Origin of the sequence: Leucobacter sp. cx-42, from assembly GCF_014529985.1 — a bacterium.
Lineage (GTDB): Bacteria > Actinomycetota > Actinomycetes > Actinomycetales > Microbacteriaceae > Leucobacter.
The window spans coordinates 57,672-115,342 of record NZ_JACVMU010000005.1; the positions used below are offsets into that span (position 1 = coordinate 57,672).

Genomic DNA, 57,671 nt, shown 5'->3' on the forward strand with positions numbered 1-57,671 from the left:
GGCAACGATCGAGCCAAGCGGTGAGCAGACACTTGCCGCAATACCGAGCGGCACCGCAGCGCGCAGGTCAACATTCTTGCGACGGAAGTTGCCAATCGTGCCCGAGATCGAACCGGGGATCAGCATGATGAGCGAGGTGCCCTTTGCGACGAGGTCGTTCGCGCCGAAGAAGAACATCAGCACGGGCACAACGATCACGCCGCCACCAACACCGAGCAGACCCGACAGAATGCCGGTCACGAAGCCCACCACGATGAGCGCTGCGCCGCTGATGAGCGTGATGGTGACCTCAGAGTCACGCGACGGAACAATGAACCACAGACTCACCACAACGAGCACGAGGAAGCCCATGAAGATCCAGCGCAGCACACCGGTCGGGATCCGCTGCAGCAGGTAACTGCCGAGCTGCGCGCCACCGATGATACCGATCGCAAGCAGCAGCGCCGCGATCCAGTCCACGTGCCCCTGCACCGCATAGGTAATGCCACCAACGATTGCCGCCGGCAGGATCGTAGCAACCGACGTACCCGCCGCGAGCTTCTGCTGGTACCCGAGCACGAGCACGAGCAACGGCACGAGCACGATACCGCCACCGATACCGAACAGACCCGAGAGCATGCCGGTCAGTGCACCGAGGAGGAGCAGGATAAATACGGGCTGACGCTTATGAGCGACGTCAAAGTTAGTCATTGATTTCGATCTTCTTCTCTATCGGTTAGGCAGGAACGACGATTGCGGATCCATCAGAGCGCGGATCGCTCGCGGCCGTATAGCCGGTTGCGATGCCTGCACTGCGATCAACGCGGATCACGTTCGAGTGCCCAAGGTCCTCGTCGTATGGTCGCACCACGTTGAGCGCGAAGCCAGCGGCTTCGATCGCCTCACGGGCAACCAGCGGGACGTCTTCTTCAATGGTGACGCGTACGGGCGCATCGCCAATAACCTCATCCACCATCCAACGCGGTGCATGGGTTGCCGTGCTGGGATCCGCGCCCTCGATCATGCGCTGCAGCAGCTGGGTATGAATCTGCGGCTGTGCCGCGCCACCCATGGTTGCGGGAACGTAGGCGATCTCTTCGCCATCAAGCACGAGCACCGGCATAAGCGTGTGGCGCGGGCGCTTGCCCGGCTCGAACGCGTTAGGCGATGCAGGGTCGAGGGAGAACGAGGTGCCGCGGTTCTGGAAAATGATGCCGGTGTCGGGCTCAAGAATGTATGAGCCGAAGTCCCAGAACACGGAGTTGATGAACGAGACTGCCCAGCCGTCGGCGCTGATCGCCGAGAAGCCGACCGTATCGCCGCTTGCCTTTGCCTCGCCGCGGAGCGGACCCGCGGGGGCTTCAGCAGCAACGAGCTCGGCGCCGGTTGCGCCACCGAAGGTCGGGTCCGAGAGCGAGGCGGTGCGCACGAGATTGGCCTCGTAGAACGCACGCGACAGCTCACCTGCACCTGCGCCAAGGGGATCCGCGATGCCAGCGGTGATCTCGTTCAGCGCACGCAGGAGCATGAAGCCCGAGGTGTTCGGCGGGCCAGTGAGCACGCGGAGGCCATTGAACTCGGTCTCAATCGGCTCGCCCCAGAAGGGACGGTAGCCCGCGGCATCCTCGGCGGTAATCTTCGAGCCGCGCGCAGCAAGGCCTGCGATCCAGCGCTGCGCGAGTTCACCCTCGTAAAACTCGTCCGCACCGTTCGCGGCGAGCTGCGTGAGCGATGCCGCGAGTGCGGGCTGCGTGAGCGTTTCACCCTCGGCGAGCGGGTCGCCGTTCGGGTAGAAGATGGCGCGCGCGCCGGGATCCTGATCAAGTGTCCCCTGCGCATCGCTCAGCGCGCGTGCGACCGAGCGCGAGTTAGGGAAGCCCTGCTCAGCGTGGCGGATCGCGGGAGCGAGATGATCCGCCCACTCGCGGGTCGCGCCGAGCTCGTGCAGTGCCTGCCAGCCACGAATGCCACCTGGCACCGTGATGGTATCGACGCCACGCAGCGGGAGTGCCTCGCCGTGCTTCTCGCGCAGTGCCTCGAGCGTCTGGCCGCTCGGCGCGGTGCCGGTCGCGTTAAGGAATCGGACCTGACCGTCTGGGCTGCGCACGATCGCAACCAGGTCACCACCGAGGGCAACGTTGTTCGGGTAGACCACGCAGAGCGTAGCCGCCGCGGCAATTGCCGCATCGATTGCGTTGCCGCCCGCCTCGAGTACGGCAGCGCCGGCCTCGGTTGCGAGGTGGTGTGACGCTGAGATGGCTCCCTTAGGCATCGTCATGGTCCGTGATTCCTATCTATTCGTCGCGCCCGGCAAGGGCGATCTGGTGCGCAATATCGAGTACGTGGTCGCGTGCCGCCTGTTCAGCAGCATCGCCGTTTCCGGCCTCGATTGCCTCAAAGATGAGGCGGTGCGCACGGCTTGAAGCGCTGCGTCGGTCGCTCGTTTGGTACCGCTTGGCACGGCTCGGAGCGATCTGCTGCGCAAGCTGCTCATTGATGAGGGCAAGCAGCGGGTTATGCGTGTACTGCGCAATGGTCTGGTGGAACGCCCGGTCGAGCTCTGCGTAGCGCTCGTTCGAGGTTTCCTTCTCCATCGCCTCCACGAGTTCGCGCAGCTGCGCGATATCGCGCGGCTTGGCGCGACCGGCGGTCAGGCGCGCGATCGGCGGCTCCAGAATTGCACGCAATTCCATAATGTCGCGGATCTCAGGATCAGCTGCGGCTACGGCAGCGCCGATGCTCTCTGCCATGGGTGACTGCTCGCCAGGACTCAGCACGATTGTGCCGCGACCAGGCTTTCGGTCGATCAGCCCGCGGTTCTCGAGCTCGCGAAGTGCTTCGCGAATCGAGACTCGCGAGACTCCCAGATGCTCTGCGAGTTCGCGTTCGGGTGGCAGCCGATCTCCCGGGGCGAGTTCGCCGTCGAGGATGAGCCGTTCGAGATCAACCGAAAGGCGATCTGGCAGTGAGAGCGTCGTTGCTCGCGAAATGCTTGTCCAGTCCATCGCCCCTCCTTCTGTTCGTGTGTGGAATGTGCCGCGAAACCGCTGCACCGTAACTCTGGCAGATGCGGCATTGACTTACGTAAGAGTGAGCGGGTATCTTCACATATTAATTGATTAGTTGGTCAGACCAACTGTCAATGATCCTAGGTTCGTAGCTCGTGCTCCGCAAGCTACAACACAACTGAATCGGAGAAATCAAAGTGGCTTTCCCCTCAATCCTTAAGCGTGGCGCTGCAATCGGCGCCCTCACCATCGCGTCGGCGCTCACCCTCACCCTCACGGCGTGTGGCGGAGCACCGGCGGCGGAAGAGTCGACCAGCGACGCAGTCGTCCAACCGCCCGCGATCATCACCGCCGGCAACCTGACGGTCTGCACCGGTGATTCACCTCCCAACATCTTCTACGACGAGAACAACGAGCTGCAGGGCGTCGAGATCGACATCGCGAACGGCCTCGCTGCTGAACTTGGTGTGAAGACGAAGCTTGAGGAGTACAACTTCTCGGGTCTCATCCCCGCGCTCCAGGCAAAGCAGTGTGACGTCATTATGGGCTCGCTGTACATCAAGCCTGAGCGCGAGGAAATCGCAAACTTCGTACCATACCTCTTCTCGGGCACCGGTGCTGGCGTCACCAAGGAGAACCCCAAGAAGGTCACCGGCTTTGATCAGTCGCTCTGTGGCATTCGCGTCATCGGCATCAGCGGTGCAACCGGCGGCGACTCAGCAACCAAGCTCTCGGAAGAGTGCGTCGACAACGGCAAGCCCGCAATCGACCTCACGCTCGTCGACGATGCAGCAGCTGCTGTGCAGCAGGTGCTTGCCAACCAGGTAGACGCGTTCGTTGACACCTCGGAGATCATGAGCTTCTACGAGACCCAGTCAGAGGGCGACTTCGTCATGATCGGCGACCCCTTCGGCAAGATCCGCATCGGTGCAGCAACGCTCAAGAGCAACACCGAACTCAATGACGCGCTCGACACCGCATTCACCGCAATGGTTGACAGCGGAAAGTACAAGGAAATCCTCACCACCTGGGGCGTCGCGGCCAACGACATCACACTCGGCGAATAAGTAATTCGGTGCGGGTGGGGCCCAGCCTCACCCGCACCACCTTCAACGAAGAAGACGGAACACCATGAAATTTGACTGGGCATACTTCTGGCAGAGCCTGTTCTCGCCAAGCGAGAGCTTCCTCAATGGCCTCGCACTCACCATCCTCATCTCGGTCGTCGCGATGGCGCTCGCGCTCATCCTTGGCCTCCTCATCGCCCTCATGGGCCGCAGCCGCTTTGTGGTGCTGCGACTCATCTCGAGCCTGTATGTCTGGATCATTCGCGGCACCCCACTCCTCGTGCAGCTGGTGATCCTCTACACCGGCCTCGCTGCAGCAAACATCTTTAGATTTGAAGATGTCTCAGTCGGATTCCTCATCAAGGGCGCCGTCCAGGCCGCGATCATTGGCCTCATGCTCAATGAGAGCGCCTACATCTCGGAGATCGTCCGCGGCGGCCTCGAGTCGATCGAGAAGGGCCAGACCGAGGCAGCACTGTCGCTCGGCATGACTCCGATGGGCGCCATGCGGTGGATCATTGTGCCGCAGGCGATCCGCGTCATGGTTCCGCCGCTCGGCAACTCTTTCAACGGCCTCATGAAGAGCACGTCAGTGCTCTCGATCATCGGCGTTGCCGAGATGTTCCAGGTTGGTGGCACGATGGCTTCCTCGACCTTCAAGGCGTTCGAGATCTACATCGTCGTCGCGCTGTACTACTTGCTCCTCACGACAATTTGGACGTTCATCCAGACGTGGATTGAGAACAGCCTCAACGCACGTGCCGGCCTCCCGAAGGCACCCTCGGTCTGGAAGCGCTTGTTCGACTTCCGCGTGAAACGTGACAGCACCGCACCCAAGTCTCCCCTCTCTGTCCAGGAAGGAGCAGCAGCATGACGCTCTCCGAATACACCACCCCCGTCTCGGTCTCTGATGGGCCGATCGTGCGCACCGTTGGCGTGAATAAGTGGTTTGGCGAACGCCAGATTCTCACTGACGTTTCGGTGGAAATTGCACGCGGCGAAGTCGTCGTTCTCGTCGGCCCCTCTGGTGCAGGCAAGACCACCTTCCTCCGCACGCTCAACCGCCTCGAGCCGATCGAGGGTGGCCACATCTACGTCGATGGCGAGCTCATCGGTGAGCGGGTCGCCAACTCAGGCAAGACCGTCGAGATCTCGGCGAAGGCCCTCGCTCGCCAGCGCTCGGATATCGGCTTCGTCTTCCAGCACTTCAACCTCTTCCCGCACATGACCGTGCTGGAGAACATCTGGCACTCCCCCGTGCGCGTGAAGGGCGAGAACAAGGCGCAGGCGATTGCGTACGCCAAGGAGCTCCTCGACCGCGTTGGTCTCGCAGACAAGGCCGATGTGCGCCCCCGTTCGCTCTCGGGCGGCCAGCAGCAGCGCGTGGCCATCGCGCGTGCGCTCGCGATGCGCCCCTCGCTCATGCTCTTCGATGAGCCGACTTCAGCGCTCGATCCCGAGATGGTTGGCGAGGTGCTGCAGGTCATGAAGGATCTCGCAGCTGCCGGCATGACCATGATCATCGTGAGCCACGAGATGGGCTTCACACGCGAGGTCGCAGACCGCGTGATCGTCATGGATGCGGGTCGCATCATCGAGCAGGGCGAGCCCGATCTCGTCTTCACCAACCCGAAGCACGAGCGCACGAAGCAGTTCCTCTCGAAGGTGCTGTAACCAGCTCTCACGGTGCGGGCGCGGGGTCATTTCGACCTCGCGCCCGCACTTTTTTACGTGTGGGGCGGATCCGCTCGCGCGTCTTTGCGACTCAAATTGACCTCCGCCAGCCAACCCTGTAAGTTCACTTATTGATTAAGCAGTTGGTCAGACCAACTAATCAACTTGCTTGCACCGGTCGCAACTTCCATTGCGATCGGCCAGACAGCGGATCGCAACCAACCGATCCGCCAAGTTCATCTCGGAGTATCAATGACGAACCCCCAGTCCGGCGGCGCGAAGACCGCGCCCCACACGAAGGCACCCGACACCGCCACCGTTGGCGTCACCCGTGCCCTCAACGTCGTCTCCCGCGACGCCAAGCCGAGCGGCCTGCTCACGCTCTCGGGCGTGGAAATGTGGGAGCGCTTCAGCTTCTACGGCCTGCAGGTGCTGCTCGCGTACTACCTCTACTACTCGCTCAGCGATGGCGGCCTCGGCCTCCCCCAGCCCGTCGCACTCGGCATCGCAGGTTCGTACGGCGGCCTCGTCTACATCTCGCAGATCATCGGCGCCTGGGTTGCCGACCGCGTGCTCGCTCCGAAGTACGTCGTGCTCGTTGGCGGCACCGCGATCCTTGCGGGCCACATCATGCTCGCGGTCGTTCCCGGCCTCATCGGCCTCATCATCGGCCTCGCCCTCATCGTCATCGGCACCGGTGGCCTGAAGGTGAACACCACCATGATGGTCGGCGCGCTCTACCCCGACGGCGGCGCACGCCGCGACGCGGGCTACGCGATCTACTACATGGGCATCACCATCGGCGCGTTCGCCGGCCCGCTCATCACCGGCGCACTGCACCAGTCGTGGGGCTTCCACCTGGCGTTCGGCGCTGCGGCAGTCGGTATGGCATTCGGCCTCGGCCAGTACATCTTCGGCATGCGCCGCCTCCCAGCGAGCACCGCGGTCGTGCCGAACCCGCTCCCCGCAGCACAGCGCGCAAAGTGGATCATCATCACCGTCGTTGCCATCGGCCTCATCGCGATTGCGGTCATGACCGGTCTGATCCGCCCCGACAACATCAGCAGTGTCGTTGCACTCATCGTGCTCGTGGCAGCGATTGGTCTCTTCTCGATGCTCCTCACGAACAAGCAGGTCACCCGCAGCGAGCGCGGCGCAATCGTGAAGTACGTGCCGGTATTCCTCATGAGCCTCGTATTCTGGACCTTGCTCTTCCAGCTCTTCACCGCATTCGCGGTTTTCGCCGACACGAAGATCAACCTCACCATTGGCTCATACACGATGCCCCCGAGCCTCATTGTGACGCTCGAGAGTCTCGCAGTTGCGGCGGTCACCGCGCTCCTCGCATTCATGTGGACCCGCGCACGCTCGACCCGCATGGAGCCCATCACCAAGCTCGTTGTCGGCATCATTGCAATGGCAGCTGGCGCTGCAGCAATCGTGCCCTTCAGCTTCGGCGCCGGTCAGTCGATGCCGCTCGTCATGGCGCTCCTCGTGATGGTCTTCTTCGCATTCGGCGAAGCACTTTTCGCGCCCTCGGCACTGTCATTCACCGCAGAGTTGGCACCCAAGGCAGCAAGCTCACAGATGACCGCGCTCTACTTCCTCACGATGGCTGGCGGATCGACCCTCTCGGGTTGGATCTCGCAGGCGTACCGCGAGGGCGCTGAGGCGCAGTACTTCGGCACCGTTGCGATCATCTCGATCATCGCTGTTGTGGCGCTCGCGGTCGCGTACCGTGCGATCAGCAAGTCGGTCGCGAAGCGCTAACGGATTCACCGGTTCACTGACCGGGTGCACCGTCCTAGTGCGCTGCCCTGGCACGTGAACACCCGCACCGCTGCTCCCCGAGCGTTGGATGTGCTGCTTGCATTCCAACGCTCGGGGAGCGGTTTGCATTAGATTGCCTTAGGCTTTTGCTCGGCACTCATTAGACTTAGGTTTCTCGCGGAGAGTTCTTTGCCTCTCCCACGACAATTTGTCGCATCACTCAGGCATGCTTCACGACGCTGGCGTCGCGAGACAGAACGGAAGAACACCAATGACGGGTCATCCACAGCGCTCAGCACGCGATACCGAAGTCTCGCCACAGCGCACGATGCGCAGGCGCCCAGGTCTTCTCGCGATTGCGCTGGGTCTCATGCTCTCGCTCGCTGGTGTTGCAGCGCCTGCAGGCGTTCCCGGCGCGGCAGCCGCTCCCCCAGAACTCGAGCTCATCACCTCAACGAGCACGCTCAACATGACCGCTGCCAGCCAGTCAATCACCTACGTCGCGACCGTGAAAAATGCCACCGACGCAAAGGTCACGGACGTGGATGTGAATTTCCATGATTCCAGCACCTTTGGCGCGTTTTCGTACTACCCGCCCGCACTCACTGCACTCGAGCCGGGCGAGTCAACATCGTTCATTGCGACGTATCGCGTCACCCAGCCGGCAATCGACGCGCTCAGCGTCGAGCTCTCTGCTTCCGCTACTGCGAAGTCCACACAGAGCGGCACAAGCCAAATCATCTCCGCGAGATCAACTCCCGTGACGCTCACGACCGTGGCCGACGCCAAGTTCGACTACACCGTTGCCTTTGACCGTACGTATACCGAGGCGACCATGCCGTTCCCGGGAGACAAGGCAAATCACGTGTTCACGGTCACGAACACCGGCAACCTCACAATCACCGGTTTGGACTACCAGTTCAGCACCGGAAGGTGCACGTTCCCAGATGCGGTCGGTCCGTTCGCGACCGAGAACCTCCCCATCCCTCCAGGAGCAACAAAGACCTTCAACCTCGCCCACACCATCACCCAGGATCAGATTGATTACACCCCGAACGACTGCGTTTTGACGCTTCGGGCAAACACCAGCGCAGGAGCTATCCCTACGCCGAGTGGCAAGCAAAGCGCGCTGCCAGCGCTCAAATTCCGGGCTGCAACCGTCACCCTCACAACAGATCCGATCGCTCCAGATATGTTCCGAGTCGGCGCCGAGATTACCTTCAGGTTCACTGTCACGCATACTGGCAACACAACTTATCAGCGTCTCGACCTCACCGAAGGCCCCGATGCTTTCTCAGGAGACGGAGCTTTCACAGGGCCCGCCATCAAGCAGTTCGATGACCTTCTCCCCGGGGGTTCCGGCTCAACCACGGCACACTACACACTCACTCCAGAAGACATTAAGCGCGGCTACCTCACGTACGCTCCAAGCGCGGCGATCGGCGCCCAGAAGATCGCGATCGAGCCGATCACCTTGCCGAGTACGCCCACACCGAAGCTCACGGTAGGTGTATCGGCGGATCGTTCCAAGCTCACCCAAGCTGGCGAAACTGTCAAACTGGCGTTCACCGTCACCAACGAAGGCAACGTCACCATCCCTGACGCGCAGCTCGCCGACCTCACGTCGACCGGCACCGGCACATTCAACATCATTTCTGGTTCCCCCGCGCTTCTCGCTCCTGGCACGTCACAGACATTCAACGTTGAATACACCGCATCTCAGGCCGACATTGACTCACAAGCTGTGTCATTCTCGGCGACCTCCACTGGCACGCCTCCGAGTAACTGGACGCTGCCCGCGGGGAACGTGAGCTCCGTTACGCTCGCGTCTGTCCAGACGCCGAGCCTTGACACGCAGCTCACCGCTGATATCGACGTAGTAACCCAAGCCGGGCAGCGGGTTGTGTACACTGCCACCGTTGAGAACACGGGAAATGTCACGCTCACGGATGTGTTCCCCGAGACCCAGGCGTTCTCAGGCGCGGGCACGCTCCCCGCGTTCGTCGGCCAGCCGGTCACGCTCGCGCCGGGTGAATCAGCATCGTGGGAATCCACCTATGCGGCCACAGCTGCAGACTTGGCACTCTCGTCCATTGCCCACACCGCTGCGGTGATCGGACTCGATCCGAATGGGGCTCAGGTGGCGGGTGATCCGCTGACACTGTCGCTCGACGTGCGCGCAATCCCCGAGACCACGCCTGGGGATGGCGACGATCCTGACGGGAAGGACCCAGACCCCGAGACACCTGCCACTGGCGACGGCGGCCCGAACACCGCCGGTACTGCTGACGGCACGAAGGCTGGCGGATCCGCCCTCGCCAACACCGGCAGCAACGCACCGAACAGCCTCGGCTTCCTCGGCGCATTCGTCCTCGCAGCTGGCGCGCTCCTCCTGGTCCGCGCGAAGGCCCGCAAGGCACGCTCCGCACGATAAGCACCGCGGAGACACAAGAAGGGGAGCAACTCAGTGAGCTGCTCCCCTTCTGCGTTACCGGGCGGGCGTCGAATCGCGACGCCGCGCCGGAAGTATTACTGCGGGTCGAGACCGAGGTCGTCGAGGCCGATTGCGTAACGGTACTCGTAGCCTGCCTCTTCGATGCGTGCCTTTGCGGGCGCCTGACGGTCAACCACTACGGCAACGCCGGCGACGATAGCGCCAACCTTCTCGAGTGCCTCGATGGCCTTGAGGGGCGATCCGCCGGTCGTCGAAGTGTCTTCAACAACGATGACGCGCTTGCCATCAAGATCGGGACCCTCAACCTGGCGGCCGCGGCCGTGGTCCTTGGGCTCCTTGCGGACGACGAACGAGTCGTACACTTTGCCGCGTGCAACACCCTGGTGCATGATCGCCGAAGCGATGGGGTCAGCGCCCATGGTGAGGCCGCCAACTGCGACAACGCCATCGACGTCGTCGATGAGGTCGAGCATGACCTGGCCAATGAGCGGAGCCGCGCGGTGATCAAGGCTCAGCTTGCGGAGGTCGATGTAGTACGTCGCCTTCTTGCCGCTGGTGAGCGTGAAGTCACCGTGGAATACGGCCTCGGTCGTAATAAGTTCAATGAGCTGATCGCGTGCGGTGGTCATACCCTCAATTCTACGTTGCGTTTTGCCGAAGAACATCGGGGCACAAAAAGACCGATGGCCAGGTCACTGAAGACCTGGCCATCGGTTACGCGCGAGGCGCCGGGAACGGGGCGCGGATCGCGACTACTTCGTGGGCGCTTCTGACTCGATTGCGCTGTCTGCGTCAGCATCTGCTGCCGCCTCAGCGTCGACATCGTTGTTGTCGAACGCGAGGCCCTTGCGGGGCGCGTTGTAGAGGTCCATGTCGATGATGCCCTCGCGCTTTGCGACGACAGCCGGGACGAGCGCCTGACCTGCGACGTTGAGCGCGGTGCGGCCCATGTCGATGATCGGGTCAACTGCGAGCAGCAGGCCGACACCCTCGAGGGGCAGTCCGAGCGTCGACAGCGTCAGCGTGAGCATGACGGTCGCGCCGGTGGTGCCTGCGGTTGCAGCCGAGCCGACAACCGAGACGAGCACGATGAGGAGGTACTGCACGATGGTGAGCTCAATACCGAAGAACTGAGCGATGAAGATCGCTGCGACGGCGGGGTAGACCGCTGCGCAACCGTCCATCTTGGTGGTCGCACCGAGGGGCACGGCGAACGATGCGTAACCGCGGGGTACACCGAGGTTACGCTCGGTCACGCGCTGGGTCAGGGGCAGGGTGCCGATCGACGAGCGGCTGACGAAGCCGAGCTGCACTGCGGGCCAGACGCCCGAGAAGTACTGCTTGATCGAGAGGCCGTTGGCCTTGACGATTGCCGGGTAGACCACGAACATCACGATGAGGAGACCCAAGTACAGGACCGCAACGAACGAGGTGAGCGAGCCCATCTTGTCCCAGCCGTACTGTGCAACCGCGTTACCGATGAGGCCGAGGGTACCGATCGGAGCGATACGAATGATCCACCAGAGCACCTTCTGGATGATCGCGAGCGCCGACTCAGTGAAGCGGATGAAGGGCTCAGCCTGTGCGCCAATCTTGAGTGCAGCAATACCCACAGCAACCGAGATCACGATGATCTGGAGCACGTTGAAGCCAGGGCTTGCGGTGACCGCGCCTGCTTCAGCGTCGAACGACGCGTTGACCGAGAGGCCAAGGAAGTTCGAGGGAACGAGGCCGATCAGGAAGTTCCACCAGGTACCGACCGCGTAGGGGTCACCGGTCTCGAGATCCTGCGATGCCGAAGCACCGGGCTTCAGGATGACGCTGAGCACGATACCGACGGTCACCGAGATGAGTGCGGTGATCGCGAACCAGAGCAGGGTCTGACCGGCGAGACGTGCCGCGTTCTTCACCTTGCGGAGGCCGACGATACTCGACACGATTGCGGTGAAGATGAGCGGGACAACCGCTGCCTTCAGCAGCGAAACGTAGCTGCTGCCGATCACCGAAAGGGTTGCCTGGAGGCCGTTGGGATTGCCCTCAACGTCGGGGCCGAGCGAGCGGGCCAGGCCGCCGAGCGCGAGACCCACGACGAGTGCCGCCAGAATCTGCCAACCGAAGGAAGTGACCCACTTGGGCAGCTTCCGCTTCTTCACTGCTGCTGTCTCTGCAGACATGTTTTCCTCTCAGTTCCGGCTCTGCGCACACGTGAAAAACCCGGGCAAGACCCGCGTTTGAACGTGACCGCGCCACGGCCGGAGTGACCGTACGCTGTGTGTTCCCGACGGGCTCCCCCGGAGCCGATCGCGCTGCCCGCGTGCAGTGCGCGCACTGGTGTGACGCAAACTGCCGGACTAACAAGAAAGACAATAGCACCTATTCGCTTAGCTTATTTCTTGCATTACAAATAGTTGCACGGCTGCGGGGGCGGCGCGCACTTCCTTTACCCCGCATAGGCTTTGCGCCCATTGGGGAGCGCGCTCTCCCTGCGCTCCCCCCTGCGCCCACGCGCAGAAATCGAGCTTCGGTCAGACGGTTTCGGCGTTTTCCGCCCTACCAAAGCAACTTTTTCTGACCAGGCAGGAGGCCGGGAGCACTCACCCAGCCAGCCCCGGTGCGGCACCTCCTTGTTGGCAAGGTTGGGTGCAGGCCCAACCGCGGCAGCCGCTTTGCGAGGTTCCGCCACCAGCAAGGGCACACCTTGGCGCTGCCGCGGGCGAGCCTCGGCTCGTCCTTGCCGAGGGCTTGTTGCCTGGCGCAGAGATCCGCCCACAGGCCAAGAATCCCGCCTCCCGTCGGTATGCAAAAGTGCCTTCGGTATGCCGAAATCACATGAATCTCGCATACCGAAGGCACTTTTACATACGGACGGCAAAACTACCGGCCGGATTCCAGCCCGCCGGAGAACCGGAACCTTAGCCGCGCACCTCATCCTGGTACGGAATGGTCGGCATGGTCTCGGTCGCAGCACCATCAATGTTGAGCGCGAGCGGCCCACCGTGCTGTTTGCGACGCACGACGTACACGATGATGCCCACCGCAAGCCACGCACCACCGAGCACGTAGGTGAAGGGCGCGAGCGAGGTCCAGAGCCAGACAATCGACGCGAAGCCGATGAGCGGCATGACGAGGTTGCGCAGCAAACCCCAGCCGCGGCGCAGCTTCAGGTCAACGAACAGCACCTTGATGGTGGTGAGGTTCACGAGCGCGAACGCTACAAGTGCGCCGAAGTTGATCATGTAGACGGCCTGATCGAGCGTAATGAAGAGCGCGACGAGCGCGACCGCGGACACCACGAGCGCTGCAACGTACGGGGTGCGGAAGCGCGGGTGCAGCTTCGCAAAGAACGAGGGCAGGATCTTGTCGCGACCCATCGCGAACAGCACGCGACTCACGCTCATCTGCGCGGCAGCGCCACACGTGACGAGGCCAGCGATGTTGATGATGACGAACGCGGCCATGAACCAGTCGCCGCCAGCCTGCTGCATGAGCTCGGTGCCGGCTGCGTCGAGGTTTTCGATCTGGGTCCAGTCGGGCATGATGAGGCTGCCGGCGATCGCGAACGCGAGGTAGCCGAGGCCTGCAACGAGGGTTGCGAGCACGATGCCGCGGGGCACGGTGCGGCGGGGATTCTTGGTCTCTTCCGACAGGGTCGCGACACCGTCGAAGCCAAGGAAGACGAAGGACAGCAGCGCGGCGGCTGACAGGATCGGCACAATGCCAGCATCGCCGATCGACAGCGGTCCGGTGATTGCTTCAACGCTCACCTCGGGCGCGTTCACAATCGCCAGCACGAGGAATCCGAGCACGAGCAAGATCGACGCCGTGATCACCACTGAGTTCAGGCGGCGGATCCACGAAACGCCAACCACACTCAGCACCGCAACGATGACGATGCAGATGAGCGTTCCCATCCAGGTCGGCACGCCACCGAAGAGACTGTTGAAGTAGAGACCGAACAGCAGGAAGTTCACCATTGGCAGGAACAGGTAGTCGAGCATCATGACCCAGCCGGTCAGGAAGCCGGTGACTGAGCCGAAGCCGCGCGTCACGTAGGCGTAGGCGCCACCGGTGATCGGCACATGCGAGGCCATGCGGCCGTAGCTGTGCGCAGTGAAGAGCATGATGATGATTGCCGCAACGTACGCCGCGGGGAGGTGGCCGTCACTGATGGCTGACGCGGGGCCGTACACCGAGACGACCGAGAGCACGCCCATCGAGGTGAGGCCGTACAGCACGAGCGCCGGGAGGCCCAGCTCTCGCTTCATGGTGCGTGGACGCTGTGCTTCTTCGTTCGTTGAAGTTGCGGGGGTGGTCATACTCAGACTCCTTTGTGCGCTGTGACTGCCCGGGCGGATTGTTCATCGGCCCCGTTGGATTGTATGCCAAATGCCCCCATCAAACGCAAATCGTCACGCGAAGATCACAAATGATCACCATTTTGGAATACCAAGTGGAGTCAAAACCAGCTTTCGGGCATGATTAACTGTCGGCTCTACGAACACTCGTGAGCCCCTCAGAACGGACTGGTGCAAATTGGCGAATGACCGCGTGCTCGATAGCGATACGGCCGAGCAGAGCACCCAGACCGTGCAGAGCCGCGGCGAGGTTGTCTACGAGTGGGTGCGTGAGCGGATCATTGACGGCCGGCTTCCCACCGGCAGCCGAATCCGTGAGCGTGATCTCGCTGAGGAGATCCAGGTGTCGCGCATTCCGATCCGCGAAGCGTTCCCGCGCCTCGAAGCGGAGGGGTACATTCGCACGATCCCGCGCCGCGGCGCGGTCGTCGCGCCGATGGGGCTCCCCGAGGTCAACGAGGTCTTCGACGTGCGCGCATCACTTGAGGTGCTGGCGGCAAAGCTTGCGGCGCAGCGGTGTGCCGATGGCGCTGACGGTGCGGTCGTGATCGACGCACTCGCGCGCGCTGAACGGGCGGTAGAAAGCGGGGCCGTGAAGGACATCGCGTTTGCCACCGCCCAGTTCCACAGCTCCATTGTTGAGCTTGCGGGCAGCGCCCTGCTGTCTGACCTCATGGTGCCGGTGCAGGGCCGTGTGGCCCGCCTGTTCAATCTCGCGAACGATCGCGATGCGCTTGATCTGCACCGCGAGCACTACGACCTCGCAGATGCGATTCTCAAGGGACAGGTCACGCGCGCCTGTGCGCTCGCGCTTGCGCACGTCGAGCACAGCCGCGCGGACACTGTCCCGCTGTTTGAGCTGGCGGATCCGCGCCCCTAATTCCCCCGCGGGAACAGCGGCGGGAACAGCTCGCCAAGGTTTGCCTTGTCACCGAGGGCGTCGCGCTGGACATACCCGGCGCGGAGCTTCTCGAAGATCCGCTGCCCCTCGGCGCGCAAGGCGCCAAGGTCGACACCGGGCAGGGTGCCGTCGCGCATGACGACCCGGCCACCGACCATGCTGAAGTTCGCGTCGCGCCCCGTGCCAGACAGGGTGAGGGTGCGGAGCGGATCGTCGATCGCGCCCATCCGGAAGTCGGCGAGCGAGAACGCGACAAGGTCGGCGGTGCGACCGACGCCGATGCGACCGAGGTCCGGGCGCCCCAGCGCGCGTGCGCCACCGAGGGTCGCCGCCTCAACGTACTCGGCGAGCAAGCCCATGCCGAGGTCATTGTGCTGCGCCTTCGAGAGTTGCACGCCGGTATCAATGGCGCGGATCAGATCAGGCGGGAACGAGTCAGACCCGAGGGCGATCGTCACGCCAGCTTCGAGGTACTGCGAGAGCTTCTCGAGCCAGAAGGCATACCGCGCGTTAGTGACCGGGCAGTGCACGATACTCACGCCGGCTGCGGCGAGCGCGGCAAGGTCGCCGCGATCCTCGCCGTGCACATCGGGGTGCACGTCGAGGTAGACGCCGTGCGCGAGGATGAGCCGCTCGTTGAGCAGCCCCACGCGCTCCAGCAGACCGAGCGGGGTCGCGTCGCGCTCCGCCCGCAGAATGTCGATCTCGGAGCTGAGTCCCTGCGTCGCGTGCACGCGCACGAGCACGTCCCGCTCGGCAGAGAGCTTGGCGGTCGCTGCGAGCACTTCGTCGGTGACGGTCTCCACCCGGCACGGTACGAGCACGCCGGTAATGAGCGGATCGGCCAGCTCGTCGACGGAGTCGAGGAAGCGGGCAGCATCCGCGAAGGCGGCGCGACCCTTCTGCTCGTCCCAGTGGATGACGTGTGTGCCGTCAGCTCGCGTGACGTGCACGCCCGAGCGGTACGAGGGGCCGAGGAAGACGCGGATCCCGAGCTCGCTCGCGGTATGGGCCGTGTCGAGCATGTCATCGTGCGTCTCTGCCCAGGCACCGTGCACCTCGGTCGAGATCGGCATCGCCGAGGTGATGCCGTGCAGCAGCAGCTGCACGAGACCGTACCGGCGCAGAGTGCTGCGCTCGGTATCGGTGAGGACCGCCTGTGGGTTGCGCGCGAACTCCTCCGACCAGTCGAGGCGCATCTCGTGCTCCGGGGACCACCACGAGTCGAGGAGCAGGTGATCAATATCCACCAGCCCCTCAAGGTCGATGAGCCCCGGCATGAGCACGCTCTCGCCAAGGTCAATGACCTCGGCCGCGTTGGCCGCGAGCGCATCGCCCGCGGCGCCAGCAGCGACGCCAGCGATGCGGTCACCGTCAACGAGGACGACCGCATCGCGCAGCTCAACAAACGGACTCTCGTCAGGCGAGACGCCGACGGCCCCCACGACCGTCGGCCCCTCCGCTTCGACGATCACGTACGCGGCACGAATCGCTTTCATGACGCCAGCTGCTCTCGTCGAGTCGGCTTCCAACCAGGTCCCGGCACCGCCGCGCGGAGTGCGCGCGTGTAGGGGTGCGTCGGGTTCGCAAGGAGTTCAGCGGTGTTGCCCTGGTCGACGACCTTGCCGTTCTCCATCACGAGCATGCGCTCCGAGATCTGGTTGACGACCGCGAGGTCGTGCGAGATGAAGAGGTAGCTCACCTCACGCTGCTGCCGAATGTCGGCGAGCAGGTTGAGGATCTGCGCCTGGATCGAGACATCGAGCGCGGCCACGGCCTCATCGAGCACGATCACCTTAGGTTCGGCAGCAAGCGCGCGAGCAATTGCGACGCGCTGGCGCTGACCGCCGGAGAGCTCGCGCGGGTAGCGGTCGAAGAACCGCTCGGGCAGTCCGACCGCGTCAAGAATCTCCTGTGCCTGCGCCCGCGCACTGCGTGAGGTGTCGCGCGAGTGCAGCTTCACATTCGACGCGATGACATCGCCGATGTGCTGCCGACCGTTGAGCGACGAGTACGGGTCTTGGAACACGTACTGAATCTCGCGGGCCCGCTCACGGCGGGATGCGAGGCTGCGGGGTGCAGCTGTCACGTCCTTGCCGCCGAGCAGCACCTGGCCGCTCGTCACGGTCTCGAGGCCAACGATCATGCGTGCGACGGTGGTTTTGCCTGACCCCGATTCACCCACGATCGCGAGGCACTCGTTCGGCATGAGCTCGAACGAGACCCCGTCGACGGCGACGACGCCCTCGCGGTTCTTGCTGCCGCGTGCGGCCGGGAACACCTTGCGCAGGTCGGCGACCTGCACCAATGGTGCCGCGGCGCTCACCGTTTCCGATGCATGAGCGCTCATGAGGCAGCCCTCTCCTTCAGTTCCTGGTGTAGCTCGGCGTTGTACTCAAGCACAGGCAAGCGATCACGTCGCTCGTCAATGCTCGGGCGGGCGCCCAGCAGCTCAATCGTGTACGGGTGCGTCGGCGCCGAGTACACGTGCGAACCCTGCTCGACGATCTCGCCCGCGTACATGACCGCGAGACGGTCACAGCACGCGTTCGCGAGTTCGAGGTCATGGGTAATGAAGAGGAGCGACAGATCGCGTGCGCGACGCTGCTCGTCCAAGATCGCCATGACGTCTGACTGTGCGGTGACGTCGAGCGCGGTCGTCGGCTCATCGGCGAGGATCAGCCGTGGTTCGGCGAGCAAGACGCTCGCGATCATCACGCGCTGCAGCAGGCCACCAGAGAGCTCGTGCGGGAACTGCCGCAGTCGCTGTTCTGGGTGACGCACGCCCACCTCGTCAAGTAGCTGCACGGCACGACGCTCGGCCTCCACGCGGGAAACCCCGCGGTCGCGCACGAGCGCCTCCGTGAGGAAGTCACCCACTGAGTGCACCGGGTTCACATGGGCGCGCGGATCCTGGAAAATCATTCCCACGTCTGCTGCCCGATACCGACGGAGCCGTTCGCGACCCATGTCGAGCACGTTCTCGCCGTCGAAAATCACCTCGCCGCGCGTGGTGAAGCCTGGCGCCAGCATGCGCATGATTGCGCGAGTGGTCAATGACTTGCCTGAGCCCGACTCCCCCACGAGGCCGAGGGCCTCGCCACGGTTGAGCGTGAAGCTCACGCCGTTGAGCAGGTGCAGCTGACGATCTCTGGTGTTGAGATTCGCGTGCAGCGAGTTCACTTCGAGCAGTACATCGCTCATCGTATTCTCCTGTTGTTCGAGGCGAGGCGGTCACCGAGCACGGTGATGCTCCACACGATGAGGACGATCGTGAGACCGGCGCTAATGGCTTCCAATCCCTGGCCGCGCAGGAGCGAGTCGAAGCCGCTCTTCACCATGAGGCCGAGATCTGCCGTCGGCGGCTGAACGCCAAGACCAAGGAACGACACCGCAGCGAGGTCAATGACCGCGAAACCGAGCGATGACACCGCCTGCGCCACAATGATCGGCTGTACATTCGGCAGAATCTGCTTCAGGCTGATGCCGATGCCCGACTGGCCCTGCAGCCACGCGGCCTGCACGTACGGCATACCGCGCTCACGCAGCGCCGCACCGCGCACCACGCGCGCAACGTAGGGAATGTAACCGATCGAGAGACCGACCACGACCGTCGGGAGGTTCGGGCCGAAGATCGCGACCGCGATGAGCGCGAACACGATGCCGGGCACCGAGAACAGCACGTCGAGGATCCACGAGATGACCGTGTCAACGCGGCCACGGTTCCACGCCGCAATGAGCGCAAGCGTCGTGCCCACCACGGTCGCGATGAGGATCACGAACGTGGGGCCGATGAGCGTGATCCGCGCACCGTACATGAGGCGCGAGAGCAGGTCACGACCCAGCGCATCAGCGCCGAGCAAGTGGGCGCTGCTTGGACCGGAGAGCGCGGCGAGGAGATCTGGATAGTCCGGATCATACGGCGCGACCCACGGCGCGAGGAGCGCAAGCAACGCAATGATCGTGAGGACCGCGGCCGCGGCCACCCCCGTCACGCCGAGCAGACGGTACGCGCGTGTGACCGGTCCGGGGCCATCATTGGCCACGCGCCGAAGCGCGATCTGAGTAGTACTGAGGGTCGTCACTGCTTGCTTCCCAACTGAATGCGCGGATCGATGATCGTGTACAGGAAATCAACGATCGCGTTGATAACAACAAACGCCAGCACGAGCACGAGAATCACTGCCTGCACGACCGCGAAGTCACGCTGCAGGATGGCACGCACCAGGAGCGAGCCGAGACCGTCGAGCGCAAACACGTTCTCCACAACGACCGCACCAGCGATGAGGGTCGCAACCGTCAGGCCGAGCACCGTCGTAATAGGAATGAGGGCGTTGCGCAGAATGTGGCGGCGAACGATAAGCCCCGGGCGGAGGCCGCGAGCAACGGCGGTCTGCACGTGCTCGCGTCCCTCCTCCTCGAGTACCGACGCACGCGTGATGCGTGTTTGGTAGGCGGCGCTCGCAACCGCGAGCGCGATGGCGGGCAGGGTGAGATGGACGAGGGTGTCCATGCCGCCCGATCCGCTTCCATTCGTGGGGAACCAGCCAAGACCCACCGCGAAGACACTGATCAGTGCGACACCGATCACGAACGCGGGAGTTGCGAGGCCGAGCGTGGCGACGGTCGTCACCAGCTGGTCCACCCAGCCGCCCTTGAGCGCGCCCAGCAGGCCGAGGCCCACACCGATCACCGCGATGATCAGGGTTGCGAGCGCGATCAGCGCGACCGTCGTACCGATGCGGCTGCCCATGAGGTCGAGCACCGGCTGGCGGTACACGACCGAGTCGCCCAGGTTGCCCTGGAACAGGTCGCCGATCCACGCGAAGTAGCGCACGAGGAAGGGATCATCGAAGTGATACTGCTCGGTGAGACGAGCGACCTGTTCCGGGGTTCCGCCGCGCGGGCCGAGAACGAAACTCAGGGGGCTGCCTGGCGCCAGGTACATCATGCCGAACACCGCGAACGATGTGACAAACAGCACCAGGAGCAGACTGCCAGCCCGCTTGAGCAGGAATACGGGGAGGGACACGGTTACTCAACACCGCCGATGGTGGCAGCCCAGGGGTAACCGAGGTACGCAGACGAAGCCGTCGCGCCCGAGATCTTGTTGTTCTGGACGAGAATGACCGGGAGGTCACCCATCGGCAGCCACGGAAGATCTCGCATGACGTTCGCCTGCGCGGCGATCGTGTGCTCGGCACGCTTCACAGGATCGAGCTCTGCACGAGCTGCCTTCAGCTCGTCAGCTGCGCCGTCGTACTTGATGAAGTTGTTCGTACTTTCGGGAGTGAACGTGGTGTAGACATCGAGCGGATCACTGACGTTGCCGTAGTACGTCGTGAAGAAACCGTCGAGACCCTCACGCGCCTTCGGGTCGAAGTAGACGTTGCCGAACTGCTCAACGGGGATGACCTTGGTCTCAATGGTGAGGCCGATTGCCTGGCCTGCAGCCTGGATAAGGTTCGCGGTCTGCTCGTGCACTGCCGAAGAACCCTGCACACCGAGCACGATCGGCTGGCTGATGTCAGCGCCAGAGTCAGCGAGAATCTTCTTCGCCTGCTCGATGTCGGGCTGCACCTCGAAGCTCTTGAACGCCTCTTCAAACTTCTTCGCTGCCTCGCCCTCACCGAAGTACGCGGGTCCGGTCAGCACAGCCGAGGGAATCGAAACACCCTGGAACACGACGTCCGAAATTGCTTCGCTGTCGATCGCGGTGAGCAGCGCCTGACGCACTTCGGGCTGCGAGAAGGTACCGGTCTGCTGGATCGCACGCAGCGACCAGAAGATGTACGACTTACCGAACGAGATGGTCGCGTCGCTGTCCTGGAGTTGGCCGAGGCCAGCAGGCGGCAGGTAGAAGAACTGACCATCAACGTCGCCCGAACGGAGCGCGTTGACCGCGGTCGACTCGTCAGCGATGAAGCTGAACGAGAGCTTCTCAACCTTGGGAACGAGGTTCTTGTCCCAGTAGTTTTCGTTCTTCACGAGATTGATCGACTTGCCGGGCTCCCAGCTGTCGAACTTGAACGGACCGGTGCACATGATGCCGCCTTGCGGCGTACCGAAGGTCTCACCGGCCGCCTCAGCCGCGGCCTGCTGCACGATTGCGCCCGCCGCACTCGACATGCCCTGCTCGAAGAGCGCATCTGGCTGGCTGAGGTTGACGGTCACCTCACGGTCGCCGGTCTTTTCGACCGAGGCAACGTTGGTGAAGTAGTCACTCCAGTAGGTGCTCGACTCTGCGCCGACCTGGCGGCCGAGTGAGTACACGACGTCATCGGCGGTCAACGGGGTGCCGTCCCAGAACTGCACGCCTTCACGAATCGTGTAGACGTAGGTCTTGTCGTCTGGCGCGGTGACCGACTCCGCGAGGGCGTTCTCAATCGAGAGGTCTGGCGTGATGCGGGTGAGACCCTCACAGGTGTTCGAGTCGACCGTGTTCTCGGCGTAGTTGAACGAGAACATCGGGTCGAGCGACATTGGCTCGTACGGGAGGTTCCAGGTCACCTTGTCGACCGGCTTGGTGCCGGCAGGTGTGGTGTCGATGAGGTCAGCAGAGCTGACGTCGAAGAGGGGCTTCGCTGTGGCATCGCCGCCGGTGCTGCCGGCACCGCTCGAGCAACCGGTGACTGCAACAGCCGAGACTGCGACAGCGCCCAAAAAGGCGAGGGATCGTTTAGACACAAGGACTCCTTTGTTCTGTGGTGGTACTGCAAAATCTGGGCTGGCGGGGCAGCCATTGCCCCGCCAGCTGGTCAACGTCGCGACAGTGTGACGTTGACTTAGGCTCGCTCAGTGGCGTGGTTACAGGTGTGCGGGCACCGCCACCCCACGGCGCACAACGCGCTTCGGCGATGGGCGGTCAACCACGAGCTGCGCCACATTCGGGACATCGAACTCGAGGAAGCTGTCGGCCGATCCGCCACCCACGACGTCGGAAATTCCGAGCATCTCGCCGCCGGCGACAGTGGCGAGGGTGAATGCGCGCTCGAGCTCGGCATCGGTGATCGCGCCAGTGCGGTACGCGAGCAGGTGCGCGCGATCGATCATGCTGCCGGTGCCGAATGGGCTCCACGAGTCACGTACGCCGTCCGAGCCGGCTGCGAGGCGCACGCCGTGCCGCTCGAAACGGTCGATGTTCGGGACGGGATCGGGGCCAAGGGCGCAGGTGGCGATCCAGATGCCGGCATCGGCAACCGCGTCGAGCGTCTCACCGAGACTCGGCAGCGACTCGTCACAGAGCGCGAACGCATGTCCGATGGTGACTCGGCCCTGACGTCCACCAGCAATCGTGCGACGGGCGATCTCGCGAATCTCAGCGAGGCCCTCCTCACCGCCATCGTGCAGGTGGATGTCAAGATCGCGACCAGCACGGTCTGCGAGACCAAAGATCGCGTCCAGGTGACCGTGCAGGTCACCCTCCACACCGATGGGGTCGATGCCGCCGACGAGATCTGCGCCCGCATTCAGCGAGGCCGCCATGACATCAAGCGCGCCGGGGTCGGTGAGGAGGCCGAACTGCGGAAACGCGACGATCTGCACGTCGAGGAACTGTGAGAGGCGCTCTGCAGCAGCACGCACGCCTGCAACGTTGCGCAACCCCAGCCCGGTTGACACGTCAACGTGCGCGCGCATTGCAAACGTGCCCTGCGATACCGCGTTCGAGAGGAGCGCGAACGCGCGTTCCTCAACACTCTGCTCAAAGCCGAACTGCGTAGAACGATCGTTCTCAATGAGGTCGGCGAGCGTCGCCGCTGGACGGCGCGACATCCACGGTCCACCCCATGAGGTCTTGTCTGGATGAATATGCGCGTCGACACAGCCCGCGGTGCGGAGCGTGCGAGCGGGGGGATTCACCGTCATTGGAGACCCTTTCGTAAGAATTGCGTGGATTTTGTCCCGCGTGAGATAGCGGAAACCCACTTGTCAGACATATGATAACCATATAACTTAACCGATCTGCAAGGATGAATCCGTGAGACCAATACAACGACGCTCTCTCGTCGACACTGTTGTCACTGAGATCGAGCAAGAAATCCGTGAAGGCCGCTGGGTAATTGGCGACCGACTTCCCTCTGAAGCCGAGCTCACGGCAGCGCTCGGCGTGAGCCGCCCGTCGGTGCGCGAGGCGATCCGCTCGCTCGTACAGACGGGACTGCTCGAAACCCGCCAGGGCGACGGCACCTACGTCATCGCCACCGACCCCACCGCGGTCGCGCTGCGTCGCGCGCTGGACTCCGCCGATAGCCGGGAAGTGATCCGCGTCCGTCGTGCGCTCGATGCGCTTGCCGCGCGCGAGGCCGCGGTCGCGCGCTCGCAGGAAGAGATCGATCAGCTCACCGCGCTGCTCGAGGCTCGTCGTACCGCAATCAAGGCAGGCGACCCGAGCGCATTCGCGGAGGCAGACGTCGCATTCCATCTGGGTATCGCAGAGGCTTCAGGCAACCGTTTACTCGCTGGCATCTATGCGAGCTTTGATGGCTCGCTGCGGGAATCAGTGACGGACGCTTCGTGCCTCACTGAGGGCGCGGATCCGGACAAAGCCGACATGCACATCGCCCTCCTGCAGGCCATCATCAATTCTGACCCCGACGCTGCACAGGATGCGGCGATGGGAGTCCTCGAACAGCAGGAGCAACTCCTCGATGAACGCCCCTAGCCGCCTGAGCCGTCGACAGGGAGTCGCGGCCGGCGTCGTGGTCATCGCTCTCGGACTCAGCGTCCGGTTCCCGATTACGTCAGTTTCACCCCTGCTCGCCGACATTGGCGAGCACTACCACCTTTCGCACACGGGGCTCGCTGCGCTCAGCGCGATCCCCGTGTTGCTGTTCGGCCTCGCGTCGCCGCTCGCACCGTGGCTGGTTTCACGCCTCGGCCTGGAGCGCACGCTCGTCGTGCTGCTTGCGGCACTCACCGGCGCGACCGCGCTGCGACCGCTGAGTACGCCAACGCTCTTCCTCGGCACGGTCATCATCGGCGCCGCCATCGCCCTCGTGGGTATCGTGACACCACAGGTGATCCGCCAGTCATTCCCCAAGCGCGGCGGATTCTGGACCGGCGTCTACACCACCTCATTCGGCATCAGTGCCGCCTCGGGCGCGGCACTCGCCGTGCCGGTCTACAGCATGCTCGGGGAGAACGTTGCGTACGCGCTCGCCAGCTGGACTGTGCCACTGCTCATCGCGTTCGCGCTCGTGCTGAGTCTCGCTCCGCGCGGTCGCGCGGGTGCTGACGTCGGTGTCGGCTCCTCCCCCGTGGTGTCTCCCACGGCCTCGGGCGCGGATCAGCCCCGCGAATCCATCTTCCGCGCCAAGGGCCTGTGGCCAGTGACCGGCTTCTTTGCATGCCAGGCACTCATCTACTTCTCGTTGACGGCATGGCTCCCGACCATTGCGGCCGCGCGCGGCATCGACCCCACCCAGGCAGGCCTGCTGCTTGCGTGGCTCAGCGTCGCTGGGCTGCCCGCGTCGCTGCTCGCACCGACGATTGCTTCGAAGGCGTCGTTCCGCACGGCGCTCGTGGTCATCATTGCGTCGCTGTCAGCGACGGGCCTCGTCGGGCTCGCGGTTGCGCCCATCTCCCTCGCGCCGCTCATGATCGCGATTCTCGGCATCGCGCAGAGCGCCGCATTCGGCCTCTCCATTGCACTCATCGTGTTCACGGCGCCGAGCGCAGCGGCAACCGCCTCCTTCTCTGCGGTCAGCCAGGGCATCGGCTATCTCATCGCCGCTATCGGCCCGCTTGGTCTCGGGCTGCTCGCTGACACCGGCATCACCTGGACCGCAATCTTGCTGATGCTTGTGGCTGCCTCGGTTGGCAAGCTCATCTTTGGCGTGCTGAGTACGCGCGCTTCGCGGCAGGTGGCGCAGGCGTAGCTCCCGCGGTTGCCGCGCTTGCCGCCCTTGCCGCCCTTCGTCGTCGGTATGCAAATGGGCCTTCGGTATGCGAAATTCTTGTGATTTCGTCATACCGAAGGCCCATTTGCATACGGTGGAGAGGTTGGGGTGGCCGCGCTCTTGTCTTCACCTAGAGATCGACCGCAGTGAGGACGTTTCGGCCCATTTCGCCCTGACGACAGAAGATTTCCAACCACGGCAGCCCGTTGGCATCGGCTAGACGTCGGCAAACACCGGTCTGTGGGACTGCCGCGGGCGACTAGTCGGTCACCCTTGCCTGTGGCTGGTCTGTTGCAGCACGGATCGCCTCACTCATCGCACCGTAGATATGCAATCGGCCTGCAATATGCGAAATACGAGTGATTTCACCATATTGCAGGCCGATTGCATTTGGACGGGAAGTGCGAGGCCGAAGCCCCCACTCTCCTACTTCACACTCTCCAAGAAGTTTCGAGTGCGCTGGCGCTGCGGGTTCCCGAGCACCTCCTCCGACGGGCCGGCCTCTACGACGACGCCACCGTCCATGAAGACGACCTGATCCGCCACATTGCGCGCGAACCCAATCTCGTGCGTGACGACGATCATCGTCATGCCGTCGCGTGCAAGCTCTCGCATGACGTCGAGGACGTCACCGACGAGTTCCGGATCGAGCGCCGAGGTCGGCTCATCAAACAGCATGAGCTTGGGCTCCATCGCGAGCGCACGGGCGATCGCCACGCGCTGCTGCTGACCACCCGAAAGCTGTGCGGGGTAGTGCTTCGCGAAGTCTGCGAGTCCCACGCGATCGAGCAGTTCGAGCGCGCGAGCCTTCGACTCCGCGCGACTCTTCTTTGCGACGCCGACCGGCGCCTCCATAATGTTCTCCAACGCGGTCATGTGCGGGAACAGGTTGAACTTCTGGAACACCATGCCGATGTGGCGGCGCTGCTGCGCGATCTGACGCGGCGTCATTTCGTGGTTGCGCTCGCCAGCACGACGGTATCCGATGAGATCGTCGTCGACGATGATGCGACCGCCGTCGATGGTTTCGAGGTGGTTAACGCAGCGCAGCAGCGTCGACTTTCCTGAGCCTGACGGGCCGAGCAGCACGGTCACGGTGCCGGCTGGCACGGCGAGCGAAACATCGCGCAGCACCTGGTGCGCACCGTAGCTCTTGCGAACGCGACGGATCTGCACGAGCGGATCGGCTGCCTGCGCGCCAGCTCCGGCTTGGGTGCCGGTGGCGTGGGTGGCAGTGGGGCGCGGATCCGCCACAAGGGTCTCCTGGCTGGTCATACTCCGACCACCTCCGTTACCTGGGTTGGGGGCGCGGGCTCCGGGCCCGGCTTGCGTGCGTTGAGTGCTGCCTTGATCCGCTGGATCGGTGTCGGCGGCAGGTTACGGCTCGAGCCACGGCCGAAGTGACGCTCGAGGTAGTACTGCGGGATCGAAAGCAAGCTCGTCATGAAGAGGTACCAGACGCTCACGACGATGAGCAGTTCGACCTGCTTGAGGTTCGACGAGGAGATGATCGACGCCTGCGTGTAGAGCTCGAGCACGGCGATGACCGAGAGCAGCGAGGTGCTCTTGAGCATTGAGATGAGCTCGTTGCCCATGGGCGGGATGATGACGCGCATCGCCTGCGGCAGCAGCACGCGGCGGAACGTGTACAGCGGCGACATACCCAGCGAGTATGCGGACTCACGCTGGCCTTCATCGACTGACATCATGCCGGCGCGCACGATCTCCGAGGAGTATGCGGCCTGGTTCAGGGTGAGCGCGAGCAGACCCGCGATGAGGGGCGTGACGAGGGTGTTGGTGTCGATCGACCAGAACACGATGTCGGTGAGCGGGACGCCCAGGCGGATCTGATCGAACAGCAGTCCAAGGTAGCCCCAGAGCACGATCTGCACGAGGACCGGAGTGCCACGGAAGGCCCACACGTAGAACCACGCGACCGAGGTGAGCACGGGGTTCGACGAGAGTCGCATCGCCGCGATGACAATCGCAAGCAGGGTCGACACGATCATCGACACGACCGTGATGAAGATGGTGAGTCCAACACCCTGGAGGATGCGCGGATCAAACAGGAACTCGCCTACCGTCGCGAAGTCAAGGTTGGGGTTCGTCGCCACAACGTAGATGAACCACGCGACCAGGGCGATGACGACGATCGCGCTGATCCAGCGCCAAGGCCGGCGGAGTGGGACGGCTTCGACGTCGTCCTCGGTCGAGAGCGGCGCCATCGCTTCGATGGGGCGCTCAGTCAGCGTTGCGCTCATTCGGCATCCTTACCCTGGTTGATCTCAGCCGACTCGACGGCGTACGCGCCGATGCTGTTGCGATCGAGGACCTCCTGGTAGGTGCCTTCATCGATGAGCGCCTGCAGCGCCTGCTTGACCGCTTCAACGAGCTCGGTCTCGCTGTTCAGCATGCCGATGCCGCTGTAGACGGGGTTGAAGCCGGCGGGGTTCTCGGGGTCGCGCACGATCTCGAACGCCTTGCCGTCGTCGGTCGTCGCGACAACGTACTCTGCGACCACCGCGTCTGCGGTGTATGCCTGGCTCTTGCCAGCGCGCAGCGCGGTCTGTGCGTCGAGGTCGTTGGGCAGCTCCATGACGTTGATGCCGCAGTCCATTGCGCGCAGCAGGTCACCCTGAATGGTCGCCTTCTGCACCGAGACGGTCTTGCCACAGAGATCCTTGACTCCAGTGATGCCGTCAGGGTTGCCCTTCTTTACTGCAACCGCGAATCCGCCGTAGCTGTAATCAACGAACGACAGCACCTTCTGGCGCTCGGCGGTGTCGTTCATGCCGCTCATAATGAGGTCGTTCTTGCCTGCCTGCAGCGACGGAATCACCGAGTCGAATGCCTGCTTGTTCAGGCTCACGTCAACCCCGAGCTTCTGCCCGAGCAGACGACCCAACTCAGGGTCGAAGCCGATGGCACGGTTGTTCTCGTCGTACATCGCCATCGGCGGGAACGGGATGTCAACGGCGATGTTGATCACACCCTTGTCGACGATGCGCTCGGGAAGCAGCGCGGTGAGATCCTTGTCGACCGTTGTCGAGATCTCATCGCCGACGGGGAGATCACTGCCGCCGGTGCTGCCGCCCGTGGAGTCGGTGGATCCGCCACCCGAGCAACCAGTGAGTGCGAGCGCGAGCGCAGCCGAGGCCGCAAGCAAGGTAGAGGTGAGGGTCTTCTTCTGAATCTTCATGGGGTGTTCCTTACGTCGTTGTAGGGGAAGCTGTGAGTTGTGTTGCGGCCTCGCCGCTGGGATGAGCCTCTGGGATTCCGCTGGACTCGTCGGAGATATGTAATCGGCCGTCAATGGGCCCAAAATGTCGCCAAACAACATATTGACGGCCGATTACATATGCACGAGAGGTCGGCGTGAAGCCGAAGCCGAGGTCGAGGCCTGAAGCGAGGAGCTAGCCGGGCGACCGGGCCCGCTAGCCGATGGCCGGGGCGTGGAGCGCGAGCAGGTCCGCGTAGGTTTCGCGGCGGGCGACCAGGCGCGCCTGGCCGTCGCGCACGAAGACGATTGCGGGGCGAAGCGCACCGTTGTAGTTGTTCGTCATCGTGTACGAGTAGGCACCCGTCGTCGCCATCGCTACGAGGTCGCCAACGTGTGGTTCGGGCATGGGAGCGCCGTCAATGAGCAGGTCGCCTGACTCGCACTGGCGACCAACGAGCTGGACGGTGTCGGTCCACGCTTCGGGCAGGCGGTTCGCAAGCACTGCCTCGTAGCGCTGCAGCGTGAGGGCAACGTCGAGCTGATCTGCCATGCCACCGTCGATCGCGACGAAGACGTCGCCGGTGCGCTTGACGCTCACGACGCGGTAGAGGGTGACACCTGCACGAGCGACGACGGAGCGACCGGGCTCGATCATGATCCGCGCCCCTGCAGGAAGGTGCTCGCGCGCCGCAGCAACGATCGCGTCGAGGTAGGCACCGACCTCGGGGGCGGTCTCGTCGTAGGTGTACTTGACGCCGAGTCCGCCGCCGACATCGTAGGTCTCGAACTCACCGACGGTCGAGATGTTCTCGACGGCCTGCGCGAACTGGCGGGTGTTGAGAATCTGCGAGCCGATGTGCAGGTGGACGCCCTCGAAGTTCATGAGCGGGTGTGCCTGCATACGAGCAATGGCGACCTTGGCCTGGTCCATGGGCAGGCCGAACTTCGAGCGATCGCCGCCCGTTGCCTGCGATGCGTGGGTCTCTGCTTCGACGCCGGGAATCACGCGCAGCAGGAGCGACTGGGGGCGCTCAAGCAGACGCTCGAGGCGGTCGAGCTCGTCGTTGTTGTCGACGATGATGGTGCCGATGCCGGCGTCGAGAGCCATCTTGAGTTCGGCGTCGGTCTTCGCGTTGCCGTGGAAGTGGAGGAGTTGCGGATCGACTCCTGCGGCGAGCGCAAGCTGCAGTTCGCCGCCACCTGCGATGTCGATTGCGAGGCCTTCTTCTGCTGCGAGCTTGTACATCGCGACGATGGGCAGCGACTTCGAGGCGAACAGCACCTGCGAGTTGGGCCAGCGCTCTGCGAGCCCGTCCGAGAAGCGGCGCGCCTGGCGGCGGAGACCTTCCTCGTCGATGATGTGCAGCGGAGTGCCGAACTCTTCGGCGAGCGCGGTGACCGAGACGCCACCGATTTCGAGGGCGCCATCTGCCGAGCACGAGGATTCTTCGGGGAAGATGCTCCAGAGCTCTTCAACTCGGGTGCCGTCGAATGCGGGCTGGTTGCGTTCGGTCATCGGTGCTCCTTCGCGCCTGGTGTGGTTGTGCGTCCCTCAGCCTACGCAGGCTTTTTCGCTCACACGTTGGAGAAATCGGTTAGATTTATTTCATGAACACAGGGGTTCCTCCAATCTGCGCGCTGTCTCATGCGAACGAGGCGCACGAGGCGTATGACGCACGCGAACCGCACGAACCGTACGACGCACCCGACGCGCACGAGTCACCCGACGGCTCGGGACCTGACACCCCCTCGCTCCTGCTCAGTGAGCTCATCGAGCACCTTGGCAGGCACACCGTCACCCCGCTCGGGCGCGTGGATCCGACCGGCCGTGTGCTCGGCACCGAGTTCTATGACGCGCTCGACGAGCTCACTGATGCCCCCGGCGGGCTCCTCATCGTCCCCTCCGGCACGCACTTCGATGCCTCACACCTTGCGGAGCTTGCAGCCGCCATCGCCGATCTCGACTACTGCGCGATCGCGATGAAGTGCCTCGATGAGCACGAACCGGTCCTCGCGGCGATCGCCGAGACCGCTGGCATCCCGATCCTGCGGGTTGCCCCACGCGTGAGCTGGGGACTGTTCGAAGCGCTCGTCGGCCGGCTGCTCGGCGAACAGCGCCGCAGTGAGGACGCTCACTTTGATCGCGGCGCAGAACCGCTCTTCGCGCTCGCCAATTCCCTCGCTGGTTTGTTCGGCGGATCGGTCGCCATCGAAGACCTCGGCCGCCGCATCATCGCGTACTCCTCCGTGCCAGGGCAGGCCATTGACTCGCTCCGTACGCGCGGCATTCTCGCGCGGCGGGTTCCTGCGTCACCGTTCAATGAGGATCAGTATCGGACGGTCATTCGTTCCGAGGAGCCGATCAAGTATCCGCAGCTGGATGACGAGTTGCCTCGCGTCGCCTATGCGATCCGCGCCGGTGCACTGCCGCTCGGTACGATCTGGGCGATCTATGACTCTGAGGTGGATCACCTCACGCCCGAACAGGTCGAGCGTGTGAAGAGTGCCGGCGCGATTGCGGCGGCCCACATGCTCGACGATATTCGCGTGCGGGAGGCGGGTCAGATTCCGCGCGAGGAACGGTTCCGCACCCTCCTCTCAGGCACAGACGTGACCGGCACGGAGTTCACTGAGCTCGGTATCCCCGATGAGCGGGGCGCTCAGCTGCTCGCGTTTTCCCTCGGCGAGAACGACCACCCCGCGACCCTCGCCCAGCTGCGCTCATCATTGCAGCGCCAGCTCTCCCTGCTGCACCCGGAGTCGGTCGCCGTCGCCCGCCGCGGACGCGTCTATGCCATCATCGCCGACGCCCCGTACGAGCAGGTGCGGCGGCTCGTCGATCCGCTGGTGCCGATGTTCGATCGCCTGATTGGGCCGGGCATCACGATCGCGCTTCCTGGGCGCGCGCAGCGCCCCAATGAGATTGCGCGCCTGCGCGAGCAGGCGGACGTGCTGTTCGAGACTGCCGGGCGTCTCGGGGGCGCGGATCGCATCCTCACCGTCGCCCAGCTGCGCCCACAGCTTGTCCTCGACCGCGTGGCTGGACTCATGGCGCAGGAGTCGGCGACGCTGGTCGATCCGCGCCTGTCATCACTCGCCGCGGAGCACCCGCAGCTCGCCGAGGCCGTTCTCCACTGGTGCCAGGCGTTCGGCAACATTACCCGCGCTGCCCGCGAACTCGGGGTGCACGAGAACACCGTGCGCCACCGCCTGCGTCGCGCCGAAGAGATCGCGGAGCTCCCCCTCGGCGACCCCGACATGCTCCTCGTGACGTGGCTGCAACTGCGGGCGCTGCCCTAGCTGCAGCCCCACCAACCGCCCATCCCCACCAACTGCCAGAACTGTGCCGTAGATATGCGATCCGCCGTCAATACGCTGTTTCGGCCACTATTTTGCATATCTACGGCCGATTACATATCTACGGCAACTGGCGGGAACCCACACAGCTCCCCGAGCTACTCTTGCCACATGCCGGAAGCACAGCCACAGCACCCACTCGACGACCTCATCGCGCTCGCACAGCAGCAGGCTGCGCGCGGCCCACTCGTCGCACTGACGGGTGCTGGCATCAGCACAGATTCTGGGATCCCGGACTATCGCGGTGCTGGCACCCCGCCCCGCACACCCATGAGCATCTCGCAGTTCATGACGGATGAGATGTACCGCCGTCGTTTCTGGGCTGGCGCCCGAGTGAACGCAGCGCGCCTCGACCGCCTCGAACCAAACCCGGGCCACATCGCCCTCGCCGAGCTCGAGGCGAGAGGCAAGGCCACGGGCGTCATCACCCAAAACGTCGACAACCTGCACCGCCAGGCCGGCTCACAGCAGGTCGCTGAGCTCCACGGGAACGGCGGCGTCATCCGCTGCATCGACTGCGGCGAGCGCTGGACACGCACCGAGATTCTGTCCCGCTTCGACCGCGCGAACCCCGGATACGCCGCTCGTCACCGTCTCGCCGGAACCGAGATCGCGCCCGACGGTGACGCCCTCGTTGAGGATTTCGCCGACGTCACCGTTCCGGTCTGCCCGATCTGCCAGGGCACGCTGCGCCCCGACGTCGTGTACTTCGGCGAGACCGTGCCCACGGCCGTCTTCGACCACGCACTCGAACTCCTCACGAGCGCGAGCCTCGTCATCGTTGCGGGCACCTCGCTCGCGGTGAACACGGGCATGCGCCTCGTGCACCGCGCGGAGCGCCTCGGCATCCCGCTCGCAGTCATCAATCGTGGCAAGACCGCTATCGATGATCGGCCATCGGTGCAGGCGCGGATCGACTCCGGCACCTCCGAGGCCCTCACCGCCCTCGCTGCAGCGCTCTAACCCTCAGCCCAACCAAAACTCTTCACCCACAGTCAGAGATCGAGCTTCGGTCAGACGAAATTGGGAGAAAACGTCTGACCGAAGCTCGATCCCTTACGCACCAGAAATGGAAGTGAAAGAGGGCGCGAAACGGTGGAGCTAGCCGAGCACCGGGGCGACGCGCAGCGCCTCCCCGCCAGCCTCGAACGCCGTCGCGTATGTGAGCAACGCTGGATCGTCGTAGGCCGCACCGGCGAAAGTGAGCCCGACGGGCATCTTGATGTCGGCCATGAGCCCCATCGCGACCGTCACCGTGGGCAAGCCGAGGTGGCGCAGCGCGTAGTTGCCGTGCGAGAAAAAGACGCCGTTCGACCAGGCGCGATCCGCCGCCCGTTCGTCTGTATCGGAGTTCGCGGCCCCGACATCTGCGTTCGCAGGGAACACGATCGCGTCGTAGCCGTTGTCGCGGAGCCACGACTCCACGAGTTCCTCGCGCAGGGCGATGATCGCGCGCAGGCCCCGGGCAAACTCGGGGTGGGTGCGCGGATCAGCGAGGCCGGCACGGGCGCTCTCCACAATCCCGCGGAACCGGTCGTTGTGGTCTCCCACCCGCTCATACCGATCGGGGAGTTGTCCCTCGGGGGTGGGGTAGATCCGCGCCGAATCTACGACACCGAGGTTCGGGATCGCAGGGTCGCCGTTCGCGCGCAGGAAATCGTCCCAACCGAACGCGAGGAAGTGGTTGAACTCGATCGCCGACCAGTCAGCGGGCAGGTCACCGAGGCTGCCAAGGAACTTGGCGCCGGGGCGATCGCCCTCGTACCGCGTGATGAGCGGGAAGTCGCTCTCGACGACCTCGGCGCCGAGGGCCTCCAGGCGGGCGCGAGCCGCCTCCCACAGGCGCAGCACCGAGGGGCGCACATCGACGGGGTAGGCGGGATCGGTGCCGAGATACATGCGCGGGACGGCGAAGCGCTTACCGCGCAGCGGGGCATTCGCGGCCGCACCGATGCCCGCGCCGGGGCCTGTTTCCGCCGCGAGCGCGACGTATGATTCCGGTCGATGCGTACTCGGCAACGGCAGCTCGACGACGGACTGGTTGCGCCAGAAATCACCGCGGGTGACGGGGTCGTCCTGCACGAGCACGTCGAGCAGGCGCAACATGTCGGGCATCGATCGCGTGTGCGGGACGACGACATCGCGGGCGGGGAAGAGCGGCCAGTTTCCGCGGATCGACAGCACACCCCACGACGGCGTATACGCACAGAGCGCGTTGTTTGAGGCGGGGCTGCGCCCCGACGAGACGGTCTCTTCTCCCATGCCAAACATGGCGAAGTTCGCTGCGGTCGCGACGCCGGAACCGTTCGAGGATCCCGACGCGTACGCCGCCGCGAGGAAGTCGCGGTTGTAGGGGCTTTCGGCACGGCCGTAGAGCCCGCGCTGCATGCCGCCATCTGCCATCGGGGGCATATTGGTCTTGCCGATGAGGATCGCGCCTGCGTCGCGCAGGCGACCAACCGTGAAGGCGTCCCACTGGGCGATGAGCCCGCCGAACGCAGGCGAACCTGCCGCGACCGTGAGGCCCGCAACCATGTACGAGTCCTTCACTGTGTACGGGATGCCTTCGAGCGCCCGCTGCGTGCCGGCCGCCCAGCGGCGATCGGCCTCGGCGGCTTCCTCAAGCACGCGCTCGTTCGCGACCACAATCGCATTCAGGCCGTCGGCTCCGGTGTCGTGCTGCTCGATGCGATCAAGGTACTGCTGCGTGAGTTCCACGCAGGTGATCTTGCCGGCCGCGATGGCCGCGAGCGTATCGGCGATGTTCGCCTCATACGCGTCAAAAATTTCAAAGGGTGCGGTAGGCGCGACTGCAATGTCGGGGCTGGCCATGTGTCTTCACTTTCATCTTGCGGGTGCGCACTGACGGCGCACTGGCGGATCGTGTCAGCTTGGAACGATCCGCGCCCACCGAGCGGCAATGCCCGGCAGATTCAGTCTGGCAGGCGAGATGCCCCGTTTCCATGATCGTTTGGCGCCGTACTGGGCATTTTCGCTGTGCAAATGCACTTAGGATGAAAGTATGGCTTTGTCCCCCGAAGCGCCCAATGATGTGAGCGCCACTGCAACACCCCGTTCGACCGCCGGTTCGATCGAGTCGACCGCCGCGCCTGGCACCGCTGCCACGCTTGCCGCACCTGCCAGCTCCGCCTCCTTCAGCGTCGAGCCAGGCTGGCTCGAGCTCCTCGACCGTTTGGATGCCGAGTCGCTGACCGAGATCTTCCTCTCGCGCATCACGGAGATCGACGGCTACCAGGCACCGCCGTTGCCGCGGTCTGAGATCCGCCGCACGGCCGTGCTGTCGTTCATCGCGATCCTCGACGGTCTGCGCTTCGGTCAGCTCGACGATGCCGTCGCGATTGCCACCGACGTCGGCGTCTCGCGTGCTCGCGCAGGGGTCTCGCTCAGCTCGCTCCTTGAGGCCGTGCGACTCGACTTCGCCGTCCTCTGGGATGCCCTCACCGCGGTCGCCGAGGTCGAAGATGCCCAGGTCATCGTGCGGCACACGAGCATGATGCTCCGCATTGTCGACGGGTACGTCACCCAGACGCAGAATGCGTATATTGCTGAGGCGCAACGGATCCGCGAAGAGTCCGCCTCCCTCCGTCGCGAGCTGTTGGAGTCGCTGTTCAGCGCGCTGCACACGTCGCCGGAACAGCTCAACCTCCTCGCCCGCGAGCTACAGGTTGAGGTCGCCACTCCCCTGCTCGTTGCCGCCGCCATTGGCAACGACGCGGTCGCGTTGCACGTGGAACTTGCCGAACTCGAACGCCGCGGCTGCGTGGTCCACACCCACTACCTCGACGGCGCCGTCATCGCGTTCCTCCCGGCCGCCACCAAATCGCGCACGCACGACACCATGTGCTTCGCACGCCTCTCGGAGCTCCGCATCGGACTCACGACCGCAGCTGACGGCCTTGCTGGCTTGCTCGCAGGGGCGCGGATCGCCCGTGACCTGGCACTCGCCCTCAAGCCGGATGAGCTCAAGGCCATGACGTGGGATCGCGGCTGGGCCCGCCTCGCAGCGCACGAACTCGCCGCATCAGGGAAGCCGCTCATGGCCGACATCGATGCCGCACTCGCGGAGTGCAGCCCCGCGCGGCGCGAGCGACTCCTCGAGTCGGTGCTCAGCTACCTGCGTACCGGCAGCATCGCCGACTCCTCGGCCGAGCTCTTCTGCCACCGCAATACGCTGTCGAAGAACCTGCAGCAGTTCAGGGAGATCACGGGCATCGACCCGACGATCCCCAACGAGGCCTCGCGCCTCGTGGTCGGCTGGGCGTAACCAAAAAGCCTTTCATCCTCGGTATTGAAAAGTGCCTTCGGTAAGACGAATACCCCGATTCCAGTCTTACCGAACCCACTTTCCCCTACCCACCAGCACGGCTGAAACCCAACTCCGCTTGCTTCTCTAGCAGCCGGCCCAGCGTGCACAGTGAGGCAACAAACCACAGGCAAGGTTGGCCGTATACCCAACCGCGGCAGCACCTTACGGGAGTCCCTGCCCAGACCCAGCACACCCAATATGGTCTGCCGTGGGCGAGCTGCGGACGCCCTTGCCCGGGACCAATCGCATTAGGCTGATTCGACCTCGGTGCGCTTGCCAGTGCCCCAGATACTTGAGATGAACAGCGAGATCACGACGGCCACACACACGATTGGCGCCAACCGGATTATCAAGCTGAGTGACACCCAGCCAACGAGCATCAGGTTGCCGCCGAAGGTGGCCGGAGCGTCCGCAGGGCTCGTCGATACCGGCCCGAGCAGCAGGCTCACGCTCGAAGCAAGAACGACCCCGACGAGCAGCACCACGAGATCGACAACGAAATAGCCTCCGCGAGAGAGGAACATCTTCACCGTGATTGCCCGGCTCGCGAAGGCGATGACCGCAATAACGATGATGCCAATGATCGGGCCGAGGCCAAGCAGGTCGTGCGGCTGCAGGATGCCGCCATAGGCCCCGGCGATCGCGTCGCCGCCGCGGCCAAGGTTGAGATTCACCAGCCACAGCATGGTGCCGAGCAGCAGCCAGGAGATCGCCGAAGCTATCGCTTCGCGCTTCCAATTTCTATCCCGCATGGTGGCTCCCTGTTCAGCTTCGTTGCTTCACCGCGTCGCGCCTCGACGCGCTTCCCTCCAGGGTATGCAAAAAAGACCTTCGGTCAGACGCCTTCCGAAGAAAGCGTCTGACCGAAGGTCAAATCCACTACCGAGGCGGCCGGAGAGGCGTCGGCGGTAGGGGCTGCGGGAACGTCAGCGGCTTAGTAGCCGACGCCGCTCGGCGACGGGGTTGCCGAGTCGATGACGAGGTGCAGCAGTGCGGGGCCGTCGAAGTCGAGTACCGACGCGACGCCCTCTGCGATGCCGTCTGCCGAGTCGAGGCGCACGCCACGGCCGCCGAACGACTCGATCCACGAGACGAAGTCAGGGTTGACCATGTCGGTGCCCGAGGGGCGACCGGGGTACTGACGCTGCTGATGTTCGACGATGGTCGCGAACTTGCCGTTGTCGACCACGACGAAGAGTGCGCGTGCGCCCTGTGCGACGAGGGTTGCGACCTCCTGGCCGTTCATGAGGAAGTCACCATCGCCGCAGATAGCGACTGCGTGACGATCAGGGAAGACGAGCGCCGCTGCGACTGCTGCGGGAGCTGCCATGCCCATTGCACCGTTGCGCGAACCCACCATGCTGTTGGGCACGTTGTGGGTGAGCTGGCGGTGGCCCCAGATGGTCGCGTTGCCTGCGCCGTAGGTGAGCACGCGATCTTCGCTGAGCTGGCGCTCGAGCTCGTCAAAGACGAGCTCGAGGTCGACACCCTCAGCGACGGGCGAGTGCTCAGTGACTGCGGTGAAGTGGTCCTGGCTGGCGCGCAGCGCAACGATCCGCGCCCCGTCACGGTTCCCCGCAACGTTGGCGAGCGAACCGAGTGCCGCAGCGAAGTTCGCGGGAGTCGACGCGATGAACTGGTCGACGCGGCCTGCGTGCTGCAGGAGCTCAGCGTCGGTGCCGACGATGACGGTCTCGGTGTCGAGGCCAACGGTGTAGCCCTCGCTCATGACGTCGCTGCGGACAGTGCCGACTGCGACGAACAGATCTGATTCACGGAGCGCATCAACGATGCTGTCCCGGCGGCCGTAGCCAACCCAGCCGATGTACCCGGGGTGGTTGTTCGGGACGGCGTCATAGTTGCGCCAGTCACCGGCCACCGGAATGTGGTTCTCGAGCGCCCAGTCGACGAGCTCGCGACCGGTCTCGCCGAAGAAGTCGTCGCCGCCTGCGAGCAGGAAGGGGCGCTCCGCCTTGAGCAGGCGCTCGCGCAGCTCAGCGAGATCCGATGCGCTCGGTGCGGGCTGTGCGATTGCGCGCGGCGGAACCGCAGTCTTCTCGGTCATCTCGCGGAGGAGATCCTCGGGCAGACCAACCACGACGGGGCCGGGACGACCCGAGCGTGCGGTGTGGAATGCCTGGGCGACGATTTCTGCAGCCTGGTCTGCGGTCTCGATGGTGAAGACGCGCTTCACGGTCGAGCCGAACCAGCTGTCGATGCTGAATTCCTGGAACGATTCGCGGCGGCGATCTGCGAACGGTACGAGGCCGATGAAGCAGACGAGCGGGGTCGAATCCTGGTACGCGCAGTGTGCGGCGATATAGAAGTTTGCTGCGCCGGGGCCACGGGTCACCATTGCGACGCCGGGGCGTCCGGTGAGGCGGCCCTCTGCGAGCGCCATGAAACCTGCGCCACCCTCCTGGCGGCATACAACGTTCGTGATGTTCGAATCGTAGAGACCGTCGAGCACGTCGAGGTAGCTCTCGCCGGGCACGCTGTAGACGCGGGTAACGCCCTCTGCCGCGAGTTGGTCGACGATGAGATGTCCTGCCGAGCGCATACGAATTCCTCCTTGAATAAACACTTCGAACGTAGAGTTCTCATTAATATTCGCAACTTGCCTGGCCGACAACCACGACGAATCGCGCACGATTCTTTCGTCGCCCGTGTGCATATGCACATTTGGGTGCGGATCGCTGATGCGCACCCTGCCCTGGCCCGCAGCCCCTACAGCGTCCGACCGGGCCGATCGCTGATCTCGGACCACGCGAGTACAGCTGTCGCTGCTTCGACCGGCACCGTGACGTCGATGCCGGTCAGCTCAGTGAACTTGTTTAGCCGTTTGAGCACGGTGTTGCGATGGTAGAACAGTGCCGCTGCCGTCTGCTGCACGCTGCCGGTCTCGAGGAACGCGATGACCGTCTCCTGCAACCGCTCACGCTCAGCATCTGGCGAGTCACGAAGCGCGTTGGCGAGCCGGCCTTCGAGATCGATGCCCTGGGTGAGGAGCGCTCGGCGAGCAAGCTGCGGGAATCCCTCTGACAGGTCAATCGTGCGCCGCACATCGGGGTCTACGGTTTCGAGCAGCGTCGTGAGCATCGTGACGGTACGCGGCAGGCAGGCGAGGCCATCCACCCGGTTTGCGCGAGCGCAGCGCAGGCCGACGAGTGCCTGTTCGATCTGCGGCGGTGTCTCGTCACTCGGCCAGAACGCGACAACGCTGCCGAGCGAGCGGTAGAAGTAGAAGCGCGACCGGCGGAGCGACGAGGCGAGTTCAAACAGCGCGCTGCGGGTCTCCTCTTGGTCGGCGACCAGCACCGTAAATGCGGCTGCACCGTTGCAATCGAGCTCGCTCGCAACCCACGCCACAGACGCCGCGCTCGGCGACCGGAACGAGAGCAGCCGCCCAATCGCGACCTGGCGATGGTTCAGGCGGTCCTGCGCGAGACGCAATTCTTCCTGTCGATAGTGCGTCATCGTGGAGTTCGAGAACACCTCGACTGCACGCCAGATCGGCTCGACCTGCTGCGCAAGCATGAGGACGGTGTCGGCGCCGCCAGCGCTGTCGGAAGCGTCGATTTCACTCGCGAGTTCGAGCAGCCGTGACCAGAGGACGTTGAAGTCAGACTGCATCGCCATCGTCAACGAGTCGGCTGGCACCTGCTGCTGCGCGCGGCGACGGCCGAGGGTCTCGGCGAGTTCCAGAAGCGCGCCAGGCGTCTCGCCCGTGCGAATGCTCTCGATGAGCAGGCCGAGCGACTCCGTGGCCATCGCTTGCAGATCCTCGCGCCCCACCAGCGCACCGGGCTCATACCCCGATGCGAGCCGCACCTGCGAGAGGTAGGTCTCGGTGAGCTTGGGCAGATCCGCCTCCAAGCGATCCAACAGCGCGTCCCAAGATTCACGCTGGTGTGGTGCCGATGCTGCACTGGGATCGCTCATACCCAGCACATTAGCGGGCACACTGCCAGGAAACGAAACGAGCCCGGACCGCACGCAGTGCTGGCCCGGGCTCGTCGATCCGCCAATTAGTTCACGAGGGTGTGCGGCTTCTGGCCCGAAAGCACCAGGGTCACGTTCTCAGCGGGAATCTCTGCGTACTCGCGGAGGGTCACCTCGCTGCGGAACGCAACGTGCGGGGTGACCTGCACCAGCGGGTGCGCTACAACGGGGTTGTCAGCTGCGGGCGGCTCGACGTCGAGCACGTCGAGGAACGCTCCACGCAGGTGACCCGAATCGAGGCCAGCGAGCAGTGCAGCGTCGTCAATGAGCTCGCCACGAGCAACGTTTACGACGTACGCGCCGCGGGGCAGCTTCGCGATATTCTCAGCGTTCAAGAATCCGTGGGTCTCATCGGTGAGCAGCGCGTGCAGGCTCAGCACGTTCGATGCCGCAAGCAGCTCGTCGACCGAGTCAACACGGGTGACGCCGGGCTCCCACGCATCAGCGGGAACGAACGGATCAAAGGCAACAACGTTCTTGAAGAACGGCAGCGCGCGGCGCGCAACCTCGCGCGAAATGCGACCAAGGCTGAAGAGGCCGAGGGTCTGCTCCGAGAGGCGGGTCGGCAGCGGAAGCACCGAGTAATCCCACTCGCCGCCCTTGACCTGCGCGACCGCGGGAGCGACCTCGCGCAGCATGCCGAGCATGCCAGTGAGCGCGTGGGTGGCAACCTCTTCGCTCGCAGCGCTGAGCATGTTGCACACGTCGATGCCAAGCTCGCGCGCAACCGCGGTGTCGATCTTGTTGTAACCGACAGCCATCGTCGCAATGACCTTGAGGTTCGGCATCACACGCAGGGTGTCAGCCGACAGCTCAATGAAGCTCGCAATGATGCCGTCTGCGTCCGCAGCCTCTGCGAGGAGCTTCTCAACGCTCGTGCTGTTCAGCAGCACCGCCTCGTGGCCTGCACGCTCGAGCACCTCCACTGCGGGGGTCGGGTCAAGATTTGCCCAGTCGGTAATTGCGATCTTCGCCATTGGGATGCCTTCCGTATCGGGAACGGGCGTGCGTACGCCCGCAGTAAGTGCAGTAAGTACAGGGAGTGGGCGCGGATCACGGCAGCAATGCCGATCCACACAGTCCGAGCTTCCCACAGCGTTTCACACCAGCCGGTGTGCGTGTGCACACCGAACTGGCAGATGCTGGCGGCAAATGATGCCTGTATGCAACGCCAAGACAAGACAGTATCGATGAGGAGCACGCTGCAACGCGTGCAACAGGGGCTCACTGCCACCAGTCGCTCAGCAGAGACGCTTGAGCGGGCCGGCGAAAGCCCTCCCTGTTCAATCAAAGGAGACTGACTCGACATGAGCTCAACTGCCCAGTCCACCGCTGCGGAGACTAATTCGCACGCAGATCGTGAAACAGCCACGGTCAACGTCATCAGCGAGCGCGACGCAAAGCGCGCTTCGATTGGTGCCCTCATCGGCAACGTCCTTGAGTGGTACGACTACTTCCTCTTCAACACCGCAGCAGCGCTGGTCTTCAACGTCCAGTTCTTCGTGAGCGACAACGCGGCAACCGCAGCAATGGCATCGTTCGCGACGCTCGCTGTTGGCTTCGTGGTTCGCCCGCTCGGTGGTCTCTTCTTCGGCGCACTCGGTGACCGCATCGGCCGCAAGTCGGTCCTGATGATCACCGTGACCGGCATCGGTGTTGCCACCGGCCTCATCGGTATCCTGCCGACCTACGTCTCAATCGGCATCTGGGCACCGATCTTCCTCATCGTGCTCCGCATGGCGCAGGGCGCCTTCATCGGTGGCGAGTGGTCGGGCGCAATGACCCTCGCGGTCGAGAACGCTCCGCTGCACATGCGTGCACGCATGGCGGCACTCCCCCAGCTCGGTTCGCCTATCGCGACCCTGCTCTCGTCGGGTGGCTTCTTCCTCCTAGCGCTGTTCCTCAGCCAGGACAGCTTCGACTCGTGGGGCTGGCGTATTCCGTTCCTCCTCGCTATCCCGCTCCTCGTGCTCGCGATCTACATCCGTAAGCAGATGCACGAGTCGCCGGTCTTCAAGGACCTCGAGAAGTCGGGCGACCGCGAGAAGACCCCGCTCAAGACCGTCTTCGTCAAGGGCTGGAAGCACCTCCTCATCTCGATTGCTGCAGCACTCCTCGGTACCGCTGGCTTCTACATCATCACCACGTTCGTCATGAACTACGGCACCCGCGTCCTCGGTATCGAGCGCAACGTCATCCTCATGGCAACCCTCATCGGTGCAGTATTCCAGCTCGGTGCGGTGATCCACGCTGGTCACCTCGGCCAGAAGTTCGGTGCAACCAAGGTCATCGTGTGGTCGGGCGTGCTCACCATCATCGCGGCGTTCCCCTGCTTCATGCTCATCGAGACCACGAACCCGGTCTTCGTGACCATCGGTGTGATCATCGGTGTCTCGCTGCTCACCTACTCGTTCGCAGCGGTCGGCCCGGTCATCACCGGCCTCTTCCCCAGCACGATCCGCCTCTCCGGTGTTTCGGTTGGCTTCAACGGCGCAAACCTCATCTCGGGCTTCACTCCCCTCGTGGCAACCGCGCTCGTCACTGCAACCAACGATGCTTGGTGGCCCGCAGCAATGCTGCTCGTCCTCTTCGCAGTACTCAGCGTGATCGGTGGCCTCCTGGCTCCGAAGTTCAGCCAGCAGTACGAAGGCTACAAGCACTAAACACCCCTGACTCCGCTGGGCGCCGATCCCACACGGCGCCCAGCGGCTCACTCCCCACCAGACTTCTCAAGGAGCCCCGCATGAAGCTCGACATGCTCATCACCGCAGAGACCATCCTCACGATGGACGTGTCTCGCCCCACTGCCACCGCCGTTGGCGTCATCGGCGACCGTATCGTCGGTTTCGATGACGAGGTACGTGGCCTGGACGCGGATCGAGTACTCGATTTCGGAGCAGCATGCGTGACTCCCGGACTCATTGACGCCCACTGCCATACGTCGTGGTGGGGTCTCGGTCTCACCGCGGTCGACCTGAGCGTGCTCCGCGGGCTCGACAGCCTCTACGCCGCAATCGAGGCTGAGGTTGCTCGCCTCGATGCGACCGGCGACAAGACCGCGTGGGTACACGGCACCGGCTTCAACCAGGCGCACCACGGCGGACTCTTCCCCGATATCGCGCGCCTCGACGAGATCACCGGCGACCGCGCACTCTATCTGCGCCACACTTCCGGTCACGCGGCAATCACGAACTCGGCAACACTTCGCCTCGTCGGAGCGTTTGACGAAGGTTTTGAGAACCCCGTCGGCGGCGCCGTTGTGCGCGATGCAAACGGCTACCCGACCGGACTCATCGAGGAGTCGGCTCAGGGCCTCGTCCAGAGCCTGCTCCTTCCCTATGCTTCCGACCGTCTCGTTGAGGCGCTCGAGGCGGCAACCTCGCGCTACGCCGCTGAGGGAATCACGAGCTTCACCGAGGCTGGCATCGGTGGTGGCTGGATCGGCCACAGCCCCGCAGAGGTTGCCGCGTACCAGTCGGCAGCCGAGCAGGGACGCCTCCACGCTCGCGCTCAGCTCATGCCAACGCTTGACGCCCTGCACCCGATCTCGGCAAACGTTGCCGACTTCAAGGGCGAGGGCAACGGCACCGGTATTGACCTCGGCATTCGCTACGGCTTTGGCGACGACAACGTGCGCTTCGGCCACGTCAAGGTCTTCATGGACGGCTCGCTGCTCGGCGCAACCGCCGCGGTGACCGAAGACTTCTGCGGCCACCACAACCACGGCAACCGCGGCTACCTCCTCAACGACCCCAAGGTGTACCGCCAGCAGGTCATGGGCGCATACCGCGCAGGTTGGCCCCTCGCGCTCCACGCGATCGGCGACGCCGCAATCGACCTCGCCCTCGATCTCATCGAAGAGGCGCAGACCACCTACGGCCGCTTCCCGCAGCCGTGCCGTGTCGAGCACTTCGGCATCGCTCGCCCCGAGCAGCTCGAGCGCGCTGGCGCACTCGGCGTCGCAGTGACCCCGCAGGCTGGCTTCATCAACGCGTTTGGCCAGCAGATGGCGGATCAGGTCGGCGCTGAGCGCGCCGACTGGCTCTACCGCGGCCGCTCGATCATCGACTCGGGCATCATTCTTGCGGGCTCTTCGGATCTCCCCGTCGCAGACAACAACCTGCGCCGCGGCATGCAGTCAGCGGTTGACCGCATCACCGAGGCGGGCACCCTGCTCGGTGCTGACGAAGGCATTACCCCGGAAGAAGCTCTCCGCACCCACACCGAGTGGGCCGCCACGGCGACGGGTCAGATCCGCGAAAAGGGCACGCTCGAGCGCGGCAAGCTGGCTGACTTCGCAGTCTTCTCGGCATCGCCCCTCACCGCTCCCAACATCGCGCAGCTCGATATCGTCGCCACCATTCTCGGCGGCGAGCTCAGCTACGACGCACGCCCGTAATACGTTTCACGTGCAACACGCACTCTGAAAGGATCGCAATGACTGCGAACATCAGCACCCCCGAAGCGTTCCTCGCTGACTGGAACGTCCACAGTAAGTTTGGCGCCGTCGAAGGCACCGGTGGCGTCGAGCGCCAGGCAGCAAGCGTGGCCGACGGTGAACAGCGCAAGTGGTTCGCCCAACTCCTCGAGCAGCACGGCTTCACCGTGCGTCACGACGCAATCGGCAACCAGTTCGGTCTGCTCGAACTCGTCCCTGGCGCACCCTACGTGCTCACCGGCTCACACATGGACTCGCAGCCAACCGCTGGCCGCTTCGACGGCGCATACGGCGTTATGGCTTCGGCGCACGCGTGCTTCCGCATCGCAGAAGAGCTGCGCGCCGACCTTTCGAAGGCACGCTTCAACCTCGCAGTGGTGAACTGGTTCAACGAGGAAGGCTCGCGCTTCAAGCCCTCCATGATGGGCAGCTCGGTGTTCACCGGCAAGCTCGACCTCGAGACCGCGCTCAACACCCCCGATCCCCGCGGCGTGACCGTGCGCGAGGCACTCGGCGCGATCGATGAGCTCGGTGATGCAGCGGATCTCGCCGCACTCGCTGACATCTCTGTCGCTTCGTACGCTGAGATTCACGTGCAGCAGGGCCGCAGCATGGAAGAGGACGGCGTCACCATCGGCCTCGTCAACGCGACCTGGGGCGCTCGGAAGTTCGAGTTCAAGATCACCGGCGCGCAGGCTCACAGCGGATCGACCCTCATGGCCGACCGCCGCGACGCACTACTCGGGGCAGCCCGCCTCATTGTCGCTGCGCGTGACCTTGTCGATGAGTTCGAGCCAGGCATCCTGCACACTGCGTGCGGTGAGATCAACGTCTACCCGAATTCTCCCGTCGTGGTTGCGAGCGACGTGCAGCTCCTCTTCGACCTTCGCTCGCCAGACGCAGACGTGCTCAACCGCGCGTACGCACGCGTCATGGAAGAGGTCGAGCGCGTGCAGCAGCGCGACCGCGTCGAGATCGAGATCGTCGCTGAGCACAGCTGGGACCAGAACCCCTACCCCGAGGACGGCCTCGAGCTGGCCCGCCAGGTAGCCGAGGATCTCGGTCTCACCAACGACCGCGTCATGACCGTCGCTGGCCACGACTCGACCAACATGAAGGATGACGTCCCCACGATCATGCTCTTCGTGCCGAGCGTTGACGGCATCTCGCACAGCCTCGAGGAGTTCACCCGTGACGAGGATCTCGTCGCAGGCGTCGATCACCTCACCGGGGTCGTGCGCCGCCTCGCCGCTGGCGAGCTCGCTCACTAGCCCGCAAAGCATTTAGCCCCGGTAGCAAAAAGCGCCTTCGGTCAGACAGATTCTTGTGTTTCTGTCTGACCGAAGGCGCTTTTGCATACCTAAGCTGACTGGTTCACGCGCGCTGCCTCGCTTGCCCGCACCAACCGTCGCGAGGCCAAGCTGCCCTTGATTGCACGCAGCGCCCACAGAATCGCGACCAGATCAACGACCTCCTGCAACCATGCGCCAACGAGGGCGGGCAGGAAGCCGAACGCCGCGAACAGCATGAGGCCCACGCTGATGATCATGCCGGCCCAAATGCTCTCGAGCGAGATGCGGACGGTGTCTCGGCCGATCCGCACCGCGTCAGCGACGCCGGCAATGCGGTCGAACCGGTTCACAACGTCCGCGGATTCGCTCGCCGCCGTCGATCCGCGCGCCCCCATCGCGAAGCCGACGTCGGCAACCGCGAGCACGGGCGCATCGTTCAGGCCATCGCCCACCATGATGAGCGGGCGCGGCTGCATCTCGGAGACGATGCGCACCTTGTCACTCGGCGTGCACTCGGCGTGCACCTCGGCGATGCCGACCTGATCCGCCATCGCACGCGCCGTCGGTTCCACATCACCCGTGATCATCGCCGTGCGCGTGATGCCGAATCCGGCCAGGGTCGCGAGCATCGGCGCCGCGTCATCGCGCAGCTGGTCGCGCATGATGAGCGCACCCACGAAGCGGTCATCGAGCGAGATGTAAATTGCGAGCTCGCCCGCTTCGAGCGGGGCACGGGTGAGCGCGGGTGCGAACTGCGCGATCCAACTGGGTTTTCCGACGCGGATCACCCCCGCTCCAACCCGCGCCTCAACACCGTTGGTGGCACGTTCTTCGGCTTCCGTTGCGGGAAGGGTCTCGAGGCCACGCTCCTGCGCCGCCGCGACAACCGCATCAGCCAGGACGTGCGAAGAGTACACCTCTGCGGATGCCGCGAGCTGCAGCAGCTCGTCATCGGTGAAGCCCGGCTCTGCGAGGATTCGACGGGGCTCCGGGTTTCCCGTCGTCAGCGTGCCCGTCTTGTCGAACGCCGCCGAGCGCACGCGCGCGAGCTGTTCGAGCACCCCGCCACCCTTGACGATGAGGCCGGCCTTCGCCGCGCGACTCATGCCGCCAAGGAACGCCACCGGCGCCGCGATCAGCAGCGGGCACGGCGTCGCGACGACGAGCACCTCTGCGAAGCGAGTGGGGTCGCCGCTGATCCACCAGGCGACGCCAGCAATGGCAAGCGACACGAGGGTGAACGGGATCGCGTACCGGTCAGCCATGCGCACCATGGGTGACCGGCTCTCCTGCGCTTCCCGTACCAGTGCGACGATCTGCTGGTACTGGCTGTCTGCCGCCGTGGCCTGGGCACGCAGGAGCACCGCGCTCGACCCGTTCACCACACCACTGACGATCGTGCTGCCGGCCTCACGTTCAACCGGCAGGCTCTCGCCGGTCACGGACGACTCATCGAACTGCGCGCTGGCTGTCATCAGCTCCGCATCGACCGGCACCAGCTCACCGGGACGAACAAGGAGGAGGTCGCCGATCTCAATATCGGCCACCGGGACGGTTTCGGTGCGCTCCTCGGAGATCTCGATCTCGTCGATGTTGTCATTCGGATGCACGCCGGTGATCCGCGTCGCGAGTTGCGGGGCCCGGTCGAGCAGTGCCGTGAGCTCACGCTGGGATCGGTTCTCTGCGTAGTCCTCGAGCGCTTCGCCGCCGGTGAGCATGAGCACGACCACCAAGGCGGCCCACGGCTCCCCCACAAACACCGCGGCGGTGATCGCCGTCACCGCGAGGATGTCGAGACCTGCCTTGCCCTTCAGCAGTGAGCGGATCATCTCCACCGCCTGCCACGCCGCGATACCGAGCGCGTAGATACTGACAATGCGCGGGGCGAGGTCACTCGCCGGGGTCGCGAGCATCACCAGGCAGACGAGGCCGACCAGAATCGTGCTGACCACCATTGGGTAGCGCTTGAGGGCCGTGCGCAGGAAGTTCATAATTTCATCCTGGCCTGCGGGCGCGCTCGGGTCAACGCTGGCGGCCGCTCGCGCCTGACTCGTAAGCAATCGGCTGGAGGCAAGGCTGGGCACCCGCCCGGCCGCGGCAGCCCCCTGGGTTCACCTCTCGACGGCGTACTTCTGTCCAGGCTGCGGCGGTTGCCGTCCGGCAACCTTGCCTTCGGTTCGCCACTCACGGCTTCATCTTCCACGGCATCACCTCCGGTTGTGGCAGCCAGCGTTGATCGCGCGCATAACCGCGTCCTGTACCGCTGGCCACTCGTGAATGATCTGCGTGTACCCAAATCTCAATACGGTGTACCCAGCGGACGCGAGCGCTGCGTCATGGGCGTTGTCCGCATCGCGTTGCGGACCTACATGGGTGCTTCCGTCGATCTGCACGACGAGTCTCTCGCCCATGAGGAAGTCCACACGCTTTCCGATCAGCCAGGTCTGAGCCCGAATAGGCACACGCAGCCATCTCATGCGGACTCTGAAATAGGTCTCAAGCCCAGAGTCTGCAAACTGGCTAGTTCCCGCGAGCACCTGTTGTGCCCGCTTACTGAGCGGTAATGATTCCAGGTATCCCCGAACGACCAGCCGCTTGTTCAGCGCGGAGTCCCACACTGCAATCGCTTCCTCTTTCGGCTGGCAGTGAGCAACGGTTGCGAGCACATTTGCCACGGTGTCCTCAAGCGCGAATTTAGGTCTCGCTTCGACCGCTCTGCAGTAGTGCACGCGGTCGCCCTCGGCCCGAACTTCTCGCCCAGGTCGGGGCACAGCGAAGTGACGGGGATCTGGCTCTCGCACCCAGAGGCCCAGCCTCGTGGCTTGGGAAACGCATGTGATCGTGAGCGCGTTCCGAGCGGCGTACTTCAACGCCTCCTCGGCGTCTGGCGAGGCGATCCAACCTCGTTTGAGTCGGATGAGTTCGCCGCCTTTGATCGCCTTCCGTATTTGGTAGTCAGTCATGCCGGCATCATGCAGTGCCGTTGTTCTGACCACTCCTTTTGATTCCTGCAGTAGCTGTCTATACATGCGTACAGGCTTCCACCGCAGGCAGGACCAAATTCCCTGCCTACCCAGTTTGTGGAGAAGAAGGCCCCAATTCCTAATTGCCCACGTTGTGAGCAACGGCAGCGCACCCCGGAGCCCCTTCTCCACCGTAAGAAATCGAGCAACGGTAAGACGGTTCCGGCAGTTTTTCCCTTACCGAAGCCCCTTTTCAATACCGAACCGAAAATGGCCACACCACCCAACGCAAAAGACCGGCACGAACACGTCGTACCGGCCTTTCAGCTTGAGGTGGATTACGCCTTGGCGGATCCGCCCCCTGCAGCAATGTGCTTATGGTGCTGGATGACCTCTGCGACCACGAAGTTGAACCACTTTTCAGCGAACTCGGGGTTGAGATGCGAGTCGATCGCAAGCTCACGCAGGCGGGTGATCTGACGCGCTTCGCGATCCGGGTCGGATGCGGGCATCTCGTGACGAGCCTTCAGCTCACCAACCTGCTGGGTTGCCTTGAAGCGTTCAGCAAGCATGTGAATGAGGGCGGCGTCGATGTTGTCGATCGTCGACCGTAGGCGGCCGAGCTGCTCGGCAGGCGTCAGTTCATCCATTACAGACCTCGATTAGTCGATGAGGTCGTGAAGTACCACGACCTGCTCGCGCTCGGGGCCGACGCCAACAGCCGAGATACGAGCGCCGCTCATCTTCTCGAGCGCGATGATGTAGTTCTGTGCGTTGACGGGAAGCTCCTCGAAGGTGCGTGCACCCGAGATGTCTTCGCTCCAGCCGGGGAACTCTTCGTAGATCGGCTTCGCGTGGTGGAAGTCGGTCTGGTTCACGGGCATCTCGTCGTGGCGAACGCCGTTGACGTCGTACGCGACGCAGACGGGGATCGTCTCGAGGCCCGAGAGCACGTCAAGCTTGGTGAGCACGAAGTCGGTGACACCGTTGATGCGCGCTGCGTAGCGAGCGATCGGTGCGTCGTACCAGCCACAGCGGCGGGTACGGCCGGTGGTGGTGCCGTACTCGTGACCGACGGTTGCGAGCATTTCGCCCATCTCGTCGAAGAGCTCGGTCGGGAAGGGACCAGCACCAACACGGGTCGTGTATGCCTTGACGACCGAGATCACACGGTCGATGTTGTGCGGGGGCAGACCCGAACCGGTCGATGCGCCACCAGCGGTCGCGTTCGACGAGGTCACGAAGGGGTAGGTGCCGTGATCGATGTCGAGCATCGTTGCCTGGCCAGCCTCGAAGAGGATGGTCTTGTCAGCGGCCATTGCCTCGTGCAGGAGGAGACCGGTGTCGCAGACCATCGGCTCGATCATCTCGCGGAAGCTGAGGAGCTCCTCAACGACCTCGTCAACGCCGATTGCGCGGCGGTTGTAGATCTTGACGAGAACCTGGTTCTTGAAGTCGAGTGCAGCCTCGACCTTCTGACGGAGAATGCTCTCGTCGAAGAGGTCCTGGATGCGGATGCCAACGCGGTTGATCTTGTCAGCGTATGCCGGGCCGATGCCGCGACCGGTGGTACCGATCTGGCGCTTGCCGAGGAAGCGTTCGGTCACCTTGTCGAGCGTACGGTGGTACGCCGTGATGACGTGCGCGTTCGCGCTGAGCTTCAGGCGTGAGGTGTCCACTCCGCGGCCGTTGAGCGCGTCGAGCTCCTGCTTGAGTACCGCAAGGTCGACGACGACGCCGTTCGAGATCACCGGCACAACACCCGGGGTCAGAATGCCCGAGGGGAGCAGATGAAGCGCGTACTTTTCGTCACCAATGACGACGGTGTGCCCGGCGTTATTACCGCCATTGAACTTAACGACGTAATCGACGCGGCTACCGAGCAGATCGGTTGCGCGTCCCTTACCCTCGTCGCCCCACTGGGCACCCGTAATCAACACTGCGGGCATCTCAGCCCCTTCCTTTGCGGTCAGCAGTTACCGAGCCAGTCTACCTGGCTTGCGACTCTGGCGTATTTGAAACGTTTTCATTTACGGTTTCGGCCCCGACGGGCCTGTCCGCGATGAGTTAGGCAGCGAGCAACCGATCCGCCGCCCAGCGCGCCTGCAATGCAGGCTCGGGGCTGCCGGTGATTCCCGCGGTGACCATGGCACCTTCTGCGAGCAGATAGATTGCGGTGGCCTCGGGCGCGGATCCCCCAGCCTCCTCAACCAGACCAGCGAGATATGCACGGAAGCGCGCCTTGTGGCGCTGCACCTCTGCGACGACTTCGGGTGAGGTTCCGCCGAGCTCGCCGAACGCGTTGATCCACGCGCAACCGCGGGAGCCTTCGCCCGCAAGCCACTCAGTGAGCCAGTCGAATACCGCGAGCACGCGCGCACGCGGCACGATCTCCCGATCGACGCCAGCAGCAAGCGCTTCGTGCCAGCGGTCATCGCGGCGCTCAAGCATCGCGACCGCGATCTCATCTTTGCTGCTGAAGAGTCTGTAGATCCGCTTGAGCGACAGGCCTGATTCGGCCCGCAGCGCGTCCATGCCGACGGCCTGGTAGCCCCGCGCATAGAACAAGGTCTCCGCGGCATCGAGGAGCTGGGCCGTTCCGTGGTCTGTCGACATTTCGTGAGGCCTTCCACTTGCATTGAGAATGGTCGTTCTCTACGATAGCAAATCATCAGAGAACGAACGTTATCAACAAGTTGGAACCCAGGAGACCCGCATGGAAACCCCAGCTCAACCGAGGTTCGCGAGCAAGGCACCGATCCGCCCACCAGTGGCGACCCTGCTTACCGCGACCCTGACCGCGACTGCGGCGCTTGCGGTGCTCGTTGGCCTCGGGATGGTGTCCGGGCATCTGCTCCTCATCCCACCCATGGCGGCGAGCATGGCGCTCATTGCTGGTGCGCCGACCTTGCCACTGTCGCAACCCAGGAACGTCATTGGTGGGCAGCTCATCTCGGCACTCATTGGAGTCGGAGTCGGCACCATAAGCAATTCACTGTGGGCCGCAGCGATCGCGGGCGGGCTCGCGCTCGGGGCGATGCTGGCGCTGCGCTCGGCACACTCGCCAGCAGCTGCGACCGCGGTCATCGGCGCGCTCGCGACGGATCAGCTGGTGAGTTTTGTGGCGTGCGCAGGGCTCGGCGCCGTGGTGCTGGTGCTCTTCGGAATGCTGCGTGGGACACTGCGCCGCACGCCCTATCCCGCGTACTGGTGGTAATTCGTGGCAAATTGCCCGGCACATCGACGGCATATGCCCTGGCGCTTCGCTTTACAGATCGGATAGTGTGGCGAGCATGGCGCGGTTTAGTCCCCTTGAGTGGCCGGTTCTCCGGCAGCTGCGCTCGAACGATAAGTTCGGGCGGGGCGACGCCGTCATGTCGCAAAAGTCCCGCGATAAGACCCCTCGTACCGCTACTGCCGATCGCGTCGTGCAGAGCGTGTGCCCGTTCTGTGCCGTTGGTTGCGGCCAGAAGGTCTTCGTCAAGGACGAAAAGGTCATTCAGATCGAGGGCGATCCCGATTCGCCGATCTCGCGTGGCCGCCTCTGCCCGAAGGGTTCGGCGAGCGAGCAGCTCGTGAACTCCGCAACCAGGCAGACCGAAATCTTGTACCGCGCACCCCGCTCTCGCGAGTGGCAGCCGCTGTCCCTCGACACCGCGATCGACATGATTGCGGATCGCTTCCTCGACGCCCGCAAAAAGTGGTGGCAAGACGTCGACGAGCAGGGGCGTGCGCTCCGCCGCACGATGGGCATTGCTGCCCTCGGCGGCGCGACCCTCGATAACGAGGAAAACTACCTCATCAAGAAACTCTTTACGGCGGCTGGCGCGATCCAGATCGAGAACCAGGCCCGTATTTGACACTCCGCAACAGTTCCCAGTTTGGGAGCTTCGTTCGGCCGAGGCGGCGCTACACAGCCGCTGCAAGATATGGCCAATGCGGATTGCATCGTCATCCAGGGTTCCAACATGGCCGAGTGCCATCCCGTTGGCTTCCAGTGGGTGACTGAAGCGAAGGCTCGTGGCGCCAAGATCATCCATATTGATCCGCGCTTCACGCGAACTTCCGCAGTGGCTGACAAGCACGTGTCGATCCGCGCAGGATCAGACATTGTGTTGCTCGGCGCGCTTATCAACTACGTCATCGCAGGCGATCACTGGCTGCGGGACTACGTTGTGGCGTACACGAACGCGGCGACGATTGTGAGCCCAGAGTTCCGTGACACGGAAGACCTCGACGGCTTGTTCTCTGGCTACGACGAGACGACTGGCAAGTATGATCAGTCGACCTGGGCGTACCAGCGCACCCAGAAAAAGGGTGACGCTGAGCTGGCTGGCGACGAGCGCTACCTGCGTGACGAGACCCTGGAGAACCCGCACACGGTGTTCCAGATCCTCAAGCGCCACTTCGCTCGCTACACGCCTGAGATGGTGCGCGAGACCTGTGGCATCTCTGAGGAAGACTTCGCGTACCTTGCGCGCACGATCACCGAGAACTCGGGCCGCGACCGCACGACCTGCTTCGCGTACGCGGTTGGTTGGACCCAGCACACGATGGGTGCGCAGTTCATCCGCACGTCGGCGATTCTGCAGCTGCTGCTCGGCAACATGGGCCGTCCCGGCGGCGGCATCATGGCGCTGCGTGGTCACGCAAGTATCCAGGGCTCGACCGATATCCCGACGCTCTTCAACCTGCTGCCCGGTTACCTCCCCATGCCGACCGTCGACAAGACGTCGATGACGGAATATGTGGACGCGATCCGCACCCCCGATCAGGTCGGTTTCTGGAGCGAGGCCGAGGCGTACACCGTGAGTCTCATGAAGTCTTGGTGGGGCGACAAGGCAACCGCTGAGAACGACTGGGCATTCGACTATCTGCCGCGTCTCGATGGCCCTCACGGCACCTATCAAACGGTCGCGAAGATGATGGCCGACGAGATCGATGGCTACTTCATCTTTGGCCAGAACCCGGCAGTTGGATCGGCGCACGGCCGCATGCAGCGCCTCGCGATGTCGCACCTGAAGTGGCTTGTGATCCGCGATTTCGCGATGATCGAGTCGGCCACCTGGTGGAAGGACGGCCCCGAGATCGAATCGGGCGAGCTGCGCACGGAAGACATCGAGACCGAGGTCTTCTTCATGCCTGCCGCGAACCACGTCGAGAAGTCGGGCACCTTCACGCAGACCCAGCGCATGGTGCAGTGGCGCCACCAGGCGGTCCAGCCGCCCGGACAGGCGCAGAGCGAGCTTGATTTCTTCCATGAGCTTGGTGTGCGGATCCGCGAGCGCCTCAAGGACTCGACCGATCCGCGCGATCGTCCGCTCCTTGACCTGACCTGGGATTACCCGGCGGATGCCCACGGCAACCCCGACCCCGAGGCAGTGCTCGCTGAGATCAACGGCTTCCACGTCACTGGCGAGAACGCCGACAAGCCACTGTCTTCGTACACGGAGATGAAAGCCGACGGCTCGACCTCTGGCGGCTGCTGGATCTACACCGGCGTTTACGCTGACGGTGTGAACCGGTCGGCGATCCGCCCCCGTAAGGACGATCAGTCACCCGATGGCGGCGATTGGGCGTGGGTATGGCCCGCGAACCGACGGATGCTCTACAACCGCGCTTCGGCGGATCCCCAGGGCAAGCCCTGGAGTGAGCGAAAGAAGTACGTCTGGTGGGACGAGGACGCGAAGAAGTGGGTCGGACACGACAACCCTGACTTCCCCGTTGGGCTTGCGCCCGACGCGCGCCCCGAACCTGGCGCAACCGGCGCTGCCGGCCTGTCTGGAACCGATGCGTTCATCATGCAGGCCGACGGTAAGGGCTGGCTGTACGCTCCGAAGGGGCTTGCAGATGGCCCGCTGCCGACGCACTACGAGCCGCAGGAGTCACAGGTCGCGAACCCGGTCTATGACCAGCAGCGATCGCCAACGCGAGTCACCATGAACCGCACTGACAACCTCAGTGCGCCGAGTGACATCGAGCCTGGCGCCGAGGTGTACCCGCACTCGTTCACGACCTACCGGCTTACCGAGCACCACACCGCTGGTGGCATGAGCCGCTGGCTGCCGTACCTTGCGGAGCTGCAGCCCGAGATGTTCTGCGAGGTCTCACCCGAGCTCGCAGAGGAGTACGGACTCGAGCCGTACGGCTGGGCGACGATCATTTCGCCGCGTGCCGCGATCGAGACCAAGGTGCTCGTGACGGACCGCGTGAAGGCGCTCGAGATCGGTGGCCGCACGGTGCACCAGATCGGCCTGCCGTATCACTGGGGCGTTGGCGGCGACGCCGTCGTCTCGGGTGACGCTGCGAATGACTTGCTCGGCATCGCGATGGATCCGAACGTCCTCATCCAGGAGTCAAAGGTCGGTGCGTGCGCGATTGTGCCTGGCCGTCGTCCGCGCGGTCAGGCGCTGCTCGATCTCGTTGCCGAGTACCAGCAGCGCGCAGGCATTACGGTAGAGACAGCGATCAGCCCGCACGACGATGCGGCGTATGCTGAACCGCAGCAGCCAGACGTCGAAGGGGACAGCGAATGAGTGGACACCTCACTGAGTCGCATCATCAGACCCGTGACGAGCACAACCACAAGGGCTTCTTCACCGACACCTCGATCTGCATCGGCTGCAAGGCGTGCGAGGTCGCGTGTAAAGAGTGGAACCGAAACCCGGCAGACTCCGACTGGAAGCTGTCAGAGTCGTCGTACGACAACACCGGTTCGCTCGGCGCAGACACTTGGCGCCACGTCGCCTTCGTAGAGCAGGGCAAAGAGAAGATCGAAGCGGCCCGCGAGAGCGGTCGCAAGCTCATCGGCCTCGGCATGCCCTCGATCGGTGGCCCGAAGCCGCGCGGCACGAACGCGTTCCTTGAGCGCGGCGACCTCGGCGACGGTGACCTCTCTGGCCTCGACACGAAGCCGCCAGATACGCCAGACTTCCGCTGGCTCATGTCTTCTGACGTGTGCAAGCACTGCACCAATGCCGGCTGCCTCGATGTCTGTCCAACTGGCGCCCTGTACCGCACCGAGTTCGGCACGGTCGTCGTCCAGGAGGACGTCTGCAATGGCTGTGGCACCTGCGTCGCTGGCTGCCCCTTCGGCGTGATCGAGCGCCGCAAGGACGGCATCGCACAGCCCAAGACCAACCGCGACTTCACGCCTGGCGAGCAGGCCGCGACGCCAAACGTCGGCGTCGCTCAGAAATGCACCCTCTGCTACGACCGTCTCACCGACGATCAGACTCCCGCGTGCGCCCAAGCATGCCCGACGACGTCGATCAAGTTCGGCAGCAAGGAAGACCTCGCGAAGATCGCGCGCGCTCGCGTCCGCGAACTGCACAAGCAGGGCCTCACCGAGGCTCGCCTCTACGGCGCGAACCCGAAGGACGGCGTCGGCGGAACCGGCTCGGTCTTCCTCCTGCTCGACGAGCCTGAGGTGTACGGCCTGCCGCCCGATCCGCGGGTCGCGACGGCTGATCTGCCGCGTATGTTCAAGCGGGCCGCGATTGCTGCGGCCGGCATGGTGGGCGCAGTTGCCCTTGCATTCATGGCCGGAGGACGTCGGTGAGCATCTCTGAGTACGACGCGTACCGCCCGCCCGAGGGGCCGCGGAAGCGCGGCGGCAAGCGGAAGCGGCGCGGGGGCGGTTTTGGCGCCGGTGGCGGAGCTGGCCGTTCCGATGGTTCGCGAGAGATGGCGATGGTTCCCGAGGTCGAATTTACCTCGTACTACGATCGCCCGATCGTCAAAGCTCCGCCGTGGGAAGCCCCCATCGGCATCTATCTTTTCCTCGGTGGTGTTGCTGGCGGATCGTCTCTGCTCGCTGCCGGAGCGCAGTTCACGAAGAACGCCAAGCTGCGTCGCAACAGTCGCCTCGCGGCCATCAGTGCTGCGGGTCTTGGCGCGGTCGCGCTCATTGTCGACCTTGGCCGGCCGGAGCGCTTCCTCAACATGTTCCGCACCTTTAAGGTGACGTCGCCCATGAGCGTTGGCTCGTGGATCCTTGGCGCGTTCAGCGCCGGCGCCGGTGTCGCCGCCGTCGCCGAGGTGGATCGCATGACCAAGCGTAAGCTGCCGCTCGGCCCGCTGCGTCCCGTCCTGAAGTTCGTTGAGGCGCCAGCTGGCGTTGCCTCGGCAGTCTTCGCTGCGCCGCTCGCTGCCTACACTGGCGTGCTGCTGTCTGACACCGCGAACCCCACCTGGAACGCCGCGAAGGAAGACCTCGCGTTCGTCTTCGTGAGCTCTGCGAGCCTCGCTTCCGGCGGACTCGGCATGATCACGACCCCGGTCGCCGACGCGAAGCCCGCACGTGTACTCGCCGTCGCTGGCTCGGCAGCCGAGCTCGTCGCATCGGAACTCATGGAGCGCCGTATGGACCCCGTCGCCGCAGAGCCCCTGCACCACGGCACCCCGGGCAAGATGCTCAAGTGGAGCAAGTACCTCGCCGCGGCCGGTGGCCTCGGCGCGCTGCTCGGCGGGCGCAATCGTGCGGTCGCCGTTGCCTCTGGCGTGACGCTGCTTGCGGCCTCGGCTTTGACCCGCTTCGGCGTGCTCGAGGCTGGCTTGGAGTCGACCAAGGATCCGCGCTACGTCATCGAGCCGCAGAAGCGTCGCCTCGAGGAGCGCCGTCGCCGCGGCATCGTCGACGACTCGATCACGACCGCCGGGTAGTGCTGGGGCTTCGGCCCGCGCCCGCCTCGCGCCCCATTTCGCCTCGGTCAGAGATCGCAGCTTCGGTAAGACGTTTTTACCCGATTTCGTCTTACCGAAGCTCGATTTCTTACCCACGCGAACGCTGTGGCGCGGCCCCAATCCCCCAGCTATGAACCCCTGAAGCTTCGGCCTCAGGGGTTCTTTCGTTTCCCTGTTCCTGGGCGCGGATCGGTGCCTCGCTGCCACGATCCGCCCATTTCTCGTCATCTTTTGCCGCTCTACGCCGAACTCCGGTTCATCGCACGTCACCCCATTGAT

45 protein-coding genes (1 of these 45 only partly in view) are annotated in these 57,671 nt (G+C 64.0%); 18 read left to right on the forward strand and 27 right to left on the reverse strand.

Translation table 11 applies throughout. The features are described 5' to 3' along the window. The 3 genes in view from ICM05_RS05495 to ICM05_RS05505 are tightly spaced (at most 25 nt apart) and all read right to left on the reverse strand, a layout consistent with a single transcriptional unit that may run on beyond the window. Nucleotides 1-690, reverse strand: the 5' portion of a protein-coding gene (locus ICM05_RS05495) for a sulfite exporter TauE/SafE family protein (protein ID WP_188023587.1). The gene continues 105 nt to the left of window position 1, outside the view; 690 of the gene's 795 nt are visible here — the first part of the coding sequence; the start codon lies at nucleotides 688-690; its stop codon lies beyond the left edge, outside the window. 25 nt (nucleotides 691-715) lie between these two features. Continuing rightward, nucleotides 716-2,257, reverse strand: a complete 1,542-nt coding sequence (locus ICM05_RS05500) for a gamma-glutamyltransferase family protein (protein ID WP_188023588.1) — start codon at nucleotides 2,255-2,257, stop codon at nucleotides 716-718. 16 nt (nucleotides 2,258-2,273) lie between these two features. Then, nucleotides 2,274-2,984, reverse strand: a complete 711-nt coding sequence (locus ICM05_RS05505; protein ID WP_188023589.1) for a FadR/GntR family transcriptional regulator — start codon at nucleotides 2,982-2,984, stop codon at nucleotides 2,274-2,276. A gap of 200 nt (nucleotides 2,985-3,184) precedes the next feature. Between ICM05_RS05505 and ICM05_RS05510 the strand changes: the two genes are divergently transcribed. The 5 genes from ICM05_RS05510 (at nucleotide 3,185) to ICM05_RS05530 (ending at nucleotide 9,932) form a co-directional block, all read left to right on the forward strand. Next, nucleotides 3,185-4,054, forward strand: coding sequence for an ABC transporter substrate-binding protein (locus tag ICM05_RS05510; RefSeq protein ID WP_188023590.1), 870 nt, complete (start codon nucleotides 3,185-3,187; stop codon nucleotides 4,052-4,054). 64 nt (nucleotides 4,055-4,118) lie between these two features. Continuing rightward, on the forward strand, nucleotides 4,119-4,928 hold the full coding sequence (locus ICM05_RS05515; protein WP_188023591.1) for an amino acid ABC transporter permease: 810 nt from the start codon (nucleotides 4,119-4,121) through the stop codon (nucleotides 4,926-4,928). Then, complete coding sequence (locus ICM05_RS05520; RefSeq protein WP_223160351.1) at nucleotides 4,925-5,728, forward strand: amino acid ABC transporter ATP-binding protein; 804 nt, start codon at nucleotides 4,925-4,927, stop codon at nucleotides 5,726-5,728. Before ICM05_RS05515 ends, ICM05_RS05520 begins: the two co-directional genes overlap by 4 nt. Nucleotides 5,729-5,980: 252 nt before the next feature. Next, nucleotides 5,981-7,498, forward strand: coding sequence for a peptide MFS transporter (locus tag ICM05_RS05525; RefSeq protein ID WP_188023592.1), 1,518 nt, complete (start codon nucleotides 5,981-5,983; stop codon nucleotides 7,496-7,498). A gap of 271 nt (nucleotides 7,499-7,769) precedes the next feature. After that, entirely contained in the window at nucleotides 7,770-9,932 is a 2,163-nt protein-coding gene (locus tag ICM05_RS05530; protein ID WP_188023593.1) for an LPXTG cell wall anchor domain-containing protein, read from the forward strand. 95 nt (nucleotides 9,933-10,027) lie between these two features. Here ICM05_RS05530 and pyrE read toward each other — a convergent pair whose 3' ends face one another. The 3 genes from pyrE to ICM05_RS05545 all read right to left on the reverse strand — a co-directional run bounded on the left by pyrE (nucleotide 10,028) and on the right by ICM05_RS05545 (nucleotide 14,269). Further along, entirely contained in the window at nucleotides 10,028-10,582 is a 555-nt protein-coding gene (pyrE, locus tag ICM05_RS05535) for an orotate phosphoribosyltransferase (RefSeq protein ID WP_188023594.1), read from the reverse strand. Between the two features lie 123 nt (nucleotides 10,583-10,705). Continuing rightward, entirely contained in the window at nucleotides 10,706-12,127 is a 1,422-nt protein-coding gene (locus tag ICM05_RS05540) for a dicarboxylate/amino acid:cation symporter (protein WP_188023595.1), read from the reverse strand. Between the two features lie 738 nt (nucleotides 12,128-12,865). Further along, a complete protein-coding gene (locus ICM05_RS05545) occupies nucleotides 12,866-14,269 on the reverse strand; it encodes an APC family permease (protein ID WP_188023596.1) in 1,404 nt (467 codons plus the stop codon). A gap of 217 nt (nucleotides 14,270-14,486) precedes the next feature. Between ICM05_RS05545 and ICM05_RS05550 the strand changes: the two genes are divergently transcribed. Then, a complete protein-coding gene (locus tag ICM05_RS05550) occupies nucleotides 14,487-15,188 on the forward strand; it encodes a GntR family transcriptional regulator (protein WP_188023597.1) in 702 nt (233 codons plus the stop codon). On the opposite strand, the gene ICM05_RS05555 is transcribed toward ICM05_RS05550, so the two are convergent. The 7 genes from ICM05_RS05555 to ICM05_RS05585 form a co-directional block, all read right to left on the reverse strand. Continuing rightward, nucleotides 15,185-16,708, reverse strand: coding sequence for a chlorohydrolase family protein (locus ICM05_RS05555; RefSeq protein ID WP_188023598.1), 1,524 nt, complete (start codon nucleotides 16,706-16,708; stop codon nucleotides 15,185-15,187). The genes ICM05_RS05550 and ICM05_RS05555 overlap by 4 nt on opposite strands. Continuing rightward, nucleotides 16,705-17,559, reverse strand: a complete 855-nt coding sequence (locus tag ICM05_RS05560; RefSeq protein ID WP_188023599.1) for an ATP-binding cassette domain-containing protein — start codon at nucleotides 17,557-17,559, stop codon at nucleotides 16,705-16,707. The genes ICM05_RS05555 and ICM05_RS05560 overlap by 4 nt, the downstream gene beginning before the upstream one ends. Beyond that, a complete protein-coding gene (locus ICM05_RS05565; RefSeq protein ID WP_223160352.1) occupies nucleotides 17,556-18,413 on the reverse strand; it encodes an ABC transporter ATP-binding protein in 858 nt (285 codons plus the stop codon). Before ICM05_RS05565 ends, ICM05_RS05560 begins: the two co-directional genes overlap by 4 nt. Next, a complete protein-coding gene (locus tag ICM05_RS05570; protein ID WP_215401749.1) occupies nucleotides 18,410-19,294 on the reverse strand; it encodes an ABC transporter permease in 885 nt (294 codons plus the stop codon). The genes ICM05_RS05565 and ICM05_RS05570 overlap by 4 nt, the downstream gene beginning before the upstream one ends. Next, nucleotides 19,291-20,241, reverse strand: a complete 951-nt coding sequence (locus tag ICM05_RS05575; protein WP_353055826.1) for an ABC transporter permease — start codon at nucleotides 20,239-20,241, stop codon at nucleotides 19,291-19,293. Before ICM05_RS05575 ends, ICM05_RS05570 begins: the two co-directional genes overlap by 4 nt. A 2-nt stretch (nucleotides 20,242-20,243) precedes the next feature. After that, nucleotides 20,244-21,896 carry an ABC transporter substrate-binding protein gene (locus ICM05_RS05580; RefSeq protein WP_188023600.1) on the reverse strand — a complete coding sequence of 551 codons (1,653 nt, stop codon included), beginning with the start codon at nucleotides 21,894-21,896 and terminating at the stop codon, nucleotides 20,244-20,246. A gap of 120 nt (nucleotides 21,897-22,016) precedes the next feature. After that, nucleotides 22,017-23,075 carry an amidohydrolase family protein gene (locus tag ICM05_RS05585; protein WP_188023601.1) on the reverse strand — a complete coding sequence of 353 codons (1,059 nt, stop codon included), beginning with the start codon at nucleotides 23,073-23,075 and terminating at the stop codon, nucleotides 22,017-22,019. A 112-nt stretch (nucleotides 23,076-23,187) separates the two neighbouring features. On the opposite strand from ICM05_RS05585, the gene ICM05_RS12935 reads away from it, so the two are divergent. After that, nucleotides 23,188-23,871: a FadR/GntR family transcriptional regulator gene (locus tag ICM05_RS12935; RefSeq protein ID WP_188023602.1), complete on the forward strand. Its 684-nt coding sequence runs from the start codon at nucleotides 23,188-23,190 to the stop codon at nucleotides 23,869-23,871. Further along, complete coding sequence (locus tag ICM05_RS05595) at nucleotides 23,858-25,087, forward strand: MFS transporter (RefSeq protein ID WP_188023603.1); 1,230 nt, start codon at nucleotides 23,858-23,860, stop codon at nucleotides 25,085-25,087. Before ICM05_RS12935 ends, ICM05_RS05595 begins: the two co-directional genes overlap by 14 nt. Before the next feature lie 447 nt (nucleotides 25,088-25,534). Here the strand turns inward: ICM05_RS05595 and ICM05_RS05600 are convergent, their stop codons facing one another. From ICM05_RS05600 to lysA, 4 genes are all read right to left on the reverse strand, one after another. Next, nucleotides 25,535-26,383 (reverse strand): amino acid ABC transporter ATP-binding protein, encoded by an 849-nt coding sequence (locus ICM05_RS05600; protein ID WP_188023604.1) that lies wholly within the window; start codon nucleotides 26,381-26,383, stop codon nucleotides 25,535-25,537. Then, entirely contained in the window at nucleotides 26,380-27,369 is a 990-nt protein-coding gene (locus tag ICM05_RS05605) for an amino acid ABC transporter permease (RefSeq protein WP_251364531.1), read from the reverse strand. The genes ICM05_RS05600 and ICM05_RS05605 overlap by 4 nt, the downstream gene beginning before the upstream one ends. Beyond that, nucleotides 27,366-28,307: an ABC transporter substrate-binding protein gene (locus tag ICM05_RS05610; RefSeq protein WP_188023605.1), complete on the reverse strand. Its 942-nt coding sequence runs from the start codon at nucleotides 28,305-28,307 to the stop codon at nucleotides 27,366-27,368. The genes ICM05_RS05605 and ICM05_RS05610 overlap by 4 nt, the downstream gene beginning before the upstream one ends. Nucleotides 28,308-28,542: 235 nt before the next feature. After that, complete coding sequence (gene lysA / locus ICM05_RS05615; protein ID WP_188023606.1) at nucleotides 28,543-29,844, reverse strand: diaminopimelate decarboxylase; 1,302 nt, start codon at nucleotides 29,842-29,844, stop codon at nucleotides 28,543-28,545. Nucleotides 29,845-29,936: 92 nt separating this feature from the next. On the opposite strand from lysA, the gene ICM05_RS05620 reads away from it, so the two are divergent. Next, complete coding sequence (locus ICM05_RS05620; protein ID WP_188023607.1) at nucleotides 29,937-31,628, forward strand: CdaR family transcriptional regulator; 1,692 nt, start codon at nucleotides 29,937-29,939, stop codon at nucleotides 31,626-31,628. A 168-nt stretch (nucleotides 31,629-31,796) separates the two neighbouring features. After that, nucleotides 31,797-32,648 carry a Sir2 family NAD-dependent protein deacetylase gene (locus tag ICM05_RS05625; protein ID WP_188023608.1) on the forward strand — a complete coding sequence of 284 codons (852 nt, stop codon included), beginning with the start codon at nucleotides 31,797-31,799 and terminating at the stop codon, nucleotides 32,646-32,648. 138 nt (nucleotides 32,649-32,786) lie between these two features. Here ICM05_RS05625 and ICM05_RS05630 read toward each other — a convergent pair whose 3' ends face one another. Next, a complete protein-coding gene (locus ICM05_RS05630; RefSeq protein ID WP_188023609.1) occupies nucleotides 32,787-34,517 on the reverse strand; it encodes an amidase in 1,731 nt (576 codons plus the stop codon). Nucleotides 34,518-34,707: 190 nt separating this feature from the next. Here ICM05_RS05630 and ICM05_RS05635 point away from each other — a divergent pair, with 190 nt between their 5' ends. Beyond that, entirely contained in the window at nucleotides 34,708-35,970 is a 1,263-nt protein-coding gene (locus tag ICM05_RS05635; protein WP_188023610.1) for a helix-turn-helix domain-containing protein, read from the forward strand. 290 nt (nucleotides 35,971-36,260) lie between these two features. Here ICM05_RS05635 and ICM05_RS05640 read toward each other — a convergent pair whose 3' ends face one another. From ICM05_RS05640 to ICM05_RS05655, 4 genes are all read right to left on the reverse strand, one after another. Then, the gene (locus ICM05_RS05640; RefSeq protein WP_188023611.1) at nucleotides 36,261-36,764 is read right to left on the reverse strand and encodes a hypothetical protein; all 504 of its coding nucleotides are present in this window, start codon (nucleotides 36,762-36,764) and stop codon (nucleotides 36,261-36,263) included. Between the two features lie 182 nt (nucleotides 36,765-36,946). Continuing rightward, nucleotides 36,947-38,572, reverse strand: coding sequence for a thiamine pyrophosphate-binding protein (locus ICM05_RS05645; protein WP_188023612.1), 1,626 nt, complete (start codon nucleotides 38,570-38,572; stop codon nucleotides 36,947-36,949). A gap of 167 nt (nucleotides 38,573-38,739) precedes the next feature. Further along, nucleotides 38,740-39,954 (reverse strand): helix-turn-helix domain-containing protein, encoded by a 1,215-nt coding sequence (locus ICM05_RS05650; protein ID WP_188023613.1) that lies wholly within the window; start codon nucleotides 39,952-39,954, stop codon nucleotides 38,740-38,742. Nucleotides 39,955-40,040: 86 nt separating this feature from the next. After that, on the reverse strand, nucleotides 40,041-40,991 hold the full coding sequence (locus ICM05_RS05655) for a C-terminal binding protein (RefSeq protein WP_188023614.1): 951 nt from the start codon (nucleotides 40,989-40,991) through the stop codon (nucleotides 40,041-40,043). Between the two features lie 330 nt (nucleotides 40,992-41,321). Between ICM05_RS05655 and ICM05_RS05660 the strand changes: the two genes are divergently transcribed. From ICM05_RS05660 to ICM05_RS05670, 3 genes are all read left to right on the forward strand, one after another. Further along, nucleotides 41,322-42,677: an MFS transporter gene (locus ICM05_RS05660; protein WP_188023615.1), complete on the forward strand. Its 1,356-nt coding sequence runs from the start codon at nucleotides 41,322-41,324 to the stop codon at nucleotides 42,675-42,677. 80 nt (nucleotides 42,678-42,757) lie between these two features. Beyond that, complete coding sequence (locus ICM05_RS05665) at nucleotides 42,758-44,413, forward strand: amidohydrolase (protein WP_188023616.1); 1,656 nt, start codon at nucleotides 42,758-42,760, stop codon at nucleotides 44,411-44,413. A gap of 38 nt (nucleotides 44,414-44,451) precedes the next feature. Then, nucleotides 44,452-45,723, forward strand: a complete 1,272-nt coding sequence (locus ICM05_RS05670; RefSeq protein ID WP_188023617.1) for a M20 family metallo-hydrolase — start codon at nucleotides 44,452-44,454, stop codon at nucleotides 45,721-45,723. Nucleotides 45,724-45,812: 89 nt separating this feature from the next. On the opposite strand, the gene ICM05_RS05675 is transcribed toward ICM05_RS05670, so the two are convergent. The 5 genes from ICM05_RS05675 to ICM05_RS05695 form a co-directional block, all read right to left on the reverse strand. Then, nucleotides 45,813-47,804 (reverse strand): heavy metal translocating P-type ATPase, encoded by a 1,992-nt coding sequence (locus tag ICM05_RS05675; RefSeq protein ID WP_353055827.1) that lies wholly within the window; start codon nucleotides 47,802-47,804, stop codon nucleotides 45,813-45,815. A gap of 147 nt (nucleotides 47,805-47,951) precedes the next feature. Further along, nucleotides 47,952-48,773, reverse strand: a complete 822-nt coding sequence (locus ICM05_RS05680) for a DUF559 domain-containing protein (protein ID WP_353055828.1) — start codon at nucleotides 48,771-48,773, stop codon at nucleotides 47,952-47,954. Nucleotides 48,774-49,045: 272 nt separating this feature from the next. After that, nucleotides 49,046-49,357 (reverse strand): chorismate mutase, encoded by a 312-nt coding sequence (locus tag ICM05_RS05685; protein ID WP_188023619.1) that lies wholly within the window; start codon nucleotides 49,355-49,357, stop codon nucleotides 49,046-49,048. Nucleotides 49,358-49,369: 12 nt separating this feature from the next. Then, on the reverse strand, nucleotides 49,370-50,656 hold the full coding sequence (locus tag ICM05_RS05690; protein ID WP_188023620.1) for an adenylosuccinate synthase: 1,287 nt from the start codon (nucleotides 50,654-50,656) through the stop codon (nucleotides 49,370-49,372). Nucleotides 50,657-50,774: 118 nt separating this feature from the next. Further along, nucleotides 50,775-51,323, reverse strand: coding sequence for a TetR/AcrR family transcriptional regulator (locus tag ICM05_RS05695; RefSeq protein ID WP_188023621.1), 549 nt, complete (start codon nucleotides 51,321-51,323; stop codon nucleotides 50,775-50,777). 100 nt (nucleotides 51,324-51,423) lie between these two features. Between ICM05_RS05695 and ICM05_RS05700 the strand changes: the two genes are divergently transcribed. From ICM05_RS05700 to nrfD, 4 genes are all read left to right on the forward strand, one after another. After that, nucleotides 51,424-51,924: an HPP family protein gene (locus tag ICM05_RS05700; protein WP_188023622.1), complete on the forward strand. Its 501-nt coding sequence runs from the start codon at nucleotides 51,424-51,426 to the stop codon at nucleotides 51,922-51,924. A 76-nt stretch (nucleotides 51,925-52,000) separates the two neighbouring features. Beyond that, complete coding sequence (gene fdh / locus ICM05_RS05710; protein WP_251364532.1) at nucleotides 52,001-55,243, forward strand: formate dehydrogenase; 3,243 nt, start codon at nucleotides 52,001-52,003, stop codon at nucleotides 55,241-55,243. Beyond that, complete coding sequence (locus tag ICM05_RS05715) at nucleotides 55,240-56,268, forward strand: 4Fe-4S dicluster domain-containing protein (protein ID WP_188023625.1); 1,029 nt, start codon at nucleotides 55,240-55,242, stop codon at nucleotides 56,266-56,268. Before fdh ends, ICM05_RS05715 begins: the two co-directional genes overlap by 4 nt. Then, nucleotides 56,265-57,371, forward strand: coding sequence for an NrfD/PsrC family molybdoenzyme membrane anchor subunit (nrfD, locus tag ICM05_RS05720; protein ID WP_188023626.1), 1,107 nt, complete (start codon nucleotides 56,265-56,267; stop codon nucleotides 57,369-57,371). The genes ICM05_RS05715 and nrfD overlap by 4 nt, the downstream gene beginning before the upstream one ends. Nucleotides 57,372-57,671: the final 300 nt, after the last annotated feature.

Excerpts from the sequence above, each read along its gene's own strand:
- ICM05_RS05545 (WP_188023596.1), bottom strand. The coding sequence starts at position 14,269 with ATGACCACCCCCGCAACTTCAACGAACGAAGAAGCACAGCGTCCACGC.
- ICM05_RS05715 (WP_188023625.1), top strand. The coding sequence starts at position 55,240 with ATGAGTGGACACCTCACTGAGTCGCATCATCAGACCCGTGACGAGCAC.
- ICM05_RS05630 (WP_188023609.1), bottom strand. The coding sequence starts at position 34,517 with ATGGCCAGCCCCGACATTGCAGTCGCGCCTACCGCACCCTTTGAAATT.
- pyrE (WP_188023594.1), bottom strand. The coding sequence starts at position 10,582 with ATGACCACCGCACGCGATCAGCTCATTGAACTTATTACGACCGAGGCC.
- ICM05_RS05660 (WP_188023615.1), top strand. The coding sequence starts at position 41,322 with ATGAGCTCAACTGCCCAGTCCACCGCTGCGGAGACTAATTCGCACGCA.
- ICM05_RS05555 (WP_188023598.1), bottom strand. The coding sequence starts at position 16,708 with ATGAAAGCGATTCGTGCCGCGTACGTGATCGTCGAAGCGGAGGGGCCG.
- ICM05_RS05620 (WP_188023607.1), top strand. The coding sequence starts at position 29,937 with ATGAACACAGGGGTTCCTCCAATCTGCGCGCTGTCTCATGCGAACGAG.
- ICM05_RS05655 (WP_188023614.1), bottom strand. The coding sequence starts at position 40,991 with ATGGCGAAGATCGCAATTACCGACTGGGCAAATCTTGACCCGACCCCC.
- ICM05_RS05635 (WP_188023610.1), top strand. The coding sequence starts at position 34,708 with ATGGCTTTGTCCCCCGAAGCGCCCAATGATGTGAGCGCCACTGCAACA.
- ICM05_RS05600 (WP_188023604.1), bottom strand. The coding sequence starts at position 26,383 with ATGACCAGCCAGGAGACCCTTGTGGCGGATCCGCGCCCCACTGCCACC.
- ICM05_RS05515 (WP_188023591.1), top strand. The coding sequence starts at position 4,119 with ATGAAATTTGACTGGGCATACTTCTGGCAGAGCCTGTTCTCGCCAAGC.
- ICM05_RS05670 (WP_188023617.1), top strand. The coding sequence starts at position 44,452 with ATGACTGCGAACATCAGCACCCCCGAAGCGTTCCTCGCTGACTGGAAC.
- ICM05_RS05610 (WP_188023605.1), bottom strand. The coding sequence starts at position 28,307 with ATGAAGATTCAGAAGAAGACCCTCACCTCTACCTTGCTTGCGGCCTCG.
- ICM05_RS05520 (WP_223160351.1), top strand. The coding sequence starts at position 4,925 with ATGACGCTCTCCGAATACACCACCCCCGTCTCGGTCTCTGATGGGCCG.
- ICM05_RS05505 (WP_188023589.1), bottom strand. The coding sequence starts at position 2,984 with ATGGACTGGACAAGCATTTCGCGAGCAACGACGCTCTCACTGCCAGAT.
- ICM05_RS05690 (WP_188023620.1), bottom strand. The coding sequence starts at position 50,656 with ATGCCCGCAGTGTTGATTACGGGTGCCCAGTGGGGCGACGAGGGTAAG.
- ICM05_RS05585 (WP_188023601.1), bottom strand. The coding sequence starts at position 23,075 with ATGACGGTGAATCCCCCCGCTCGCACGCTCCGCACCGCGGGCTGTGTC.
- ICM05_RS05500 (WP_188023588.1), bottom strand. The coding sequence starts at position 2,257 with ATGACGATGCCTAAGGGAGCCATCTCAGCGTCACACCACCTCGCAACC.
- ICM05_RS05595 (WP_188023603.1), top strand. The coding sequence starts at position 23,858 with ATGAACGCCCCTAGCCGCCTGAGCCGTCGACAGGGAGTCGCGGCCGGC.
- ICM05_RS05695 (WP_188023621.1), bottom strand. The coding sequence starts at position 51,323 with ATGTCGACAGACCACGGAACGGCCCAGCTCCTCGATGCCGCGGAGACC.
- ICM05_RS05560 (WP_188023599.1), bottom strand. The coding sequence starts at position 17,559 with ATGAGCGCTCATGCATCGGAAACGGTGAGCGCCGCGGCACCATTGGTG.
- ICM05_RS05625 (WP_188023608.1), top strand. The coding sequence starts at position 31,797 with ATGCCGGAAGCACAGCCACAGCACCCACTCGACGACCTCATCGCGCTC.
- ICM05_RS05700 (WP_188023622.1), top strand. The coding sequence starts at position 51,424 with ATGGAAACCCCAGCTCAACCGAGGTTCGCGAGCAAGGCACCGATCCGC.
- ICM05_RS05650 (WP_188023613.1), bottom strand. The coding sequence starts at position 39,954 with ATGAGCGATCCCAGTGCAGCATCGGCACCACACCAGCGTGAATCTTGG.
- ICM05_RS05640 (WP_188023611.1), bottom strand. The coding sequence starts at position 36,764 with ATGCGGGATAGAAATTGGAAGCGCGAAGCGATAGCTTCGGCGATCTCC.
- ICM05_RS05680 (WP_353055828.1), bottom strand. The coding sequence starts at position 48,773 with ATGTATAGACAGCTACTGCAGGAATCAAAAGGAGTGGTCAGAACAACG.
- ICM05_RS05665 (WP_188023616.1), top strand. The coding sequence starts at position 42,758 with ATGAAGCTCGACATGCTCATCACCGCAGAGACCATCCTCACGATGGAC.
- ICM05_RS05565 (WP_223160352.1), bottom strand. The coding sequence starts at position 18,413 with ATGAGCGATGTACTGCTCGAAGTGAACTCGCTGCACGCGAATCTCAAC.
- ICM05_RS05605 (WP_251364531.1), bottom strand. The coding sequence starts at position 27,369 with ATGAGCGCAACGCTGACTGAGCGCCCCATCGAAGCGATGGCGCCGCTC.
- ICM05_RS05540 (WP_188023595.1), bottom strand. The coding sequence starts at position 12,127 with ATGTCTGCAGAGACAGCAGCAGTGAAGAAGCGGAAGCTGCCCAAGTGG.
- lysA (WP_188023606.1), bottom strand. The coding sequence starts at position 29,844 with ATGACCGAACGCAACCAGCCCGCATTCGACGGCACCCGAGTTGAAGAG.
- ICM05_RS05525 (WP_188023592.1), top strand. The coding sequence starts at position 5,981 with ATGACGAACCCCCAGTCCGGCGGCGCGAAGACCGCGCCCCACACGAAG.
- ICM05_RS05685 (WP_188023619.1), bottom strand. The coding sequence starts at position 49,357 with ATGGATGAACTGACGCCTGCCGAGCAGCTCGGCCGCCTACGGTCGACG.
- ICM05_RS05645 (WP_188023612.1), bottom strand. The coding sequence starts at position 38,572 with ATGCGCTCGGCAGGACATCTCATCGTCGACCAACTCGCGGCAGAGGGC.
- ICM05_RS05530 (WP_188023593.1), top strand. The coding sequence starts at position 7,770 with ATGACGGGTCATCCACAGCGCTCAGCACGCGATACCGAAGTCTCGCCA.